Origin of the sequence: Frateuria sp. GZRR35 (genome assembly GCF_051900415.1) — a bacterium.
In the GTDB taxonomy this organism is placed as follows: Bacteria; Pseudomonadota; Gammaproteobacteria; order Xanthomonadales; family Rhodanobacteraceae; genus Frateuria_A.
The window spans coordinates 57,672-115,342 of sequence record NZ_JBHZGL010000010.1; the positions used below are offsets into that span (position 1 = coordinate 57,672).

At 69.0% G+C, this 57,671-nt stretch carries 43 protein-coding genes and 1 other RNA gene (2 of these 44 cut by a window edge); 29 read left to right on the plus strand and 15 right to left on the minus strand.

Annotated elements, in window-relative coordinates; all coding sequences use genetic code 11:
- The 5 genes from ACFWZ3_RS12455 to ACFWZ3_RS12475 form a co-directional block, all read left to right on the plus strand.
- On the plus strand, nt 1-961 hold the end of the coding sequence (locus ACFWZ3_RS12455) for an ABC transporter permease (RefSeq protein ID WP_439708039.1). 1,469 nt of this gene lie to the left of the window's left edge; only the last 961 of its 2,430 coding nucleotides appear in the window; its start codon lies off the left edge, out of view; the stop codon is at nt 959-961.
- A 46-nt stretch (nt 962-1,007) separates the two neighbouring features.
- Entirely contained in the window at nt 1,008-3,464 is a 2,457-nt protein-coding gene (locus ACFWZ3_RS12460; RefSeq protein ID WP_439708040.1) for an ADOP family duplicated permease, read from the plus strand.
- A gap of 5 nt (nt 3,465-3,469) precedes the next feature.
- A complete protein-coding gene (locus ACFWZ3_RS12465; protein ID WP_439708112.1) occupies nt 3,470-5,890 on the plus strand; it encodes an ADOP family duplicated permease in 2,421 nt (806 codons plus the stop codon).
- A gap of 187 nt (nt 5,891-6,077) precedes the next feature.
- Nucleotides 6,078-7,460, plus strand: coding sequence for a sigma-54-dependent transcriptional regulator (locus tag ACFWZ3_RS12470; RefSeq protein ID WP_439708041.1), 1,383 nt, complete (start codon nt 6,078-6,080; stop codon nt 7,458-7,460).
- On the plus strand, nt 7,447-8,811 hold the full coding sequence (locus ACFWZ3_RS12475) for a sensor histidine kinase (protein WP_439708042.1): 1,365 nt from the start codon (nt 7,447-7,449) through the stop codon (nt 8,809-8,811). Before ACFWZ3_RS12470 ends, ACFWZ3_RS12475 begins: the two co-directional genes overlap by 14 nt.
- Before the next feature lie 341 nt (nt 8,812-9,152).
- Here the strand turns inward: ACFWZ3_RS12475 and ACFWZ3_RS12480 are convergent, their stop codons facing one another.
- Nucleotides 9,153-11,015, minus strand: a complete 1,863-nt coding sequence (locus tag ACFWZ3_RS12480) for an ATP-binding cassette domain-containing protein (protein ID WP_439708043.1) — start codon at nt 11,013-11,015, stop codon at nt 9,153-9,155.
- Between the two features lie 158 nt (nt 11,016-11,173).
- Here ACFWZ3_RS12480 and ACFWZ3_RS12485 point away from each other — a divergent pair, with 158 nt between their 5' ends.
- The 4 genes from ACFWZ3_RS12485 (at nt 11,174) to ACFWZ3_RS12500 (ending at nt 18,763) form a co-directional block, all read left to right on the plus strand.
- Nucleotides 11,174-12,250: a glycosyltransferase family 4 protein gene (locus ACFWZ3_RS12485; RefSeq protein WP_439708044.1), complete on the plus strand. Its 1,077-nt coding sequence runs from the start codon at nt 11,174-11,176 to the stop codon at nt 12,248-12,250.
- On the plus strand, nt 12,247-14,379 hold the full coding sequence (locus tag ACFWZ3_RS12490; protein ID WP_439708045.1) for an amylo-alpha-1,6-glucosidase: 2,133 nt from the start codon (nt 12,247-12,249) through the stop codon (nt 14,377-14,379). The genes ACFWZ3_RS12485 and ACFWZ3_RS12490 overlap by 4 nt, the downstream gene beginning before the upstream one ends.
- Nucleotides 14,380-14,620: 241 nt before the next feature.
- The gene (locus tag ACFWZ3_RS12495; protein ID WP_439708046.1) at nt 14,621-17,497 is read left to right on the plus strand and encodes a protein kinase domain-containing protein; all 2,877 of its coding nucleotides are present in this window, start codon (nt 14,621-14,623) and stop codon (nt 17,495-17,497) included.
- A 213-nt stretch (nt 17,498-17,710) separates the two neighbouring features.
- A complete protein-coding gene (locus tag ACFWZ3_RS12500) occupies nt 17,711-18,763 on the plus strand; it encodes a D-alanyl-D-alanine carboxypeptidase family protein (protein ID WP_439708047.1) in 1,053 nt (350 codons plus the stop codon).
- Nucleotides 18,764-18,838: 75 nt separating this feature from the next.
- Here ACFWZ3_RS12500 and metK read toward each other — a convergent pair whose 3' ends face one another.
- The 8 genes from metK to ACFWZ3_RS12540 form a co-directional block, all read right to left on the minus strand.
- Nucleotides 18,839-20,050, minus strand: a complete 1,212-nt coding sequence (metK, locus tag ACFWZ3_RS12505) for a methionine adenosyltransferase (RefSeq protein WP_439708048.1) — start codon at nt 20,048-20,050, stop codon at nt 18,839-18,841.
- 491 nt (nt 20,051-20,541) lie between these two features.
- Nucleotides 20,542-21,534, minus strand: coding sequence for a tRNA dihydrouridine synthase DusB (dusB, locus tag ACFWZ3_RS12510; protein ID WP_439708049.1), 993 nt, complete (start codon nt 21,532-21,534; stop codon nt 20,542-20,544).
- A 91-nt stretch (nt 21,535-21,625) separates the two neighbouring features.
- Nucleotides 21,626-22,567, minus strand: a complete 942-nt coding sequence (locus ACFWZ3_RS12515; RefSeq protein ID WP_439708050.1) for a phosphatidate cytidylyltransferase — start codon at nt 22,565-22,567, stop codon at nt 21,626-21,628.
- A complete protein-coding gene (locus ACFWZ3_RS12520; RefSeq protein ID WP_439708051.1) occupies nt 22,564-23,163 on the minus strand; it encodes a lysophospholipid acyltransferase family protein in 600 nt (199 codons plus the stop codon). The genes ACFWZ3_RS12515 and ACFWZ3_RS12520 overlap by 4 nt, the downstream gene beginning before the upstream one ends.
- On the minus strand, nt 23,160-23,780 hold the full coding sequence (locus tag ACFWZ3_RS12525; protein WP_439708052.1) for a CDP-alcohol phosphatidyltransferase family protein: 621 nt from the start codon (nt 23,778-23,780) through the stop codon (nt 23,160-23,162). The genes ACFWZ3_RS12520 and ACFWZ3_RS12525 overlap by 4 nt, the downstream gene beginning before the upstream one ends.
- Nucleotides 23,781-23,841: 61 nt before the next feature.
- A complete protein-coding gene (locus ACFWZ3_RS12530; RefSeq protein WP_439708053.1) occupies nt 23,842-24,960 on the minus strand; it encodes a PepSY-associated TM helix domain-containing protein in 1,119 nt (372 codons plus the stop codon).
- Nucleotides 24,961-24,962: 2 nt separating this feature from the next.
- Nucleotides 24,963-27,077: a TonB-dependent receptor gene (locus ACFWZ3_RS12535; protein WP_439708054.1), complete on the minus strand. Its 2,115-nt coding sequence runs from the start codon at nt 27,075-27,077 to the stop codon at nt 24,963-24,965.
- A gap of 109 nt (nt 27,078-27,186) precedes the next feature.
- Nucleotides 27,187-28,455: a nucleoside permease gene (locus tag ACFWZ3_RS12540; RefSeq protein ID WP_439708055.1), complete on the minus strand. Its 1,269-nt coding sequence runs from the start codon at nt 28,453-28,455 to the stop codon at nt 27,187-27,189.
- A 200-nt stretch (nt 28,456-28,655) separates the two neighbouring features.
- On the opposite strand from ACFWZ3_RS12540, the gene rhtC reads away from it, so the two are divergent.
- Nucleotides 28,656-29,279, plus strand: coding sequence for a threonine export protein RhtC (rhtC, locus tag ACFWZ3_RS12545; RefSeq protein ID WP_439708056.1), 624 nt, complete (start codon nt 28,656-28,658; stop codon nt 29,277-29,279).
- Between the two features lie 68 nt (nt 29,280-29,347).
- Here rhtC and ACFWZ3_RS12550 read toward each other — a convergent pair whose 3' ends face one another.
- From ACFWZ3_RS12550 to ACFWZ3_RS12565, 4 genes are all read right to left on the minus strand, one after another.
- Nucleotides 29,348-29,938 (minus strand): uracil-DNA glycosylase family protein, encoded by a 591-nt coding sequence (locus tag ACFWZ3_RS12550; RefSeq protein WP_439708057.1) that lies wholly within the window; start codon nt 29,936-29,938, stop codon nt 29,348-29,350.
- Between the two features lie 69 nt (nt 29,939-30,007).
- Nucleotides 30,008-31,378 carry an FAD-binding oxidoreductase gene (locus tag ACFWZ3_RS12555; RefSeq protein WP_439708058.1) on the minus strand — a complete coding sequence of 457 codons (1,371 nt, stop codon included), beginning with the start codon at nt 31,376-31,378 and terminating at the stop codon, nt 30,008-30,010.
- 149 nt (nt 31,379-31,527) lie between these two features.
- A complete protein-coding gene (locus ACFWZ3_RS12560) occupies nt 31,528-31,884 on the minus strand; it encodes a YraN family protein (RefSeq protein ID WP_439708059.1) in 357 nt (118 codons plus the stop codon).
- The gene (locus ACFWZ3_RS12565; protein WP_439708060.1) at nt 31,884-33,842 is read right to left on the minus strand and encodes a penicillin-binding protein activator; all 1,959 of its coding nucleotides are present in this window, start codon (nt 33,840-33,842) and stop codon (nt 31,884-31,886) included. The genes ACFWZ3_RS12560 and ACFWZ3_RS12565 overlap by 1 nt, the downstream gene beginning before the upstream one ends.
- Nucleotides 33,843-33,929: 87 nt before the next feature.
- On the opposite strand from ACFWZ3_RS12565, the gene rsmI reads away from it, so the two are divergent.
- The 17 genes from rsmI to lpxC all read left to right on the plus strand — a co-directional run bounded on the left by rsmI (nt 33,930) and on the right by lpxC (nt 52,467).
- Entirely contained in the window at nt 33,930-34,757 is an 828-nt protein-coding gene (gene rsmI / locus ACFWZ3_RS12570; protein WP_439708061.1) for a 16S rRNA (cytidine(1402)-2'-O)-methyltransferase, read from the plus strand.
- 113 nt (nt 34,758-34,870) lie between these two features.
- An RNA gene (gene rnpB, locus ACFWZ3_RS12575) (RNase P RNA component class A) lies at nt 34,871-35,248 on the plus strand.
- A 418-nt stretch (nt 35,249-35,666) separates the two neighbouring features.
- A complete protein-coding gene (gene mraZ, locus ACFWZ3_RS12580) occupies nt 35,667-36,113 on the plus strand; it encodes a division/cell wall cluster transcriptional repressor MraZ (RefSeq protein ID WP_342451877.1) in 447 nt (148 codons plus the stop codon).
- Between the two features lie 46 nt (nt 36,114-36,159).
- Nucleotides 36,160-37,080 carry a 16S rRNA (cytosine(1402)-N(4))-methyltransferase RsmH gene (gene rsmH / locus ACFWZ3_RS12585; RefSeq protein ID WP_439708062.1) on the plus strand — a complete coding sequence of 307 codons (921 nt, stop codon included), beginning with the start codon at nt 36,160-36,162 and terminating at the stop codon, nt 37,078-37,080.
- Nucleotides 37,077-37,349 carry a cell division protein FtsL gene (ftsL, locus tag ACFWZ3_RS12590; RefSeq protein ID WP_439708063.1) on the plus strand — a complete coding sequence of 91 codons (273 nt, stop codon included), beginning with the start codon at nt 37,077-37,079 and terminating at the stop codon, nt 37,347-37,349. Before rsmH ends, ftsL begins: the two co-directional genes overlap by 4 nt.
- Nucleotides 37,346-39,154 (plus strand): peptidoglycan D,D-transpeptidase FtsI family protein, encoded by a 1,809-nt coding sequence (locus ACFWZ3_RS12595; protein WP_439708064.1) that lies wholly within the window; start codon nt 37,346-37,348, stop codon nt 39,152-39,154. Before ftsL ends, ACFWZ3_RS12595 begins: the two co-directional genes overlap by 4 nt.
- Nucleotides 39,151-40,629, plus strand: a complete 1,479-nt coding sequence (locus ACFWZ3_RS12600; RefSeq protein WP_439708065.1) for a UDP-N-acetylmuramoyl-L-alanyl-D-glutamate--2,6-diaminopimelate ligase — start codon at nt 39,151-39,153, stop codon at nt 40,627-40,629. The genes ACFWZ3_RS12595 and ACFWZ3_RS12600 overlap by 4 nt, the downstream gene beginning before the upstream one ends.
- Nucleotides 40,626-41,996 (plus strand): UDP-N-acetylmuramoyl-tripeptide--D-alanyl-D-alanine ligase, encoded by a 1,371-nt coding sequence (locus ACFWZ3_RS12605; RefSeq protein WP_439708066.1) that lies wholly within the window; start codon nt 40,626-40,628, stop codon nt 41,994-41,996. The genes ACFWZ3_RS12600 and ACFWZ3_RS12605 overlap by 4 nt, the downstream gene beginning before the upstream one ends.
- A complete protein-coding gene (mraY, locus tag ACFWZ3_RS12610) occupies nt 41,986-43,068 on the plus strand; it encodes a phospho-N-acetylmuramoyl-pentapeptide-transferase (RefSeq protein ID WP_439699883.1) in 1,083 nt (360 codons plus the stop codon). The genes ACFWZ3_RS12605 and mraY overlap by 11 nt, the downstream gene beginning before the upstream one ends.
- A 3-nt stretch (nt 43,069-43,071) precedes the next feature.
- A complete protein-coding gene (gene ftsW / locus ACFWZ3_RS12615) occupies nt 43,072-44,316 on the plus strand; it encodes a putative lipid II flippase FtsW (RefSeq protein WP_439708067.1) in 1,245 nt (414 codons plus the stop codon).
- Between the two features lie 23 nt (nt 44,317-44,339).
- Nucleotides 44,340-45,437, plus strand: a complete 1,098-nt coding sequence (gene murG / locus ACFWZ3_RS12620; RefSeq protein WP_439708113.1) for an undecaprenyldiphospho-muramoylpentapeptide beta-N-acetylglucosaminyltransferase — start codon at nt 44,340-44,342, stop codon at nt 45,435-45,437.
- Nucleotides 45,434-46,873, plus strand: a complete 1,440-nt coding sequence (gene murC, locus ACFWZ3_RS12625) for a UDP-N-acetylmuramate--L-alanine ligase (RefSeq protein ID WP_439708068.1) — start codon at nt 45,434-45,436, stop codon at nt 46,871-46,873. The genes murG and murC overlap by 4 nt, the downstream gene beginning before the upstream one ends.
- Complete coding sequence (locus ACFWZ3_RS12630; protein ID WP_439708069.1) at nt 46,870-47,841, plus strand: D-alanine--D-alanine ligase; 972 nt, start codon at nt 46,870-46,872, stop codon at nt 47,839-47,841. Before murC ends, ACFWZ3_RS12630 begins: the two co-directional genes overlap by 4 nt.
- Nucleotides 47,838-48,569 carry a cell division protein FtsQ/DivIB gene (locus ACFWZ3_RS12635; protein ID WP_439708070.1) on the plus strand — a complete coding sequence of 244 codons (732 nt, stop codon included), beginning with the start codon at nt 47,838-47,840 and terminating at the stop codon, nt 48,567-48,569. The genes ACFWZ3_RS12630 and ACFWZ3_RS12635 overlap by 4 nt, the downstream gene beginning before the upstream one ends.
- Before the next feature lie 10 nt (nt 48,570-48,579).
- Nucleotides 48,580-49,812 (plus strand): cell division protein FtsA, encoded by a 1,233-nt coding sequence (gene ftsA / locus ACFWZ3_RS12640; RefSeq protein WP_439708071.1) that lies wholly within the window; start codon nt 48,580-48,582, stop codon nt 49,810-49,812.
- A 148-nt stretch (nt 49,813-49,960) separates the two neighbouring features.
- Entirely contained in the window at nt 49,961-51,142 is a 1,182-nt protein-coding gene (gene ftsZ / locus ACFWZ3_RS12645; RefSeq protein WP_439708072.1) for a cell division protein FtsZ, read from the plus strand.
- A gap of 410 nt (nt 51,143-51,552) precedes the next feature.
- Nucleotides 51,553-52,467: a UDP-3-O-acyl-N-acetylglucosamine deacetylase gene (gene lpxC, locus ACFWZ3_RS12650; protein ID WP_439708073.1), complete on the plus strand. Its 915-nt coding sequence runs from the start codon at nt 51,553-51,555 to the stop codon at nt 52,465-52,467.
- A 237-nt stretch (nt 52,468-52,704) separates the two neighbouring features.
- Here lpxC and ACFWZ3_RS12655 read toward each other — a convergent pair whose 3' ends face one another.
- The gene (locus tag ACFWZ3_RS12655) at nt 52,705-53,184 is read right to left on the minus strand and encodes a DciA family protein (protein ID WP_439708074.1); all 480 of its coding nucleotides are present in this window, start codon (nt 53,182-53,184) and stop codon (nt 52,705-52,707) included.
- A 30-nt stretch (nt 53,185-53,214) separates the two neighbouring features.
- Here ACFWZ3_RS12655 and ACFWZ3_RS12660 point away from each other — a divergent pair, with 30 nt between their 5' ends.
- Together ACFWZ3_RS12660 and secA are read left to right on the plus strand one after the other, a co-directional pair.
- Nucleotides 53,215-54,144 carry a peptidoglycan DD-metalloendopeptidase family protein gene (locus ACFWZ3_RS12660; protein ID WP_439708075.1) on the plus strand — a complete coding sequence of 310 codons (930 nt, stop codon included), beginning with the start codon at nt 53,215-53,217 and terminating at the stop codon, nt 54,142-54,144.
- 208 nt (nt 54,145-54,352) lie between these two features.
- Nucleotides 54,353-57,070, plus strand: a complete 2,718-nt coding sequence (gene secA / locus ACFWZ3_RS12665) for a preprotein translocase subunit SecA (protein ID WP_439708076.1) — start codon at nt 54,353-54,355, stop codon at nt 57,068-57,070.
- 228 nt (nt 57,071-57,298) lie between these two features.
- Here secA and ACFWZ3_RS12670 read toward each other — a convergent pair whose 3' ends face one another.
- Nucleotides 57,299-57,671, minus strand: partial view of a symmetrical bis(5'-nucleosyl)-tetraphosphatase gene (locus ACFWZ3_RS12670; RefSeq protein ID WP_439708077.1) — the 3' end only. Its footprint extends 479 nt past the window's final position; only the last 373 of its 852 coding nucleotides appear in the window; the start codon falls outside the window, past its right edge; its stop codon occupies nt 57,299-57,301.

The window sequence follows — 57,671 nt, forward strand, 5'->3', positions numbered from 1 at the left end:
CACGACCAACCTGCCCGGCGGCCCCTGGCGCGACCAGTTCAACCTCGGTGGCCTGCACCCGCCGGGAGGCGAAGCGGACAACGCGCAGTTCCATGCGGTGGACGAAAACTACTTCAACCTGTTCACCATCCGCCTGCGCGAGGGCCGCGCGTTCGCCGCGACCGACGTGCGCGGCGCCGAACCGGTGGCGATGGTCAATCGCTCCCTCGCCGATCGCTGGTACGGGGGGCATGCGCTGGGCAAGCTGATCCAGCGCGGCGAAGGGCCGGGCATGGTCTCGGCGCGCATCGTCGGCGTGGTGGACGACACCTGGCAGCTCGGCCCGCTCAACCCGCGCTCGCGCCAACCGATCCTCTACCGTCCGCTGGCCCAGGTCAGCGAGGATGCATTGCGCGCGTTCCGCAGCTTCGAGCCGATGCGCTTCGCGCTCGCCGTCCGCGGCGATCCCGGCAGCTACCGCCAGGCCATGCAGCAGGCGGTGGCCGACGTGGCACCCGGCCAGCCGATGGACAACGTGCGGCTGATGACCCAAGTGGTGCACTCGACCACTCGCGATACGCGCATGCAGCTGTGGCTGACCGGCCTGTTTGCGGCCCTGGCGCTCCTGCTGGCAGCGGCCGGCCTGTATGCGGTGATGGCGGTGGCCGTCGCTGCGCGTGCGCATGAATTCGGCGTGCGCCAGGCGCTGGGCGCGGCGCCCACGCGGCTGGCGTGGCTGGTGCTGCGCGGTGGCGTGGCGCAGGTGGCCATCGGACTGGGCCTGGGCGTGGCGCTGGCGCTGGTCCTCGGGGAGGCGCTGCGCATGCTGCTGCTCGCGCCGGGCCTGGACCGGGGCATGCTCGACCTGCCGGTGCTTGCCATCGTGGGCGTGGTGCTGCTGGGTATCGGCGCGCTCGCGAGCCTGCTGCCGGCCGTGCGCGCCGGCCGCGTGCCGCCGATGCGGGCCTTGCGGGGGGAATGAGAATGACGACGCTCAATGGAGCCGGCCGGTCGGCCGGACAGCACGCATGAACGTATGGCTCGCGGAGATCGCACGCGCCTGGCGCGCCAGCCTGCGCCGGCCGGGCTTTTTGCTGCTGGCTTCGGGTGTGCTGGCGCTGGGCATCAGCGCCAGCGTGGCGGTGTTTGCGCTGATCCAGCACACCTTGCTGCGGCCCTTGCCGGTACCGCAGCCGGAGCGGCTGGTGGTGGTTGGCAAATTGTGGAAGGGGCAGGTCGGCGGGCTCTCGCCGCACGAGTTCCAGCAGTTGGACGCGCTCAAGGGCACGACCTCGCTGGCGCTCGAACAGATCGGCATGGTGGCGAACATCGCCGGTGGCGGGCAGCCCGAGCAGGTCTCGCTGGTGCGCGCCGATCGGAAGCTGCTGCCCACGCTGGGCCTGCACCCGGTATTGGGCCGCAACTTCACCGTGCAGGAAGACCAGCCGGGCGGACCGAAGGCGGTGCTGCTCAGCCACGGCCTGTGGCTGCGGCGCTATGGCGGCGATGCCGCGGTCATCGGACGGCGCATGCAGGTCGAGGGCACGCCCGCCACGATCGTGGGTGTGCTGCCGGCAAGCTTCGATGCGGCCAACAGCTTCGACCTGTTCGCCGGGGGCGGCGGCATCGTGGTGCCGATGGCCTTGCCGGCGGTAAGCCGCGACTACAACCAGAACGCCCACATCGCGATCGCACGGCTGGCCGACGGTGTACGCGTGGCGGAAGTGGCCGCGCAGGTCGATGCGCGCGAGCGCGCCATGTACCGCGACATGGCGATGGGCGGCGACTGGACGCAACCCTGGTTCGGTGCCGGCAGCCTGACCGAGCTGCAGCACCGCACGGCCCGGCCCGTGTTGCTGGTGTTCGTCGCCAGTGCGGCACTGGTGCTGCTGATCGCGCTGGTGAACCTGACCAACCTGATGCTGCTGCGCGCGCTGTCACGCAACCACGATGGCGCCGTGCGCAGCGCGTTGGGCGCACCGGTGTTGAGGCTGATGCTGCCGGCGCTGGGCGAGGGGTTGCTGGTGGGCGCGTGCGGTGCGTTGGTGGGCATGGCGCTGGGCGCAGCGGGGTTGGCGGTGCTGCAATCACTTATTCCCGCGCAGTGGCTGCATGGCGATCCGGTGCGTCCGGACCTGGCGGCGTGGGGGTTTGCGTTCGCGATGGGCCTGTTCGGGGCCTTGCTTGCCGCGCTGCTCGCGCTCTGGCGCAGCCGCAGCCGGGTCACGGTGGACGAATTGCGCGAAGGCGGTCGCTCGGGCATCGGCGTGCGCAGCGGCCGGCTCGGGCGCGTGCTGGTGATGGCGCAGGTGGCGTTGGCCGCCATCCTGCTTTGCGCGGCCGGTGTCTTCATGCATGCGTTGCACGATGCCTCGCAGACACCACTCGGTTTTGCGAGTGACAACATCCTCACTTTCGAACTGTCGCCGGTGAAGGGCCGTCACCCGGACGCCGGCTCGATGCACGACCTGTCGCAGCGACTGGTCGAGCGGCTTGCCCAGATCCCTGGCGTGACCGGAACCGCGGTGACCACCAACCTGCCGGCCAGCGATGACGGTTTCGGGCAGTTCCAGAACGAGGCGCTCACCCCGGACGGCAAGGAAATGCACGTGCAGCTCCATGGCGTCGGGCCGTGCTTTTTCGACCTGTTCTCGATCGCGCTTCCCGTGGGACGCGACTTCACTCGCAACGACTCGCGCGGTGCCGAGTTCGTCGCGATCGTCAGCAAGGATCTGGCGCATACCTATTACGGCGGCCATGCGATCGGGAAGACCATCCGCGTGGAAGGCAACGGCAGCGACACCTGGTCCGCGCGCATCGTCGGCGTGGCCGACGAGACCCGTCAGCTCGGCCCGCTGCAACCAGAGCAGCCGGTGATCTACCTGCCGTTGGACCAGATGCCCGAACCGATACTGCAGATATTCCACAGCCTGGAACCACTGCGCTTTGCATTGCGTGGCCACGGCAACCTCGCGGACTGGGGCGCCGGCATACGCGAGGCGGTCGCCGAGGTGGCTCCCGACCAGCCGATCGCCAACGTGCGCAGCATGGACAGCATTGTGCGCCAGACCACGCAAAGCGCCCGCCTGGGCCTGTTGCTGATCGGTTTGTTCGCGGCGCTGGCATTGCTGCTCGCCGCGGCGGGCATGTATGCCGTGATGGCGGTGGCGGTTGCCGCGCGCGAGCGCGAGTTCGGCGTGCGGCTGGCGATGGGGGCGCAACCGGTGCGGCTGCTGCGGTTGGTACTGCGCGGAGGGCTGGCGCAGATCGCACTGGGACTGGTCATCGGCATGGCCGTTGCGCTGGGCCTGGCCCATGCGCTTTCCATGATGCTGGTGGGCATGCTCGGGCGCGGCAGCGCCGTCGACCCATGGGCCATGCTGGGGGTGTGCGGCGTGCTTGCCGCCGCCGGTCTGCTGGCCTGTCTGCTGCCGGCCTGGCGTGCCAGCCGCGTGCCGCCGATGCGTGCGTTGAGGGGGGAGTGAGCGTGATGATTTTCAGTGAAGCACGTGGGGCGCTCCGGCGGTTGCTGCGCCGGCCGGGTTACAGCCTGCTCTCGATCGGGATACTCGGCGTAGGACTGGGGCTGACGCTGTTCCTGTTCAGCCTGGTCAACACGCTGATCATCGAGCCGCTGCCGTTGCCGCACGCGGAGCGGCTGATGGCGTTGGGCGAGCCCACCCACAGCGGCAACGGCATCGACCCGCTGGACAGCGACCAGTACCTGGCCGTGCACGGGAGCCTGCACAGCGTCGATGCGATGGGGGCCTATTTCGGCATCGGCATGAACGTGGACGAGGGCGGCGCCGCGACGTACTACGCCGGCACCCTGGTGACCGCATCGATGATGCCGCTGCTGGGCATCGAGCCGTTGCTCGGGCGCGCACTTGCGCCAGCGGATGATGCTCCGGGCGCGCCGAGGGTGGCCCTGCTTGGCGAGGCGTTGTGGCGGCAAAGTTTCGCCGCCGACCCGCACGTCATCGGCCGCGCTGTGCGGATCAGCGGCCAGTGGACGACGGTGGTCGGCGTGGTGCCCGCGACGGCCAGCCGCCTGCCCGTCACCAACAGCCAGGTCTGGTTGCCGCTGCGGTTGCGGCCGGGCGAGCATCGCGATCTCTGGACGGTGGCCCGCCTGGCGCCGTCGAGCCAGTTGTCCCAGGCGCGGGCGGAGCTCGATGCGTGGGGTGCGCGCCTGCAGGCGGCCTTGCCGACGACCGAGCGCACGCGAGGCGTGGTCATCAAGCCCTGGAAATACGGTTTCGTGCCCGAGGACATGCGCCATTGGGTGTGGCTGATGTTCGGCGCCGCCGTGCTGGTGTTGCTGCTGGCCTGCGTCAACGTGGCCAACCTGCAACTGGTGCAGACGCTGCAGCGACGTCACGAGCTGGCCCTGCGCAGCGCCCTGGGCGGCAGCCGCACGCGGTTGATGGGCGGTGCACTGGCCGAGAGCCTGCTGTTGAGCCTGGCGGCGCTGGTGGTAGCGCTGCCGATCGTGCACTGGGCCAACCGCTGGTTGGTCCAGGTGTATTACGCCAACGCGCCTGGCGCCGGCCCGATACACCAGTTCGGTATCGATGCCCGGGTGCTGGTTGCCGCCCTGGCGGCCGCCGTGCTCAGCACCGCGCTGGCCGGCGTCATCCCCGCCTGGCGAGCCTCGCGTGCCGACCTGCAGGATGCCCTGCGCGATGGCGGCAAAGGCTCGGGGGCCGGATTCAACCGGGTCGCCAAGGGCCTGGTGATGACGGAGATCGCGCTCACCGTGGTGTTGCTGGTCGGCGCCGGCACCTTCGTGCGCGCGCTGGACGTCCTGCTGGCGCAGCCGGGCGTGGGTGCGGCACATGCCGAACAGGTTCTGGTCGCCAGCGTGGCGCTCCCGCCTCAGGCGTATGCGGACGACGCCAGCCGCATCCGCTTCTTCGACCAGGTGGTCGAGCGCCTGCGCCAGTTGCCCGGCGTGGTGGACGCGAGCGCCTCGGACACCGTGCCCAGCGCCTTCCTCGGCAGTCACGAGGACGTATCCCTGCCGGGCCAACCGCAACCGTCGGACGGCTGGCCGCAGGTGCAGATGGGCATCGTCGATCCGCACTTCCTGGATACCTACGGCGTGCGCCTGCGGGAGGGCCGCTTCTTCGATGCGCGCGACACCGCCCAAAGCCAGCGCGTCGTGGTCGTCGACGCCAAGATGGCCGCTGCGATGTGGCCGCGCCAGGACCCGCTCGGCCGCAAGCTGGTGTTGTGGCCGGGATACCCACAGCCGCTCGCGCTGACCGTGGTCGGCGTGATCGAGTCCCTGCAGCTCGATGGCATGCTCGAGAAACCGCTGCCCGGCATGCTGCTGCCGCTGGACCAGTCGCTGCGGCAGGGGCCGCTGCACAGCGTTGGCCTGGCCGTGCGCACGCATGCCGATGCGGCCGCTCTGGCCCGGGCCATGACCGATGCCGTGCACGCGGTCGAGCCGCAGGCGGCGTTGTATCGGGTGCGCAGCCAGGCCAGCGCCATGGCCGAGAGCCGCGTGAACCTCACCGTGCTCACCGGCGTGTTCGGCGCGCTCGGCCTGGTGGCCCTGCTGCTGGCTGGTGCAGGCTTGTATGGCGTGCTGTCGTTCTCGGTGGCGCAGCGCACACGGGAAATCGGCATCCGGCGGGCGATCGGCGCGGGCCATGGCGCCGTGATGCGCACGGTGGCGCGGCAGCTGGCCTGGCAACTTGGGCTGGGCCTGGGCATGGGCCTGTTGCTGGCCATGCCATGGTCGGCCGTGCTGGCCGACCCGGGGCTGCACACGCGCGCCCACGATCCTGCCGTGTTCGTGCCGGTGCTGCTGATGGTGCTGGGAGTTTCGCTGGTGGCCGCGCTGGTGCCGTTGCGGCGCGCGCTGCGTGTCGATCCGGTGGTCGCGCTGAGGTACGAATGATGTGCCCTGCTCCCTCTCCCTCGGAGATAGGGGGTGAGGGGAACGGCTGACCCCGAATCACATCTGGCGAATTTGGCTGTTCGAAACCTTCGCGAACCAGCGCCGTGGCGAGCCCTCACCCCAGGCCGCCTCGCGGGGGCGCCGCGCCGCCCGGCGCTATGCTGCAGATTGGAAACCAGGCAACCGCATGACCAAACCCGATCCCACCGTGTTGCTGGCCGACGACCAGGCCGACGTGCGCGAAGCGTTGCGCCTGCTGCTCAAGTCCGACGGCCTCGCCAGCGTAGCCGCCGACGGTCCGGCCGCGGTGCTGGATCTCCTGCGCAAACGCGAGTTCGCCTGCGCGCTGATCGACCTCAACTACACCCGCGACACGACCTCCGGCGAGGAAGGACTCGAGCTGCTGGCGCGCCTGCGCGAACAGGCCCCGGATCTGCCGGTGGTGGTGATGACCGCCTGGGGCAACGTGCCGCTGGCCGTGGAGGCCATGCGCCGGGGCGCTGCCGACTTCATCGAAAAGCCGTGGGACAACGCACGCCTGCTGCGCGTGTTGCGCGCGCAGATCGCGATTGCCGAGGGCACGCGCCGGCAGCGCCGGCTGGAGGCGGAGAACGCGCTGCTGCGCGGCTCGTCCGAGGTGATCGCCCAATCGTCCGCGATGCGCCGCGTGCTGGAACTGGTCGCGCGCATCGCGCCCAGCGACGCCAACGTGCTGGTGCTCGGCGAGAACGGCACCGGCAAGGGCGTGATCGCCCAGTTGTTGCACGAGCACTCGGCGCGGGCCGCGCGCTCGCTGGTCAAGGTGAACATGGGCGGCATCGCCGAGAGCGTGTTCGAGTCGGAAATGTTCGGCCACGTGCGCGGCGCCTACACCGACGCCAAGGGCGAGCGCATCGGCCGCTTCGAACTGGCCGACGGCGGCACGCTGTTCCTGGACGAGGTCGGTAACGTGCCGGCCCCGCAGCAGCCCAAGCTGCTCCGCGTGCTGGAGGACGGCGAGTTCGAGCGGCTCGGTTCCTCGCGCACGCAGAAGGTCGACGTGCGGCTGGTGTCGGCCACCAACGCCGATCTGGATGCCGACGTGGCCGCCGGCCGCTTCCGCAAGGATCTGCTCTATCGCCTCAATACGCTGGAAGTCCGCCTGCCGCCGCTGCGCGAGCGCGGCGAGGACATCCTGCCGCTGGCCCGGGCGTTCCTGGCGCGCAGCGCGCAGCGCTACGGCCGCGACGACCTGCGACTGGCGGCTTCGGCCGAGCGCGCATTGCTCGCCTGGGCCTGGCCGGGCAACGTGCGCGAACTGCAGCACCTGATGGAGCGTGCCGCGCTGCTGGCCGAACGCGACCAGGTGGACGCCGCGACGCTCAATTTCGGCGTCGCCGCCCAGGCGTCGGCGGACCTCGACGGCATGACCCTGGAGCAGGCGGAAGCCTGGCTGGTCGCCCGCGCGGTCGAGCGCCACGAGGGCAACCTGCAGCGCGCGGCCGAGGCGCTGGGTATCACCCGCCAATCGTTGTATCGGCGACTGGAGAAGCACGACCTGCGCGCGGCCGGCACCGATGGCGAAAATTGACCCGTCGTCCGCGCGCACCGGGCGCATGCCGCGCTTCGAGCGGCGTGTGCTCGGCGGCAGCCTGCTGATGGCCGTGCCCGCACTGCTGGCCCTGCTGCTGCTCGTGGCACACCCGCTGAAAGAGACGGCCCTGCGCTGGGTGCTGCTCGCAGGCGCCGCGGCCATCACCATCGCGCTGGCGCGGTGGCAGTACCGCCGCGTGGTGTTTCCGCTGTACACGTTGGCCGGCCTGCTCGAAGCCCTGCGCGAGGGCGACTACAGCCTGCGCGGCGTGCAGGGCGGGGTACTCGGCGACGTGGTCTACGACATCAACGCCCTGGCCGAACGGCTGCAGCAGGAGCGGTTGGCGTTCGAGGAATCGGCACACCTCCTGGGCAAGACGCTGGCGGCGCTGGACAGCGCAGTGTTCGTGTTCGACGAGGCGCACAGGCTGCGCCTGGTCAACCCAGCCGGGCAGCGCCTGCTCGATGCCGAACGCCACCGCCTGTTCGGCCTGAGTGCGGCCGAGTTGGGCCTCGCCGGCCTGCTGGAAGGCCCATCCGACCAGGTTGCGCTGCACACGTTTCCCGGCCGCAGCGGCCGCTTCCAGGTGCGCCATGCGGCGCTGCGAAGCGGTGGCCGCGGCGGGTGGCTGCTGGTGATCAATGACGTTGGCCGCGTGCTGCGCGAGGAAGAACGCGCCGCCTGGCAGCGCCTGCTGCGCGTGCTCGGGCACGAGGTGAACAACTCGCTGGCGCCGATCCAGTCGATGGCCGGCACGCTGGCGACCCTGGCCGCGCGCGATCCGTTGCCGGAGGACTGGCGCGAGGATTTCCGCAGCGGGCTGGACGTGATCGGCAACCGCGCCGGCGCGCTGGCGCGTTTCCTCACCGGCTACGGCACGCTGGCGCGGCTGCCGGTACCGCAACGCGGGCCGCTGGACCTGCGGGAGCTGGTCGGCAAGGTTGCGCGCTTGCCGCTGGCGCACCCGGGCGACCGGCAGGTCACGCCGGAAGAGGGCGCGCCGCTGCTGGTCGACGGCGATGCCGACCAACTGGAGCAGGCCCTGATCAACCTGGTACGCAACGCTGCAGAAGCGGCCAGAGGCGAGGTCCGTGTGCGCTGGCGCCGGCGCGGCGAACGGGCCGTGGTCGAGGTCGAGGACGACGGGCCGGGACCGCCGCCGAGCGAGAACCTGTTCATCCCGTTCTTCACCACCAAGCCCGGCGGTTCCGGCATCGGCCTGGCGCTGGCACGGCAGATCGCCGAAGCGCACGACGGCGGCGTAACGCTGACCGCGCGCGACGACGGCAAGCCGGGCGCGCTGGCGTGCCTGTGGCTGCCTACCCGGTCCGAAAGCGGGTCCCTGTAGGAGCGCACCCGTGCGCGCCTTGATCGGGAAGCGAGCTAGCAGCGCCCGTAGGCGGTGCATCCGGGCTCTTGCAGGTGCTCGCGCGTTTGAGCCCTCTCCCCGGAGGGGAGAGGGTTGGGTGAGGGGTCGGGGCTCGCGGGGAAGTTCGTCCGGTGTGTTGGAGCGAAGGAAGCGCGACCAGTGGCGGCCATGTCGCGAGCGTGGCCCCTCTCCCCTGAGGGGAGACGGAGCTAATAACAACAACAACGGCAACCCTCGAGCTTGCTCCGCCGCACGCGGTGTATCCGCTCCTACAAGTGCGCGCGCGTCTTTAGCCCTCGCCCCTCCCGGGGGAGCCAGGCTCAGCCTTCCAGCTCGCTCCAGCGCGCGTAGGCGGTGTCGAGCTCGGCCTGGAGCTTCGCGATCGTCTCGTTGGCCTGCACGATGGCGGTGCTGTCCTGCTGGAAGAACGCCGGCTCGTTCATGGCAGCGGTACGCGCGGCGATTTCCGTTTCCAACTGCTCGATGCGTGCCGGCAACTGTTCCAGTTCGCGCTGCTCCTTGAAGTTCAGCTTGCGACGTGCCGCAGCGGGCGCGGGTGCGGGTGCAGCCGGCACTGCGGCGCTCTTCGCCAAGGCGGGCGCCGGTGCCGCGGGACGCTGGCGCAGCCAGTCGCTGTAGCCGCCCACGTACTCGCCGACCTTGCCCTCGCCCTCGAGCACCAGCGTGCTGGACACCACGTTATCCAGGAACGCACGGTCGTGCGAGACCAGCAGCAGCGTGCCCTGGTATTCGGTCAGCAGTTCTTCCAGCAGCTCCAGCGTTTCGACGTCCAGGTCGTTGGTCGGTTCGTCCATCACCAGCAGGTTGGACGGCTGGGCGAACAGCTTGGCCAGCAGCAGGCGGTTGCGCTCGCCGCCGGAGAGGCGGGTGATCGGCGCGCGTGCCCGCTCGGGCGAGAACAGGAAGTCCTGCAGGTAACCGATGACGTGCTTGCGCTGCCCGCCGAGCTCGATGTATTCGCGGCCCTGCGCCACGTTGTCCAACGCGTTGAGCCGCTCGTCCAGCTGCACGCGATGCTGGTCGAAGTACGCGATCTGGATGCCGGTGCCGAGCTCCACCGTGCCGCGCTCGGGCGTGAGCTCGCCGAGCATGATCTTCAGCAGCGTGCTCTTGCCGGCGCCGTTGGGCCCGATGATGCCGATGCGGTCGCCGCGCATCACCGTGGTCGACAGGTCGTCGATCAGCACGCGCCCGCCGTAGGCCTGGTGCACATGGTCGAGCTCGATGACCTTTTTGCCCGAGGCCTGCGCGTTGGCCAGCGTCATCTTCGCGTTGCCGGACAGTTCGCGCCGCTCGGCGCGCTCGCGGCGCATCGCCTTGAGCGCGCGCACGCGGCCTTCGTTGCGGGTACGCCGGGCCTTGATGCCCTGGCGGATCCACACTTCTTCCTGCGCCAGCTTGCGGTCGAAATGCGCGTTGGCCTGGGCCTCCGCGTGCAGGCGTTCCTCGCGGCGGCGCAGGTAGTTGTCGTAGTCGCCCGGCCAGTCGGTGAGCTGGCCGCGGTCGATCTCCACGATGCGCGTGGCCAGCGCGCGCAGGAAACTGCGATCGTGGGTGACGAACACGATCGAACCATCAAAGGACTTCAGGAAGCCCTCGAGCCAGTCGATCGCCTCGATGTCCAGGTGGTTGGTCGGCTCGTCGAGCAGCAGCACGTCCGGCTTCTGCACCAGCGCCTGCGCCAGCAGCACGCGTCGCTTCATGCCGCCGGAGAGCGCGGCGAAGTCGGTCTCGCCAGGCAGCTCGAGCCGCGCGATCACCTCGTTCACCCGGCGGTCAAGATCCCAGCCCTGGCGCGCTTCGATCTCGTGCTGCACCTCGCCGAGCGCGTCAAGGTCGCCAGCGGCCAGCAAATGGTGGTAACGCGCCAGCAAGTGGCCCAGATCGCCCAGGCCTTCGGCGACCACGTCGAACACTGAGCCGGCCGTGGACTGCGGCACTTCCTGCGCCATGCGCGCCACGATGGTGCCGTTCTGCACCCTCACTTCACCGTCGTCGGGGTGCAATTCCCCGGCGATCAACTTCATCAAAGTGGATTTCCCTTCGCCATTGCGGCCGACCACGCAGACGCGTTCACCGCGCTCGATCGACAGGTCGACATCGGCAAGCAGAAGGGGACCGCCGATACTGAAATCGACGCGCTGCAATTGGATCAGGGACATCCGCCAATTCTAGACGATGCGGTCCGGGCGATGTGGCCGGGACGGGCAGCCAGGACGTGGTGCCGGCGGCGGCCACGACCTCCGGGCAAGGCGGATGCAGCGTGCACAAGGCCCATTCATGGTGTGGTCGGCCTGGAGGCGCCGCGCCGAGGATCCCCATGCGCATCGCCCAGATCACCCCCCTCTGCGAATCGGTCCCACCGCGCCTTTATGGAGGCACCGAACGCATAGTCGCCTGGCTTGCCGACACCCTGGTGGAGCTGGGGCACGAGGTCACCCTGTTTGCCAGCGCCGATGCGCGCACCCGCGCGGAACTGGTGGCGGTGCGCGACCAGGCGATCCGGCTCGACCCTGCGCTGCTGAAATCGGAACTGGCCGCCCACCTGTCGATGTTGCAGGAGGTCCGTCGCCGCGCCGACGAATTCGACGTGCTGCATTTCCATGTCGACATGCTGCATTTCCCCATGTTCGAGGATTGCGCCGGCCGCACGCTGACCACGCTGCACGGGCGGCTGGACCTGAAGGATCTGGCCGAGGTGTACCGGCGCTGGCCGCACTTTCCGCTGGTGTCGATTTCGCACCACCAGCGCCAGCCGCTGCACTTCGCCAACTGGGCGGGCACGGTGCATCACGGTTTGCCCGAGGACCTGCACCGCCCGCACCCGCGGCCGAACGGTCGCTACCTGGCTTTCCTGGGCCGCATTTCGCCTGAGAAGCGGCCCGACCGAGCCATCGCGATCGCGCGCGCCAGCGGCATGCCACTGAAGATCGCCGCCAAGGTCGACCTGGCCGACCGCGCTTATTTCCATGAGGAGATCCAGCCGTTGCTGGATGACCCGCTGGTCGAGTTCGTCGGCGAGATCGGCGATGCGGACAAAGAGGATTTCCTCGGCAACGCCGCCGCGCTGCTGTTCCCGATCGACTGGCCCGAGCCGTTCGGCCTGGTGATGATCGAGGCGATGGCCTGCAGCACGCCGGTGATCGCCTGGCGCTGCGGCTCGGTGCCCGAGGTGGTCGACGAGGGCGTCAGTGGCTTCATCGTCGAAAGCGAGGCCGAGGCGGTGGAGGCGGTGCGCCGGCTCCCGCAGATCGACCGGCGGCAGGTGCGCGCCTGCTTCGAACGGCGCTTCTCGGCCGAGATCATGGCAAGCAACTACGTGGATCTTTACGAACGACGCTGCCGCGTCGCACCGGCGCTGCCGGCGTGGCCGGTGGCCTGGGAGGCGGCACGATGAGCGAAGCGACGCAAGACGACGAAACCCCCTCGGCAGGCACCTCGCGCGGGCAATACTCGCTCAAGTCCGGGGACACTTTCGTCGTGTGCGATGCGTTCGGCGACATCCGCGGCCATTCCAGCGGCCTGTTCCACAACGACACGCGGCTGCTGTCCGCCTTCACGCTGGACCTGGGCGGCAAGCCACCTTCGCTGCTCAGCGCGGCGATCTCCCACGACAACGTACTGTTCACCGCCAACCTGTCCAACAAGCCGCTGCCGCCCATGGGCGAGCGCGCCACGCCACAGGGGGTGATCCACCTGCAGCGCACGCGTTTCCTGTGGGACGCACGGATGTACGAGCGCATCGCCTGCGTCAACTACGGCGATAGCGAGGTGCAGGTGACGCTGACACTGCATTTCGCCGCCGACTTCCGCGACATCTTCGAGGTGCGCGGCACGCCGCGGCGCAAGCGCGGCGCACTGCATCCGCCCAAGGTCGGCGAGAGCTCGGTGGCGTTGCGCTACGACGGGCTCGACGGCGTGGCGCGCTGCTCGGTGATCTGCCTTTCGATCCCGCCGGACCGGCTCGATGGCGGCACCGCCGAGCTTGCGTTGACACTGCCGCGGCTGAGCAACACCGAGCTTTACGTGGAGGTCGGTCCCGACCGCGTCGAACCCAGTCGCCAGCGCTATCGCGCCGCCGCGGCCAAGGCCCGCCGCGCGATGCGCCGTCGCCGCGGGCACGGCGCCCGTCCGCGCAGCAACGCGCGGCTGTTCAACGCGTGGCTGGAGCGCTCGCGCGCGGACATCGCGTTGCTGGTCAGCGAGTTCCCGACCGGGCCCTATCCGTGCGCGGGCATCCCGTGGTTCGCCACGCCGTTCGGGCGCGACGGCATCATCACGGCGCTGCAACTGCTGTGGCTGGATGCCGGCCTTGCCCGCGGCGTACTGGGCTACCTCGCCGAGCACCAGGCGCACGAGACCTCGGCGTTCCGCGATTCCGCGCCGGGCAAGATCATGCACGAGACGCGCAAGAGCGAGATGGCGGAGCTGGGCGAAGTGCCGTTCGGGCGCTACTACGGCGGCGTCGACACCACGCCCCTGTACGTGATGCTCGCCGGCGCGTATGCCGAGCGCACCGGCGACGACGTCTTCGTCGACAAGCTGTGGCCCGCGCTCACCGCCGCGATGGGCTGGATCGAACGTACCTGCGACCGCGACCCGCACGGCTTCCTGACCTACGCGCAGGGCGAGAAGGGCGGCCTGCTCAACCAGGGCTGGAAGGACAGCGAGGATTCGGTGTTCCACGCCGACGGACGCATTCCGCCGGCGCCGATCGCGTTGGTGGAAGTACAGGGCTACGTGTATGCCGCACTCATCGCCATGGCCCGCCTGGCCGAGCGGCGCGGCGACGACGAGTCGGCGGCGACCTGGCGCCACCGTGCGCTGGCCATGCGCAAGGCGGTCGAGGAGCTGTTCTGGGACGAGGAAATGTGCAACTACGGCATCGCCCGCGACGGCGACGATTCGCTGTGCCGCGTGCGTGCGTCCAACGTCGGCCACCTGCTCTACGTGGGCCTGCCCAAGCTGTGGCGGGCGAAGAAAGTGATCCGCCAGTTTCGCTCCGCGCCGTTCGACAGCGGCTGGGGCGTACGCACGCTGGCCATGCAGCAGGCACGCTACAACCCGATGTCCTACCACGACGGCTCGGTGTGGCCGCACGACGTGGCGATCTGCGCCGCCGGCATGGCCCACTACGGCGAACGCGAGGACGCGGTGCGCCTGCTCGGCGAGACGTTCGAGGCAGCGGTGCACTTCGGCATGCGGCTGCCGGAGCTGTTCTGCGGTTTCCCACGCGCCACCGGCGAGCCGCCGATCGCCTACCCGGTCGCCTGCCTGCCGCAGGCCTGGGCCGCCGGTTCGGTGTTCATGATGTTGCAGGCCTGCCTGGGCGTGACCGTGGACGGCTGCCGCGGCGAGGTGCGCATCGATCGGCCGCGCCTGCCCGAGGGGGTGGACCGGCTGACCCTGCACCGCCTGGACGTCGGCGGCGACACCATCGACCTGGGCTTCGAGCGGATCGGCTCGCGCACCGTCGCCTTCCGCGCCGGCGGTTCGGCGGACGTGCGGATCCTCGCCAAGGTCTGAGCACTGCGCGGGACCTCCGCCATCGCGCTCCGGGCACTTTCCCCGTAAACGGGAGCACAAGGCGCAGCACCTCCCCTCCGAGCCTTCCCCTGCGAACGCGGGCGAAGGTGCCGACAGGCGGATGGGGGCGCCTTTGCGCAGAGGCCGGGGACAGGTTCATGACCTGGCCGCCCTGCGTGTCACGACATGTGATTTCTGCGTGAAACTGGCGCCATAATCCCCGCCTGGATGGGGGGATCGCATGGCAGGGCAGCTGACCGATCGCTACGTCGAAGCCAAGCGCATCGCCATGGCGGCGATGGACGTGCATGCGTCCGCGCGCGATGCGCTCATCGACGAGCACGTGGGCAAGGACGCCGAACTCGCGCGCGAGGTGCGCTGGATGCTCGAGGCGATCGAGCGCACGCATACCGCCACGCTGCCGTTTTCGCCAGCGGCCGTCCCGCCCGACCTCAGCGGCCAGAAGACGCAGGCCACCGCACCGCGCAACTACCGCATCCTGCGCCTGCTCGGCGAGGGCGGCATGGGCATGGTCTACCTGGCCGAGCGCTGCGACGATGGCTTCACCCAGCAGGTCGCGCTGAAGTTCCTGAACGCATCCGCCCAGGGCTCGCCGATCCTGCACGAGCGTTTCGGCCAGGAACGCCGGCTGCTGGCGCGGCTGGAACACCCCGGCATTGCGCGCCTGCTCGACGGTGGCGTCATGGACGGCGGCCAGCCGTTCCTGGCGATGGAATACGTCGAGGGCCGTCGCATCGACGAGTGGTGCGACGCGCACGCGCTGTCGCTCAACGAACGCATCGTGCTGTTCCTCAAGGTATGCGACGCGGTCGAGTTCGCCCATCGCAACCTGGTGATCCATCGCGACATCAAGCCGGCCAACATCCTGGTTACCGCCGACGGCGTTCCCAAATTGCTGGACTTCGGCATCGCGCGCCTTATCGAGGAGGGTGGGCAGGTGCTCGCCACGGCCACCGCGGCGCACGCGCTGACGTTGGCCTACGCCAGCCCCGAGCAGATCGAGCAGCAACCATTGACCACCGGCGCGGACGTCTATTCGCTCGGCGTCGTGTTGTACCAGCTGATCGCCGGGCGCCGGCCCTACCAGCACCTGGTCACGCCGCACCTGTTGTCCAACGCGATCATCGGCGGCCAGGTGGAAGCGCCCAGCCGCAGCCTGCGCGCGGTGCCGGCCAACCAGCGCCGGGCGTGGAAGTCCATCCCCGCGGACGTCGATGCGATCGTGCTCAAGGCGTTGCGCCGGCAGGTCAGCCAGCGCTACGCGACCGTCGCCGAATTCGCCCAGGACCTGCGCCATTACCTCGGACACCGTCCGGTCAAGGCGCGCCGCGGCCGCCAGTGGTACCGGCTGCACCGTTACGTCCAGCGCAACCGCTGGCCGCTGGCGGCCGCGGGCATGGTGCTGGCCGCGGTGCTGGCCGGGCTCACCGCCTCGCTCTTCGCGCTGGCGCAGACACGCGCGGCACAGCGGCTGGCCGAGCAGCGTCAGCACGATCTGGAACGCATGGTCGATTTCCAGCAATCCATGTTGCAGAGCGTGGACATCGACGCGATGGGGCACGCGCTGACCCGCGACGAGCGCATCCGCGTACTCGCGCGCTTCGATGCGCTGGACAAACAGGCCATCGATCGCAAGCAGCTGGAGCAGGCGCTGGCCGGCATCGACGCCTCGGGATCGGCGAGCGCTGCGCTGGATACCTATGTGGTGAGCCATGCGCTGGCCCGGCTCGATCGCGATTTCGCCGACTCGCCGCTGCTGGCCGCCGACATGCGGCAGTCGCTGGCGCGGGTGCTGCTGACCATCGGCAGCTATGCGCACGCGGCCGAGGAGCTGCGCAGCGTCGTGAAGGTGCGCCTGCAGCGCCTGCCCGCCGACGACAAGGCGCTGGTGTCCGCGCGTGCCGATCTGGCCGATGCGCTGTACCGCAGCGGCCAGCTGGACCAGGCGGCGCAGGTGTACGACGCTGCGCTACCGGCGGCAGCGGACCTGTCGCCGGCCGATCCGCTGCAGGTGGCCGTACTCTCCGGGCGGGCACGCGTGCTTGCCGCGCAGGGCCACCTCGGACAGGCACTGAACCGGCAGGAAGCGCTTTACGCCGGACTGGCGCCACGCCTGCCCGCCACCGACGAAGGCCTGCTGCGGCTGCGCCGTGACCGCGTCGAAACGCTTACCCAATTGGGCCAGCGCGACCGCGCGCGGGCAGAGCTGGAATACCTGGTGCCGCTGTATCGGAAGGCGTTCGGTGCCGAACATCCGGAAACGCTGGCCACCACGCTCACCCTGGCCCGGCTGCTGTTCTCGCAGGAAAACAAATATGAGCGATCGCTCGCACTGGCGCAGGACGTGGCGGCGATCCGCCAGCGCCGCCTGGGCGCCGACCATCCGCTGACCCTGCAGGCACGCGCGCTGGCGGCATCGAACGAGGTGCGCCTGGCGCTCGACCCGACGACCCTGGCGCAGGTGCACGCGCGCCTGGACACGATCATCCAGGCCTACCGGCGCGTGCTCGGACCGGACAATCCGCAAACGCTCGATGCCATGACCGACATGGTGCGATTGCTGTCCAAGCAGGACCGCTACCCCGCGGCCATCGCCATGGAGCGCGAGATCCTGGCGGGGCGCACGCGCACGCTGGGCCCGGACCATTTCAGCACCCTGTACGCGCAAGGCAGCCTCGCCAGCCTGCTGTGCGGGGACGGCCAGTACGCCGAGGCCAGCAAGCAGGGCGAACAGGTGCTCGACGCGCTGCGCCGCCAATTGGGCGAGGATCACCGGATGACATTGGCGACCTACGACCTGATCGGCCGCATCGAGGCCGGTGCCGGCCATTGGCTGCGCGCGCGCGATGCCCATGCCAGGGCGCTGGAAGGCCGCGCCCGCACGCTGGGCGACACCGACGCGCAAACCATCGAGAGTGCCTCGCGGCTGTACGTGGTGTTGCGCAAGCTGCACGATGCGGCGGGCGCGCGGCACGTGCTCACCACCTACCTGCAGCCGGTGATCGCGATGAAGCCCGAAACGCTCAACGCCGGCATGCGCAGCGTGCGAGAAGAAGCGCTGGAGGCCGTCGGCGACGAGTCCACGGGTAGCGACTGAGAGTTGGCATCGCGCCTCCCGGATGTGCGGTCGCCCGCGGCGGGAAATCACGGCGACGAACAAGCGAGCTCGACCGGATAGATTCGACACCTTGAAACAAAATCTCGCCGCAACAGCCATTTGCAGGACGAACTTCTGGCTATTCGGAGGCACCCTGCATTAAGGTTAGTCCAACGCTACATGACGTCGTCGGCGGCGGCGGGGAACAACGGTGTGAATTCAGAATCGCTTTCGCTCAACAGGCTCGGCGCCCTGTGGATGGTCGCCCTGTTGTGGCTGGTCGCCAGCGTGGCCCACGCCGGCCAGGCGGCCATCGTGGTGGACGCCACCACCGGACGCGTGCTGGGGCAGGTCAATGCCGACGAGCAGAACTACCCGGCCTCGCTGACCAAGATGATGACGCTCTATCTCACCTTCCGTGAGTTGAAAGCCGGTCGTCTCACGCTCGAGGACAACCTGCCGGTGTCCCGCTGGGCGTCCAACCGGGAACCGAGCAAGCTCGGCCTGCGCCCCGGGCAGAACATCTCGGTGCAGGATTGCATCCTGGCGATGGTGACCAAGTCGGCCAACGACGCGGCTTCCGTGGCGGCCGAAAGCATCGGCGGTTCGGAAGCGGGCTTCGCCGACATGATGAATGCGCAGGCGGCGCTGCTGGGCATGGCCAGTACGCATTTCGACAACGCCTCGGGCCTGCCCGACCCGAAGAACTATTCGACCGCGCGCGACCTGTTGACCCTGGCCATGGCGCTGTACCGCGACTTCCCGCAGTACGCGCACTACTTCTCGACCACGGAATTCACGTTCCAGGGGCGCGTAGTGCATGGTCACAACCACCTGATGGAACGCTACGAGGGCATGGACGGCCTGAAGACCGGTTATATCGCGGCCTCGGGTTTCAACCTCGCCTCCACTGCCGTGCGCGATGGCCACCGCCTGTTCGCCGTCGTGCTGGGTGGTCGTACCGCGGCCAAGCGCGACCGGCTGATGGCGAGTTTGCTCGATGCCGGCTTCGAACAGAGCGAAGCGGCTGCTGCACTGGTTGCCGCCGGCCAACCGACCACGGGTGTGGCCCACCGCGTGCTGGCCGCACTTTCGCCGATTGCCAACGCCGAGGCCGATCCGGCGCCGGCTGCGGTCACGCGACACGCCAAACGGCATGGCAAGACGGCCACGGCGCGTCGATCCAGCCACCGCGCGAGCCATCACCGGGTCAAGCTGGCTGATCGCAAGAGCAAGCACGCGGCCGCCAAGGGCGGCGACGACTGAGGCTGGGCCAAACGCTCTGACGCACATAAAAAAACCCGCGGCAGGCCGCGGGTTTTTTGTCACCGGGGGAGGCGCTTACTTGCGCTTGCCGCCCAGCCCGGCGTCGGCGCGCAGCGCCTCGGCCTTGTCGGTCTTCTCCCACGAGAACGCGGTGAAGGTCGAGCCATCGGCCGCCTTCATCTCGTAGGGCTGGCGGCCGAAGTGGCCGTAGCTGGCGGTCTGCTGGTACATCGGGTGGATCAGGTCGAGCATCTTGATGATGCCGTACGGGCGCAGGTCGAAATGCTTGCGGATCAGCTTCTCGATCTTCTCGTCCGGAATCTTGCCGGTGCCGAAGGTGGTCACCGAGATCGAGGTCGGCTCGGCCACGCCGATGGCGTAGGACACCTGCACCTCGCAGCGGTCGGCCAGGCCGGCGGCCACGACGTTCTTGGCGACGTAACGCGCCGCATAGGCGGCCGAACGATCGACCTTGGACGGATCCTTGCCCGAGAACGCGCCGCCGCCGTGGCGGGCCCAGCCGCCGTAGGTGTCGACGATGATCTTGCGGCCGGTCAGGCCGCAGTCGCCCACCGGGCCACCGATCACGAACTTGCCGGTCGGGTTGATGTGGAACTTGGTGCCCTTGTGCAGCAGCTTGGCCGGCAGCACTGGCTTGAGGATCTCCTCGCGTACCGCTTCGACCAGGTCCTTCTGCTTGATGCCTGGGTCGTGCTGGGTCGAGAGCACCACGGCGTCGATGGCGACCGCCACGTCGTTCTCGTAGCGCAGGGTCACCTGGCTCTTGGCATCCGGGCGCAGCCACGGCAAGGCTGAGTTCTTCTTCTTGCGGATCTTGGCCTGCTGCTCGACCAGGCGGTGCGAGTAGTAGATCGCCGCCGGCATGAAGTCCTTCGTTTCATTGGTGGCGTAGCCGAACATCAGGCCCTGGTCGCCGGCGCCCTGTTCCTCGGGCTTCTTGCGGTCCACGCCCTGGTTGATGTCGGGCGACTGCTTGCCGATCAGGTTGAGCACGCCGCAGGTGGCGCCGTCGAAGCCGACTTCGGAGGAGTCATAGCCGATGTCCAGGATCACCTTGCGGGTCAGGCCCTCCAGGTCGATCCAGGCGGAGGTGGTGATCTCGCCGGCGACGATCGCCACGCCGGTCTTCACCATCGTCTCGCACGCCACGCGCGCACGCGGGTCCTGCGCGAGGATCGCGTCGAGGACGGCGTCGGAGATCTGGTCGGCGACCTTGTCGGGATGGCCTTCGGAGACCGACTCGGAGGTGAAGAGGTAGTTGCTCATCGCGGGTTATATCCTTCCTTTCGGATACAGAGATAAAGAAGCCGCGCATGATACACGCGGCCGCGGCGGATTGCAGGCCAGCGTACTACCCCGGAGTGAAGGTTTCATGCCCGTTCAGGCGGCGGACGGCTGGACGGCCAAACGCACGGTTGCGCGGAAAACCACATGCCCGACCCTTCCCCTGCAACGCGGCGGAAGGTGTCGACAGGCGGATGGGGGCGATCCTGGCCGAGTTGCAATGGAGTCCTCCGCAAGCTCGCCCCCATCCGCCCTCCGGGCACCTTCCCCCGTGGAACGGGGGAAGGCTCGATACGTCGCGGCGCGCTGGGCGCTGGTGCGCGGAGATTCGATCCGATCCTTCCCCCGCAACGCGGGAGAAGGTGTCGACAGGCGGATGGGGGCGCTCTTGGCCGAGTTGCAGTGGAGTCCTCCGCAAGCTCGCCCCCATCCGCCCTCCGGGCACCGTCCCCCGTGGAACGGGGAACGCTCGATTACGCGGCGAAGCGCTGCGGTGTACCCGAGGCGAGCGATTCGAAGTATTCGTGGGTCAGGCGCAATTGTTCGGCCGCGCTCTCGGCCCGGTTGACCACGTGCCGGAAGGCCGCATTCTCCGGCCGGTTCTTGGCGTACCAGCCCAGGTGCTTGCGCGCGATGCGCACGCCGGCGTGCTCGCCGTAGAAGGCGTACAGGTGTTCCAGGTGGCCGAGCAGGATCGCGCCGACCTCGGCCGGCGTGGGCTCGGGCAGCTTCTCGCCGGTGGCGAGATAGTGCGCGACCTCGCGGAAGATCCACGGCCGCCCCTGCGCACCGCGGCCGATCATCAGGGCATCGGCACCGGTCATGTCGAGTACGTGGCGGGCGCGCTCGGGGCTGGTGATGTCGCCGTTGGCGAGCACCGGGATGCGCACTGCGGCCTTTACCGCAGCAATGGTGTCGTACTCGGCCTCGCCCTCGTACTTGTCGGCGCGCGTGCGCCCGTGCACCGACAGCGCCGCGATGCCGGCGTCCTCGGCGATGTGCGCGATGTTCAGCGCATTGCGATGCTCGCGGTCCCAGCCGGTGCGGATCTTCAAGGTCACCGGCACCTCGACCGCGTCGGCCACCGCCTTGCAGATGCGCGCTACCAGCGGCTCGTCCTGCAGCAGCGCCGAACCCGACCACACGTTGCAGACCTTCTTGGCCGGGCAACCCATGTTGATGTCGATGATCTGCGCCCCGTTGGCGACGTTGAAACGCGCCGCCTCGGCCAGCATGCCCGGGTCGTAGCCGGCGATCTGCACACTGACCGGTTCCGGTTCGCCGGCGTGATCCATGCGGTGCAGCGACTTGCGCGTGTGCCAGAGCTTGGGATCGGCGGTGGTCATTTCCGACACGGCCAGCCCCGCGCCCAGCCGTTTGCACAGCAGGCGGAAAGGCTTGTCGGTGACCCCGGCCATGGGCGCGAGCACCACGGGCGGGTCGATGCGGTAGGGGCCGATCTGCATCCGGCCATTGTACGGGGTCCCGTTGGACGGGCTTCAGTCCACCGCTTTTCTGAAGCCGGGATGGTGGGCTGAAGCCCACCCTACGAGGGCATTACATCAGCGCATAGTGCACCACGTGGAAGAACACCGGCGCGGCAAAGCTTACCGAGTCGAGCCGGTCGAGCATGCCGCCATGCCCCTCGATCATGTGCCCCCAGTCCTTGGCGCCCAGGCTGCGCTTGACCGCCGACAGCGCCAGTCCGCCGAGGAAACCGGCGATCACGATGATCAGCGACATCCCGGCCGAACCCCAGAACGAGAACGGGGTGATCCACCACAGCCCCGCGCCCACCGCCACGGCCGCCAGCCCGCCGCCAACCAGCCCCTCGACCGTCTTGGACGGGCTCACCGAGGGCGCCAGCTTGTGCCGTCCGAACAGCTTGCCGAACACGTACTGGAACACGTCGCTGATCTGCACCACCAGCAGCAGGTAAAGCAGCAGCAGGAGGTTCTGTCCCTCGTAACCGGGCACGTGCAGCAGCAACACCGCCGGCGCGTAGCTGATGCAGTACACGGTGAGCATCAGGCCCCACTGGATCTTGGTGGTGCGCTCCAGGAACGATTCGGTATCGCCATCCAGTGCGGTGATCGCCGGCAGCAGCAGGAAGCCATAGACCGGGATGCAGATCGCGAACAATCCGTACCAGTCGATGCCGATCAGCCAGTACTGCAGCGGAATGGCGAGGTAGAAGCACAGCACCAGCGGCAGGTGGTCGCCGCGGCGGGTCGGCGTGAGCGTCAGGAACTCGCGCAGCGCGAAGAACGAGGCCAGCGCGAACAGCACCAGCGTGGCGATCCGCCCGAGCAGGAAGCACGCGCACAGGATCGCCACCATCCACCACCAGGCGCCGATGCGGGCGTTCAGGTTGGCGATCACCTCGCGCGAGCCGTCGCTGCGCGCGCGCCGTGCCAGTGCCCAGCCGACCAGGCTCGCCAGCACCAGCAGCGCCAGTACGGCGCCCATCACGGTCCAGAATTTCTGTTGGGGACTCATGCCAGTTCCACCACCGCCGCGTGGGCGCGTTGCAGGAAGCTTTCCTTCTCCTCGCCCTCGGCCAGCCGCAGCGCGCGGCCGAAGCGCACCATGCAGGTCAGCGGCACCGGCAGCAGGCTGCCCTTGGGCATCGCGCGGTGCAGCGTGTCCAGGTAGACCGCCACCAGCTCGGCCTGCGGGTGGCGCTGGGCCAGGTGGTAGAGGCCGGCCTTGAACGGCTGCGGCAGGGGATCCGGGCTGCGCGTGCCTTCGGGGAAGATGATCAGCGAGTCGCCCGCGGCCAGGGCGGCGCACAGGGGTTCGAGCGGGTCGCCTTCGCGGCGCTCGCGGTCACGCTCGATGTAGACGGCGCGGAAGCCGTGCTCGGCGATGAAGCCGCGCAGCCCGCCCTTGCCCCAGTAGTCGCGCGCGGCAACCGGTCGCGTGCGCTGGCGCAGCAGCGGCGGCAACGCGGCCCACAGCGCCAGCGTGTCCAGGTGGCTGCTGTGGTTGGCGAAGTAGATGCGCTGCACGGGCGTGGGCTCGCAGCCGAGCCAGCGGCCGTGTGCGCCGACCAGCAGGCGCACCAGACCGACCAGGATGCGCGAGGTGATCATGCGCCGGTGCCTTTAAGCCGCGCGGCGATCGCGCGGGTGCGCGTCATGCAGGTGAGCGTCGAACCGGTGGCAATGATCACCGCGGTCACCAGCAGGATCGGCTGGCGCCACGTTGGCAACAGCGCCGCCAGCACCAGCGCGAGGCCCAGCAGCCACATGCGGTGCGGTTTGGCCATCGGTCCGCGGAAGTCCTGCGCCTGCCCCAGCGCGCCGCCGAGCACCCGGATGTAGGCGGTGAGCGCCGCCAGCAACGCGGCCAGCCAGCCGAGCCAGGGCAGGGCGATCGCGTAGCCCAGCGCGACCAAGAACAAGGAATCGGCCAGCCGGTCGGGCAACTCGTTGTACAGCGCCCCGGTCGCCGTGCCCTTGCCGCCTTCGACGGCGACCATGCCGTCGAACAGGTTGCACAGCAGCCGCAGCAGGATGGCCAGCGCGCACGCGAGCGCGCCGAGGCCGCCGGGCAGGGCGAGCAGCGCCCAGGCGCCGGCCAGCGCGAACAGCACGCTGAGCACCGAGATCTGGTTGGGCGTCAGCCGGCTGCGCGCCAACGCCGTGGCGATGCGTTGCGCCCAGCCGCTGCCGCGCACGGCAATCGGGCGTCGATTGGCGTCCTGCATGGCGTGTCCCCCGTGGCCAGCGCGCATGCTAGCGCGGCTGCGGGGACGCGGTTTGTCGGCCTCAGCCGCGGCGTCTCGTGCGCGCGCGCCAGAACAGGAAGCCGGTCACCAGGAAGAACGGCGGCAGCAGGCCGGACACGATCACCAGTGTGCGCCAGAGCGGTCCGGTAGTGCCGGCGTGCAGCGGGTAAATCGCATTGTTCACCTGCACGCCGGTGTCGGCGCGGGTGGCGTCCGATACGCCCAGCACGCGCGCCTGGTACGGGTCGACCCAGAGGGTGCTCCGGCCGGTCGGGTTCCACTCGCCCGGCATGCGCACGCGCAGGGTCACGCGGCCGTCGCGCTGGTTGGGGAAGGAAACCCGGCCCAGTGTCGCTCCCGGCAACGCCTGGCGCGCCGCGGCCAGTACCGCGGGCCAGGCGATCGGCCCGCGCCGCAAGGCGATGGCCGCTGGCTGCGGCGGCTCGGGCGTGTCGGCGAACAGGCCCTGCAGTGCCTTGCGGGTGCCGCCGTGGTAGCACATCAGCGTGCCGGTGAGGGTCACCAGCAGCACCACTGGCAGGCTCAGCGCGCCGAAGCTGCGGTGCCAGGTCAGCCAACGCCGCACCGGCGGCTGCGCGTGGGGCTTCAGGTGCGCCAGGAAGCGGCCGCGCCCGGGCCACCACAGCACGACGCCCGAGACCAGCAGGAACAGGCTGAACCAGCCGACGACGCCGAGCCAGGTTTCGCCCGCGCGGCCGGCGAGCAGATGCGTATGCCAGTCGCGCAGGGCGAGCAGCACGTCGTTGTCCGGCGTGCGGGTGAGCAGCAGATCACCGCTGGCCGGATCGAGGTAGCGACGGACACCGCCGTTGAAGAAGAGCTGCCATACGGGCAGCTCGGCATCCGGAAAGTCGGCGCTGCGCAGACCTTGTGGCGACCAGTCGCGCGCAACGCGCTCGAGCACCGCCGCTTCCTGCGTCGGCGTGGGCAAGCTGTGCGCGGCGAGTTGCGGATGCAGCGCGCGCAGCATCGGTCCCTGCAGCGCCAGCACGCTGCCGCTCAGCGCAATCAGGGCGAACACCGTGCCCAGGCTCAGGCCCAGCCAAAGGTGCAGTTTGCGCAGCCAGTGGCGCAGGCTGAAGGCGGAACGCGCCGGCGCAACCTGGTGGACGGTATCGTGCCCGACTCTATCGAGCATGCTCAGAACACCTGCTGCCAGGTAAGCGAGACCGTGCGGCCACGGCCGGCGAAGTAGGAGTCGTCGTCGCCCACGGTCTGCGAGACGTAGTTGATGTACTGCTGGTTGGCGAGGTTCTGCACGCCCAGGGTCCAGTCGCCGGCGGCGCCGGCGTGCCACTTCACGTAGGCGTCGGCGGTGACGTAGCCGTCGAAGTGCGCGGTGCGCTCGCCCAGCGTGGCGAAATCGCGGCCGGCCAGGCGCGAGAGCTGCAGGTAGCTCGACAGCGCGTCGCTCCAGCGCTGGGTCCACGCGAGGTTCAGGCGGTCCGGCGCGATGTTGGCGCCGTCCAGGTCCGAATCCACCTGGCCATCGCCGTCGCGATCGGAGCGGCCATGGTTGATCGCATAAGACGTGTCGATCCGCGTGCCCTCGCGCGGCGTCCAGCCGGCGCGCGCCTCCCATCCGCTGATCTCGGTGCGCTGGCGGGTCACGTTGTAAACCTGGTTGGGTGCGTCGAACACCAGCAGGGCGCCCAGCTTGGAGGTCGAGGTCCAGTAGCTGACGCGTGCATTGAAGGCCGCGCCCGCGTACTCGGCACCGACTTCGCGGTTGTCCGACACCACTGGCTTCAGGTCGAGGAACTCGCCCACGCGCTGGCCCGGCACGCTGATCGCGCGCAACACGCGGCCGACGTCGGGCAAGGTGTAGCCCTCGGCGTAGCTGGCGAACAGGTTGAGCGCGTCGGTGAGGTACCAGACCGCGCCGATGTTGGGCAGCGTTTTCTTGAAACTGCGCGAGCCGCCCCCGACGGTCACGCCGCCGTAGGACGCCAGCGTGCGGAAGGTCGGCACGTCCAGCCGGCCGTGCTCCTGGCGCAGGCCCGCGTTGATCGACAGCGCCTGCAGCGGCCAGTACTCGGCCTGCAGGAACGGCGCCCAGCCGGTGTAGGTGCTTTCGGGCACCCAGTCGCGGCCGGTCTGCGCCAGCGACTGGTGGGTGCGGTCGCGGTAGCCGTCGGCACCGGCCAGCACACTCAGCGTGCCGTCGAGCAGGCCGCGGCGCGACCACGACAGCCGCGCGCCATCCTTCACCGACTCGTTCTGCGACTGATCGAACACCAGCGGGCCGTAGGCCGGATCCTGAAAGGTGCCGAAGGTGCCGCCGCCGAAGAGCTCGCGGTTGCGCTGGTGATAGAGCTGCGCGCGCAGCTCGCCGTCGGCCAGGTGCGGGTCGCGGTAGTCCAGGCTGGTGGTGAGCACGCGGTTGCGCGGTGCCAGCCCCGGCTGCTTCTGGCGCACCGAGGTGGTCGGGATGCCGGCATCCATGTCGCCGGAGATGGCGATGTAGTCGCCGTTGCCTTCCAGGTCGAAGCGGTTGGCGGTGAGCTGCAGGCGGCGTTCGCCGACGAAGGTGTAGCCGAGCTTGGCGAAGCCGTCCCAGCTCTTCGAATCCATCAGGTCGCCCTGGGTGCCATCCACGCCGATCAGCCGGCCGTGCGCATCGGAGTACATGCCGCGCTTGCGCCAGGAAGCGCCGGCGACCAGGTCGAACGCGCCGGAGCGCGCGCCGATCAGCCATGCACCCCCGTAGCCCAGGCCTTCGGCGCCCTGCGTGGGCGCGCTGGCGTCCAGCGTGATTTCCTGGCGAATGCCGTCCTTCGCCGGCGCGTGCTTGGTGATGATGTTGATGATGCCGCCGGCGGCGCCCAAGCCCTGCAGCGAGTTGGAGCCTTCGACGATCTCGATGCGCTCGATCATCGCCGTGTCGATGGTGTAGCCGTCGCGCGAGCCGTTGCGCAGCGGGCTGGACTGCGGCACGCCATCGATCATGTACAGCGGGTTGCGCCCGCGCAGGGTCTGCCCGCGCACCGAGAGCTTCTGCGTCGAGGGCGCGAAGGAGGGCACCAGTGCGCCGATCGCGTCGCCCAGGTCTGGCGTGATGGCCAGCTGGTTGGCGAGGTCCTGATGGTCGATAACGGTGATCGTCATCGGCAGCGCGCCCTGGCTGCGCGGCAGGCGCAGGGTGCTCTCGGAGACCTCGACCCGCTCGAGATTAGTCGCCTGCTGTGCGTCCGCGGCGTGCAGTGGAGCGGCCAGGGCCAGGGCGAGCGCGAGCGGGCGTACGGACGACGACATGACAGCCTCCAGTGGGGAAGGCTGTGCATGCTAATGAAAATGATTCTCAACAACAAGCAAGAAGTTGCGGGCCATGTGCCTCCCCTGCGTGCAGGGTAAGGAGGGCGCGTCAGATCCCCGCTTGCTGTCCCAGGTTCGCCCGCGCCGCGTTCTCCGGGATGTGCTTGTGGCGGAACAGGATGACGAACAGCACCGCCACCACCAGCGCGTAGCCGGCGAAGCTCAGCCAGATGCCATGCCACTGCAGCGCACCGTCGGGCGCGGTGAAGAAATGCTCGATCACCTGGCCACTGATGGAACTGCCCAGCACCGCGCCCACGCCATTGGTCATCAGCATGAACAGGCCCTGCGCGCTGGCGCGGATCTTCGGATCGGCCTGGCCCTCGACGAACAAGGAGCCGGAGATGTTGAAGAAGTCGAACGCCATGCCGTAGACGATGTTGGACATGATGATCATCCACAGCAGTTCTGCCGGGTTGCCGTAGGCGAACAGGCCGAAGCGCAGCACCCAGGCGACCATGCTGATCAGCATCACCTTCTTGATGCCGAAGCGCTTGAGGAAGAACGGAATGGCCAGAATGAACAGCGTTTCGGACATCTGCGAGATCGACAGCACGATGTTCGGGTAACGCACCGTCAGCAGGCCCTTGTACGCCTCGACCTTGCCGAAGTCGTGCAGGAACGTGTCGCCGTAGGCGTTGGTCAGCTGCAGCGCGGCGCCCAGCGCCATCGCGAACAGGAAGAACACCGCCATCTTGTAGTTCTTGAACAGCGCGAACGAACGCAGGCCCAGCACGTCGATCAGCGAGGTGTGGCGGGTGTCGCGCGGCGGGCAGGCCGGCAGCGAGAATGAGTACAGGCCCAGCAGCACGGCGGCGATGGCCGCGATGCGGAACTGGTCGGGCGAGGTTTCGATATGCAGCAGGCTGATCGCCCACATCGCCACGATGAAGCCGACCGTGCCCCACACGCGGATCGGCGGATACACCTTGACGATATCCACGCCCTCGGTCTTGAGCGCGTTGTAGGCCACCGTGATCGAGAGCGCGATCGTCGGCATGTAGAAGCACATGTTGACCAGCATCACCCAGAACAGCGTGGCCGGGTTGTCGATCGTCGGCACGATGAACAGCATCAGCGCGCCGCCCAGGTGCAGCACGCCGTACAGGCGCTCGGCGTTGATCCATTTGTCCGCGATGATGCCGGTGATCGCCGGCATGAACAGCGAGGCGATGCCCATGGTGGAGAAGATCGCGCCGAACTCGGCGCCGCCCCAGTGGCGGGTCTGGAACCAGTAGGCGCCGATGGTGGTGAGCCACGAACCCCACACGAAGAACTGCAGGAAGTTCATCACGATCAGACGCAGCTTGATGTTCATGGTGCAAAGTCCCGCATGTGCTTTTCCCCTGCAAAAGCCGCGGGACGTGCGCCCTGGCTGCAAAGTCAGGCAGGTTAGAGAAAGGGATGCGGGCGGGCAAGGCACGGCGCAGCGCGTCGTCCATGACCTGGCGCAGCTTGCGGCTGCCGGTGGAAGGGTTGGCGGCATAAACTCCGACGATCATCCCGCGGATCCGGACCGTGCACCTCTTCCTCACCATCGCCATCGTCCACCTGGTCGCGCTGCTCAGCCCGGGCCCGGATTTCTTCTTCGTCTCGCAGACCGCGGTGAGCCGCTCGCGCAAGCAGGCGTTGTTCGGCGTGCTGGGCATCACCCTCGGGATCACGCTGTGGTCGGCGCTGGCGTTGCTCGGCCTGCAGCTGGTGCTGCACCGGCTGGCGTGGCTGCAGCAGGTGGTCGCCATCGCCGGCGGCCTGTACCTGACGTGGATGGGGCTGCGCATGCTGCGCGGGGCGTTCGCGCACGCGCCGGCGACGCATGGCGAGGCGAGGGCCACGCCGGGCGGGGAGCTGGCCACGCTGCGCGCGGGGCTGCTGACCAACCTGGCGAACCCCAAGGTCGTGGTCTATTTCGGCAGCGTGTTCTCCGCCTTTCTGGGCGACCGGGTGGATGCGGCCACGCGCTGGGGCCTGTGGGGGCTGATCATCGCCGAGACGTTCATCTGGTTCGCGCTGGTGGCAGCGTTCTTTGCCTTGCCGGCGATGCGCCGCGGTTACCTGCGGCTTGCGCGGTGGATCGACGGCCTCGCCGGCGCGGTGTTCATCGCCTTCGGCCTGCACCTCATCTTCGCCCGCCGCGGCTGATTTGCAGGGGTGTAAGGTGGGCTTCAGCCCACCGCTCCGATCGGGCGCCTGGTGGGCTGAAGCCCACCCTACGAGTGCAACGCGCGAATGACGCGTTCGCGCAATACCGGCAGCAGTTCCTCCGCGAACCACGGGTTGCGCCGGGTCCAGATCTGGTTGCGCGGGCTCGGATGCGGCAGCGGCAGCACGCCGCGGGCCAGGTGCCTGCGCCAGTCGCGCACGGTGTCGGTGAGGTTCGCGCCTGCCTGCGCGCCAAGCAGCCCGACCTGGGCGTAGCGGCCGATCGCCAGGGTCAGGTCCACCTTCTTAAGCAGCGGCAGCAGCCGCGGATGCCAGGCCGGCGCGCACTCGCGCCGCGGTGGCAGGTCGGCCCCGCGCGCGCTGCCGGGGAAGCAGAATCCCATCGGCACGATCGCCACGCGGCGGGCGTCGTAGAAGGTGGGTTTGTCGATGCCGAGCCAGTCACGCAGGCGCTCGCCGCTCAGGTCGTCGAACGGCACGCCGCTCGCGTGCACCTTGCGGCCGGGGGCTTGGCTGACGATCAACAGTCGTGCGGTTGCCGAGGCCTGCAGTACCGGGCGCACGCCGTGCGCCAGATCGGCGGCGCAGAGCTGGCAGGCGCGGATTTCGGTGAGAAGACGATCGAGGGCGGAGGGCATCGGGAAATGGTGGCACAGCTTGCCGGCGGCCAATCTTCTTCGTGGCATCCGGGCAACGGGTTGCGGGGATCAGGCGGGCAGGAGTTTTCCCGGATTGAGGATGCCGTCGGGATCGAACACGCGCTTGACCTCGCCCATCAGGTGGAGCGTCGTCGGCTGCAATGCAAGTGGCATGTACTCGCGCTTGATCCGGCCGATGCCGTGTTCGCCGGACAGCGTCCCTTCGAGCTCGATCACCAGCGCGAAGATGTCGGCCAGGCAGGCGTGCGCGCGCTCGCGCTCGGCGGCATCGCGCGGCAGCAGGTTGACGTGGAGGTTGCCGTTGCCGGCGTGGCCGAAACTGACGACGAGCACGTCGTGCCTGGCTGCCAGCCGCTGGATGCCCTGGACCAACTCGGGCAGGCGGTTGACCGGAACGACCACGTCCTCGTTGATCTTGTCCGGCGCGATCGTGCGCTGGGCGGGCGAGAGCGCCTTGCGCGCGGCCCAGAGCTTTTGGGCTTCCTCGATGGTGGCGGCCGTGTGGAGGGACTCCATGCCCTCGCCGCGCGCGGCAGCAGAAACCGCAACCACGGCGGCCTCGAGCGTGCCCGGTTCGCCATCGACCTCGATCATCAGCAGCGCGCCGGCCAGCGGCACCTCGTCACCGGCATGCGCGTGGGCGAGCTTCAACGCCGTCTCGTCGATGAACTCGAGCGCGCAGGGCGTCATGGGCTGGCCCATGATGCGCGCCACCGCCTGCGCGGCGCTGCCGACGTCGCGGTAGGTCGCGCGCAACGTACGGAGGGTGGAGGGGCGGGGCGTGAGCCTGAGCGTCGCTTCGGTGACCAGCGCCAGCGTGCCTTCCGAGCCGATCAACAACCGGGTCAGGTCATAGCCAGTGGCGCCCTTGCTGGTGTAGGTGCCGCAGCGGAAGCCTTCGCCCGTGCCGGCGACCGCGCGCAGGCCCAGCGTGTTCTCGCGTGGCGTGCCGTACTTGACCGCGCGCGGGCCGGCGGCGTTGCAGGCGAGGTTGCCGCCGATGCTGCACCAGGGCGAGGAGCTCGGGTCCGGCGGCCAGAACAGGCCGTGCGGCGCCAGCGCGCGCTGCAGGTCGGCGTTGATCACGCCCGGCTCGACCACCGCCAGCCGGTTGGCCGGGTCGATGCGCAGGATGCGGTTCATGCGCTCGAAGCTGGCGACCACGCCGCCTTCCACCGGCACCGTGGCGCCGGTGGTGTTGCTGCCGCGCCCGCGCGCGGTGAGCGGGACGCGGTGGTCGCGGCAGGCGCGTACCAGCGCCTCGACCTGCGCGTGTTCAGTGGGAAACACCACCGCGTCGGGTGGGGCGTTGAGGCGCGAGTTGTCGTACGCGTAGGCCAGGCGATCGGCCGGTCCGGTGCGCAGGGCGTCACCGAAGATCGAGTGCAGCGTGCGAAGCAGCGTGTCGGGTAACGGCATGGGCTTGGTACCAATGAAGGAGGCGCAAGGAAGGACCCACATCTATCAAAGCAGCGGAACGATACGCAGGCGACGAGCGGCGTTTCGCGCGAGCTCTGGCGCCTCACCCCGGTGCCCGTCCCGTCAGGCAGATGCCGTCAAGCTCGCTGTCACTCCGCCTCGAAGGCGCCCTTGAGCCACTGCATCGTCGCGTCCCCGACGGGGCCGTCGTAACTGACCACGTCGAAGCGACACGGCCGGTTGGCATGCTGCGCATGTGCCGCCAGCCAGAGCTGCGCGGTGCGGATCAGCTTTTCCTGCTTCGACCGCGTGACCGAGGCTGCGGCGTCGCCATGGCCGGCGCGCACGCGATAGCGCACTTCCACGAAGACCACGGTGTCACCGTCGCGCATCACCAGGTCGAGCTCGCCGTGGCGCGTGTTGTAGTTGCGCGCCAGCGGCTTCAGGCCCGCGCGCTCCAGTTCGCGGCAGGCGCGTTGTTCGAAAGCGTCGCCCGCGGCGCGCATCAGTGGCCGGCGGGCGGAAGCGTGGTCGAGGCGGCCGGCGGTACCCCGGTCGACGTGGCGGGAATCGGCGTGCTGGTGCCTTCGTTGATGGGCGGGGCGGCAGAGGGCACGTCGTCCAGTTGCAGGCTGCCGGTCAGCGGACGGGCGAGGCCGTCCTGGAAGCGCGCCCAGATCAGCACGCGGCGGATGCGACCGAACTGGTCGGCGGCGAGCTGGCCGCTCGCGCCTGGCAGGTAACTGCCCGGATGGTCGCGCAGCCAGTCGAGGTAGGGCACCAGGTTCCACGCGTCCATGCCGAAGGCGAACAGCCGCGCCGAGGTGCCGCGTGCGGCGGGCAACCTGGAGGCGATCGCGTCGTGGCTGGGCAGGCCGGGCTGGGCGTCGAACAGCCAGGGCGCGTCGGAGAACTCCACGCCATCCAGATCGCGGTTGGCGGCCGCGTCGTCCACCCCCGCATAGATATGCGAGGTGGCGAACACGGGCAGCCCGATGTGGGCGACGTGCAACTGCGGCAGCAGCAGGCGCGCCTGCTCCGGCCGCATGCTGATGAAGATGCCGGTGTCGCCGGTGGGTACCGGTGCGGGCAGGGCCTCCGCGCTGCCGGCGACGGCGGGCGCCGAGGCGGCCTCGGCCGGTTCGGTCCCGGCCAGCGGCGTGGCGGTCGTGGGCATGTTCAGGCCGGCGATCGCGTTGGCGTAGTTGACCTTGCCCGGTGGCAGCGTGGCCATGCCGGCGACATGGCCGCCGCGGGCTTCGAATTCCGCCTTGAAGGCGCCGGCGGCGCGCTGGGCGAAGTCGTCGTCGGACACGACCACGTAAGCGCCGTGGACGCCACGCTCGACCATGTGGTCGGCCGCCTGCGCACCCTCGGTTTCGGGCAGCAGGCCGAACTCGGTGGCGCCCGCGGCGGGCAGGCTCTTGTCGTCCGGATGGTTGAGCGCGAGCAAGGGCACCGGCAGCTGCGCCTGGCCGAAGACCGCGGCGACCTCGGTGCGGGTGAGCGGGCCGACGATCAGCTGGGCGCCGTCGCTGGCAGCCTGCTGATAGGCCTTGATCGCACTGTCGGCCGTGCCGCCGCTGTCGTACACGCGCACGTTGGCGCGCGGCGCGCGGGTGCGCGCGGCATCGGCGTAGCCGGCGAAAAAGCCCTGCCGGATCGCGCCGCTGGCGCCGGCGAAGTTGCCACCGAGCGGCAGCAGCAACGCGACGTTGGCGGGCATGCGATAGCCCTCGCGCACGTTGGCGTCGGCGCCCGGCAGCATGGTGCCGACCGGCTGGTCGAGGTCCGGCTGCGGCTGCGCCACCGGTACGCCGAGCTGGGTCAGCGCCTCGTTGATCCACGGCAGCATGCGGTCGCCTGCCTGCATGGCGGCGCCACGGCGCTTGAGCGGTTCGACCCCCAGGCGGCCGAGCAGGTCGAGGATCTGCTTGCGGTTCTGCGTGTGGTCGAGACCTTCGAGCTGCGGATCCATCTGTACGCGCGTACGTGCGGCGCCCCACAGGTCGCCGCTGGCCTCCATGGCGCGCGCACGCAGTTCCAGCAGGCGCAGTTCGAGCGTCGGCGGTACCGGCGCGGGCTGGGTAGTCAGCTGCAGTGCGGTGTGGGCGTCGTGGTGGGCGAGCGCCAGTTCCGCGCGGAGCAGGTCGTAGCGCGCCGCGTCCTCGCCCTGCAGGCGCGGGCGGCGTACCTGGTCGAGCAGCGGCGCGGCTTGTTCCAGCGCGCCTTCCTCGCGGTACACCTCGGCAGCCAGGATGTTGTAGTGGTCGGTGTCGCCGGTCTGCCGGCCCAGGTCGAGGTAGGCCTGGATGGCCTGGTCGAACTGTCCCTGGCTGGCCAACTGTTCGGCGTGCTGAGCGGCAGCCAGTTCCTGCGGGGAGCGGGTCACCTTTGTCGGCACGCAAGCGCTCAAGACGAAGGCGATCAGCAGGCCAAGGCCGGCGGCGCGGAGCAGTCGCATGGAGTGTCCCTTGGTCGTGGTCGACATGGTGAGCGATCATAGCCGATCGTGCCGCGCGCCCTTTGCGCACTGCCTTTCGGAGTCTCCATGCCTACTGTCCAGCCCGGCAGCCTGTCGGTGGTCGCAACGCCGATCGGCAACCGCGATGACATCTCGCTGCGCGCGATCGCCACGCTGCGCAGCGCCGACGTGATCGCCGCGGAGGACACGCGCCACAGTCGCCCGTTGCTGGTTCATCACAACGTCGACGTGCCGCTGGTCGCGCTGCACGAACACAACGAGCGCGACGTGGTGGACGCACTGGTGCGGCGGATGCTGGACGGGCAATCGGTGGCGCTGATCTCCGATGCCGGGACACCGCTGGTCAGCGACCCCGGTTTCCGGCTGGTACGCGCAGCGCGCGCGGCGGGTATCCGCTGCGTGCCGGTCCCCGGCGCCTGCGCGGCAATCGCGGCGTTGTCGGTGGCCGGGCTGCCGAGCGATCGCTTCGTGTTCGAAGGATTCCTGCCGCCAAAGGCGGCCGCGCGGCGCAGCCGCTTGCAGGCGTTGGCGGGCGAGCCGCGCACGCTCATCTTCTACGAATCCTCCCATCGGGTGGCCGAGAGCCTGGAGGACATGCGCGAGGTGTTCGGCGGCGCGCGCGAGGCGGTGCTGGCGCGCGAGCTGACCAAGTTGTTCGAAACGGTGATCGGCGAGCCGCTGGACGCACTGGCCCCGCGCGTGGCGGGTGATCCGGACCAGCAGCGCGGCGAGTGCGTGATCCTGGTCGCCGGTCGCGGCGAGGAGGCGGACGCGCGGCTGGCCGAAGGGCAGCGGGTGTTCGCGCTGCTGCGCGAGGAACTGCCGCCGGCCAAGGCGGCCAAGCTGGCCGCGGCCATCACCGGCGCGCCGCGAAAGGCGCTCTATCAAATGTAGGAGCGCACCTGTGCGCGACCGCCATGTCTCATCGGAGATGGCGGTCGCGCACAGGTGCGCTCCTGCAGGGGGCGTTTATCCCAAACCGCTCCCGGGCCATTACAATGGTCCGCGGAGTCGGCCGGACAGTCGCGTCGCACGCAAGTGCGTCGAGGAAAGTCCGGGCTCCACAGGGCAGGGTGCCAGGTAACGCCTGGGCAGCGCGAGCTGACGGCCAGTGCAACAGAGAGCAGACCGCCGATGGCCCTCCCACCTTCGGGTGGCGGGGGATCAGGTAAGGGTGAAAGGGTGCGGTAAGAGCGCACCGCGTGCGGGGTCAACGTCGCACGGCACGGTAAACCCCACCCGGAGCAAGACCGAATAGGGGAACGATAACGCGGCCCGCGTTGTTCCCGGGTAGGTCGCTGGAGCCAGGCGGCGACGCCTGGCCGAGAGGAATGACTGTCGCGCCGCAAGGCGTACAGAACCCGGCTTACAGGCCGGCTCCGCCTCTTGCGGCGGCGCGCTCCGGCGCGCTGCCAGGGAAGGGCCAGGGTGGCGCGGAAGTTGGCGCCACCCTGGCCCTTTTTCGTGCCCGTGGGAGCGCCTTGGGCGCGACCGCAGAGTGCAGAGCGGCAGGCGTGGTGATGGCGGTCGCGCCCAAGGGCGCTCCTACAGAGGCTGGGCCTGAACGGCAGTTCATCTCTGGCCTGCCATGGTGGCAAAACGCCCGTGACCTGCCTCACAACCGATTTGGAAAAATCCCCAGCTTTCAACCACCTTGCCGACCTTTCTCCGAAACGGCTGGAAATACGTCCACACTTCCGCCTTTCTCTTTGATTCGCAAGCAAAATTCCCTTGACGTCTCAAAAGGCGAGACGTATCGTGGGACCCTGTGTGAAATCGTGGGAATCAGTGGAGTCCACGCAGGTGTTCCAGGGCGAGACCGCCATCACCGTTGACGACAAGGGCCGACTGGCCATCCCGACTGCGTATCGGGAACTGGTCGCGGGCGAGTGCGCCAATCGTCTGGTGGTCACCTACAGCCCGTTCGAAATGGGCTGCCTGTGGATCTACCCCTACGCCGAGTGGGAAACGGTGCGCGACCAGGTCAACGCGTTGCCGATGGTCAAGGCGTCCCACCGCAACCTGCAGATGAAGCTGGTGGGTGCGGCGAGCGTGGTCGAGCCGGATGGCGCCTCGCGCATCCTGCTGCCGGCGAGCCAGCGCGGCGCCGCCGGCATCGAGAAGAAGGCGGTGCTGCTGGGCATGGGCAACAAGTTCGAGCTTTGGAGCGAACAGGCCCATCTGGCCAAGATCCGCCAGACGCTCGGCGAAGACGACATCACTGACGACATGGCGGACCTGCGCCTTTAAGGCGCGGTGTTTCGGGCGAACTTTGGACGGGACGGGAGGGTGCGGCGTGGCCGAGTTGCGGCACATCCCGGTGATGCTGGTTGAAGCGGTGGAGGGCCTTGCCGTGCAGGCAGGCGGGCGTTATCTGGATGGCACCTTCGGGCGCGGCGGTCACGCACGCGCGGTGCTGTCGCGCCTGGGGCCCGACGGCCGGCTGCTGCTGATGGACCGCGATCCCACCGCGATCGCCACCGCCCGCGAGGCCTTCGCCGGCGATCCGCGCGTATCGATCCGCCACGGCAATTTCGCCGACTTGGCCGAATGGGACGAAACCGCCGCCGGCCTGGACGGCGTGCTGCTCGACCTGGGCGTGTCCTCGCCGCAGCTGGACGAGGCCGCGCGCGGATTCAGCTTCATGGCCGATGCGCCGCTGGACATGCGCATGGACACCACCCAGGGCGAGAGCGCGGCGGAGTTCCTCGCCCGCGCCGACGAGCATGAGATCGCCGACGTGCTGTGGACCTTCGGCGAGGAGCGCTTCAGTCGCAAGATCGCCCGCGCCATCGTGGCGCGCCGTGCCGAGGCGCCGATCGCGCGCACCGGCGAGCTGGCCGCGCTGATCGAGCGCACCATCGGCCGCCGCGAGCCGGGCAAGCACCCGGCCACGCGCAGCTTCCAGGCCCTGCGCATCCGCGTGAACGGCGAGCTCGATGCCGTGCAGCGTGGCCTTGATGCGGCACTGGAGCGGCTCAAGGTCGGTGGGCGGCTTTCGGTGATCAGCTTCCACTCGCTGGAGGATCGCGCGGTCAAGCAGTTCATCCGCGACCATTCCGGCCGCGTGCAGGGCAGCCGGCGCGGTCCGCCGGTGGCGGCGAAGCCCGCGCGGCTGGCCGCGGTCGGCAAGGCGCGCTTTCCGTCCGATGAGGAGCTGGCGGTCAACCCGCGCGCCCGCTCGGCGGTGCTGCGCGTGGCGGAGAAACTGGCATGAAGGCGATCGGCGGCGCGGCGATCGTGATCCTCCTGCTGGCCGTGCTGGTCAGCGCGATCGGCGTGGTGTGGACGCGCCACGAGAGCCGCGTGCTGTTCGTCGAGCTGACCCGGCTGCAAAACCAGCGCGACGAACTCAACATCGAATACGGCCGGCTCGAGCTGGAGCAGGCGACCTGGGCGGAGCCTCGGCGCATCGACCAGGAGGCCCGCAGCAAGCTCGGCATGGTCACGCCCAAGCCGCAGGACATCCAGCTGGTGCGCCGATGAGCCTGCGCCGGCCGATCCCCCAGCCTGCCGCCGGCCGCCGCCGTGGCGCCGGCCCGAGCCCACGCCGGCGCATGTTGCTGGTCGTGGGCGTGCTGTCGCTGGCCTCGATGGGGCTGGTCGCGCGCGCGTTCGACCTGCAGGTGCTGCGCAAGCAGTTCTACCAGGACCAGGGCGACGCGCGCTTCCTGCGCGAGGTGAAGATCCCGGTCTCGCGCGGCACCATCTTCGACCGCAACGGCGAGCCGTTGGCGGTCTCCACGCCGGTGATGTCGGTCTGGGCGAATCCGCCGCAGGTACTGGAGAACGCCGACCGTATTCCCGACCTTGCTGCGGCGCTCGGCGTGGACGCCGGCGAGCTGAAGGAACACCTGGCGCAGCGCGCCGACCGCGAATTCGTCTACCTGCGCCGGCAGATGCCGCCGGAGGTCGCCCAGGCCGTGCTCGACCTGGACATTCCGGGCATCAATGCGCAGCGCGAGTACCGCCGTTATTACCCGTCGGGCGAAGTGACCGCGCACGTGCTCGGCTTCACGAATATCGACGATCACGGCCAGGAAGGTCTCGAGCTGGCGTTCGACGACTGGCTGTCCGGCCAGCCCGGCGCCAAGCGGGTGATCCGCGACCGCATGGGGCACGTGGTCGAGGACGTCGAGCAGGTGCGCGAGCCCAAGCCGGGCAAGAGCCTCACGCTGAGCATCGACCGTCGCATCCAGTTCCTCGCCTACAACGAACTGAAGAACGCGCTGACCGAGTTCGACGCGTCCTCGGGTTCGATGGTGATCCTGGACGTGCCGACCGGCGAAGTGCTGGCGATGGTCAACCTGCCGACCTACAACCCCAACTCGCTTTCCGGCAGCAAGTTCTCCGACCGGCGCAACCGTGCCGTCACGGACCTGGTCGAGCCGGGCTCGACGATCAAGCCGATCCTGATGGCCGCGGCGCTGTCCAGCGGCAAGTACACGCCGACCAGCCCGCTGATCGACACCACTGGCGGCCACTGGTATTTCCAGGGCCACGACATCCACGACACCCACAACTATGGCCTGCTCACGCCCACCGGCGTGATCACCAAGTCGAGCAACGTCGGCGCCGCGCACATCGCCATGACGCTCGACACGGCGCTGATGTACAACACCTACCGCGCGTTCGGCTTCGGCAACAGCACCAACAGCGGCTTCCCGGGCGAGTCCTCCGGCCTGCTGCGGATCGGCCGCGACTGGCGTCCGCTCGAACAGGCCATCATGGGCTACGGCTACGGCCTGAACGTGACACCGCTGCAGTTGGCCAATGCCTACGCCACACTGGGCGACCACGGCGTCATGCACTCGCCGAGCTTCATCAAGGGCGCCGACAACGAGGCCAAGGCGATCGTCTCGCGGCAGGTTGCCAACGAGATCGTCCAGATGATGGAAACGGTGACCGCCCCCGGCGGCACCGCGACCACGGCACGCATCGCCAACTACATCGTGGCGGGCAAGACCGGCACGGCGCACAAGGCCAACGCCGGCGGCTACTCGCGCGACAACTACACGGCCGCCTTCGCCGGCCTGGTGCCGGCAAGCAATCCGCGGCTGGTCGGGGTGGTGGTCATCGACGATCCGCAGAAGCGCAGCTACTACGGCGGCACGGTTTCGGCGCCGGTGTTCGCGCGCGTGATGGAAGGTGCGCTGCGCCTGCTCGACGTACCGCCGGACAACATCGGCCGCTGGTACGCCGGCGGCCCCTTGATGAGCCCGACCGGGCTGGCCGGCAGCAAGCCGCCGACCGATCCTCCGATCGACGACGTGCCACTGGAGGAGCCGTGAGCAAGCGACTCCTCGCCCCCTTGCTGAATGGTTTCGCCGACGCGGGAGCGCTCGGCGATCTTCGTATTTGCGGCCTGAGCCTGGACTCGCGCCAGGTACGCCCCGGCGAAGCCTTCGTCGCGCTGCACGGCACGCGCGCGCACGGCATCGCCTTCGCCGCCGAGGCGGTGGCACGCGGCGCTGCGCTGGTGCTTGCCGAGGCGCCGGCGGTGGCGGGCTTCACGCCAGGCGTGCCGGTGCTGTGGATCGACGACCTGCATGCGCGCCTGGGCGAGATCGCCGCGCGCTTCCACGACCACCCCTCACGTGCGCTGCGCGTGGTCGGCGTCACCGGCACCAACGGCAAGACCTCGACCGTGCAGCTGATCACCCAGGCGCTTTCGCGGCTGGGCCACACGGCGGCGAGCATCGGCACGCTCGGCGCCGGACTGTATGGCGCGCTGGACGACGGTGAGCGCACCACGCCCGATGCGATCAGCGTGCAGCGCCTGCTGGCGCAATTCCGCGACCAGGGTGCGACGCACGTGGCGATGGAAGTGTCCTCGCACGCGCTGCAGCAGGGGCGCGTGGGCGCGGTGGATTTCGAGGTCGCGGCCTTCACCAATCTGACCCGCGACCACCTCGATTACCACGGCACCATGGAGGCCTACGGTGCGGCCAAGGCCAAGCTGTTCGCCTGGCCCGGGCTGAAGGCGGCGGCGATCAACGTGGACGATGCGTTCGGGCGCACGCTGGCCGACCGGATCCCGTCCAGCGTGCGGGCGCTGCGCACCAGCGTCGCGGGTCCCGCCGACGTGAGCGCGAAGGCGGTCCTCACTTCGGCCGAAGGCCTGGCCTTCGAACTCGCGACGCCGTGGGGCACGCATGCGATCCGCAGTGGGCTCCTCGGCCGCTTCAACGTCGCCAACCTGCTTGCCGTAGTGGCCTGCCTGGGTGCGCTGGGCGAGCCGTTCGCTCGCATCGTCGAGGCAGTGGAATCGCTCGCGCCGGTCAACGGCCGCATGAGCCGCCTCGGCGGCGACGGCCGCCATCCGCTGGTGGTGGTCGACTACGCGCACACCCCCGATGCGCTGGAGCAGGCGCTCGCCGCGCTGCGCGCGCATTGCGCGGGCCGGCTGATCTGCGTGTTCGGCTGCGGCGGCGAGCGTGATGCGGGCAAGCGGCCGCAGATGGGCGCGATCGCCGAGCGCCTCGCCGACGTCGCGATCGTCACCGACGACAACCCCCGTGGCGAGGACGGCGGCGCCATCGTCGCGCAGATCCGCGCAGGCATGCGGCATTCGGCGGCGATCGAGCGCGACCGCGCCGCTGCCATCGGCATGGCCATCGCCCAGGCCGGCGCCGACGACGTCGTGCTGATTGCCGGCAAAGGCCACGAAACCTACCAGGAGGGCGCTGCCGGCAAGCGCCCCTTCGATGACCTCGCGGTCGCCCGCGCGGCCCTTGCACAACCTGCCAGGGAGAACCACGCATGATGCGCCTCTCCGAAATCGCGGTGTGGACCCATGGCCGCCTGCTCGGCCCGGACCTGCAGGTGGACGGGGTGGCGATCGACACCCGCCGGCTGCAGGCTGGTGAACTGTTCGTCGCCATCAGGGGCGAACGCGTCGACGGACACGACTTCGTGCGCGAGGCCGCCCTGCGCGGTGCCTCGGCGGCGCTGGTCACGCGCCGCGTCGACGTCGATCTGCCGCAGGTGCTGGTCAACGACACCCAGGCCGCACTCGGCGACCTGGCGAGCGCCGTGCGCGCGCAGCGCGACGTGCGCGTGGTCGGCATCACCGGTTCCAACGGCAAGACCACGGTCAAGACGCTGACCGCCTCGATCCTCTCGCGCCACGGTCGCACCCACGTCAACGCAGGCAACTACAACAATGAACTGGGGCTGCCGCTGACCCTGCTGGCGATGCCGGCCGACAGCGAGTACGCGGTGCTGGAGATGGGCGCCGGCAAGCCGGGCGACATCGCCTATCTGGCCGCCATCGCGCGGCCCGATATCGGCCTCGTCAACACCATCGCGCCGGCGCACCTTGAGCGCATGGGCAGTCTCGAAGGCGTCGCCGAAACCAAGGGCGCGCTGTACCAGGCGTTGCCGGCCGATGGCGTGGCGATCATCAATGCCGACGACGCCTTTGCCGGTTTCTTCGAGGGCCTGGCCGGATCGCGTGCGACGCTGCATTTCGGGCTGGACGGGCACGTCGATGTGGGCGCGACCATCCTGGAACAGCGCGTGGACGGCTCGCGCTTCTTGCTGCGCACGCCCGAAGGCGAGGCCGAGGTGGCGCTGCCGCTGGCCGGTCGGCACAACATCGCCAACGCACTGGCTGCGGCGTCGATCGCGCTGGCGCTGGACGTGCCGCTGGCGACCATCGTCGCCGGCCTGCTGCACGTGCCGGGCGTGGCCGGGCGCTTGCGCAGTGAAACCATGCCGGGCGGCTGGACGCTGATCGACGACAGTTACAACGCCAATCCGGGCTCGGTCGGCGCGGCAATCGACACGCTGGCGCTGGCCACCGGCGAGCGCTGGCTGGTGCTCGGCGACATGGCCGAGCTCGGGCCTGAGGCGCGCGCGCTGCACGAAGGCATCGGCGCCCGCGCGAAAGCCGCCGGCATCGACCGGCTGTTCGCGGTCGGCAACTTGAGCCCCGGCGCGGCCAAGGCCTTCGGCAGCGGCAGCGAGCACCACGCCGACAAGGCGGCGCTGGCCGCCTCGCTCGCGCGCCAGTTGCACGCGGGCGTGACCTGCCTGGTCAAGGGCTCGCGCTCGGCCGGCATGGAACAGGTCGTGACCCTACTCAAAGATCAAACCCACGCCTCCGGAGGCCCCGTCGATGCTGCTTGAGCTGGCCGACTGGATGGCACGGCATTTCACCGCCCTGCATCTGTTCCAGTACATCACCTTCCGCACGATCATGGCTGCGCTCACCGCGCTGGCGATGTCGCTGCTGTTCGGTCCGGGCCTGATCATGCGGCTGGCGGCGCTCAAGGCCGGGCAGGTGGTGCGCAGCGACGGTCCGCAGACGCACCTGGTCAAGGCCGGCACGCCGACGATGGGCGGCGTGATGATCCTGCTGGCGATCGCCATCGCCACACTGCTTTGGGCCGATCTGCACAACCGCTACGTGTGGATCGTGCTGGCCGTACTGATCGCCTTCGGCGTGATCGGCTTCTACGACGACTACAAGAAGCTGGTACTCAAGGACAGCCGCGGCCTGGCCTCGCGCTGGAAGTATTTCTGGCAGTCGGTATTCGGGCTGGCGGCGGCGGTGTTCCTTTACAAGACCGCCCAACTGCCGGCCGAAACCGCGCTGTACGTGCCGCTGTTCAAGCAGGTGGCGCTGCCGCTCGGCGTGCTGTTCGTGGTGGTCGCCTACTTCATGGTGGTCGGCTTCTCCAACGCGGTGAACCTCACCGACGGCCTCGACGGCCTGGCGATCATGCCCTCGGTGCTGGTGTCCGGCGCGCTGGGCGTGTTCGCCTACCTCGCCGGCAACAAGGTGTTTTCCGAGTACTTGGGTATTCCGTCGATTCCGGGCGCGGGCGAACTCTCGATCTTCTGCGGTGCGCTGGCCGGCGCCGGCTTGGGGTTCCTGTGGTTCAACACGTATCCGGCGCAGGTGTTCATGGGTGACGTCGGCGCGCTCGCCATCGGTGCCGCGCTGGCCTGCGTGGCAGTGATCGTGCGCCAGGAAATCGTGCTGATCGTGATGGGCGGCGTGTTCGTGCTGGAGACCGTCTCGGTGATGCTGCAGGTGGCCAGCTTCAAGCTCACCGGCAAGCGCATCTTCCGCATGGCGCCGATCCATCACCACTTCGAGCTCAAGGGCTGGCCCGAACCGCGGGTGATCGTGCGCTTCTGGATCATCAGCGTCGTGCTGGTGCTGATCGGCCTTGCCACGTTGAAGGTGCGCTGACTTATGTTCGGCTTCGGCTCCAGCCAGGCGATCAAGCGGAACGGGCCGCGCGGCAGCTTCGACCTGCCGCTGCTGGTCGCGCTCGTCGCGCTGGCCAGCATGGGCGTAGTGATGGTGACCTCCAGCTCCATCGCGGTGGCCGACAGCCAGCACATCGGCGCGTTCTACTACCTCAAGAAGCACCTGTTCTATCTGGCGCTGGGGCTGGTGCTGGCCGGTGTCGCGATGCGCACCGAGCTCAAGCAGGTAGAGAAGTACGCCTTCCCGCTGCTGCTGGCCGGCGGTGTCATGCTGCTGGCGGTGTTCGTGCCGCACTTAGGGATGCGCATCAACGGCGCGCGGCGCTGGCTCAACTTCGTCGTGATCAGCTTCCAGCCGGTCGAGGCGGTGAAGCTGATCCTGGTGGTCTACGTGGCGAGCTTCCTGGTGCGCCACCGCGAGAGCGTGGAAACCAAGTTCTGGGGCCTGCTGCGGCCGATCATCGTGGCGGGCGTGATCGTGCTGCTGCTGCTTGCGCAGCCGGACTTCGGCTCGGCCACGCTGGTGATCGCGGTCACCATCGGCATGGTCTGGCTGGGCGGCGCGCGGCCGCTTTACCTGTTCCTGATGGGGCTGCCGTTGATGCCGGCACTCGTCGTCGCGGCGACCAGCGAGAGCTACCGCATGAAGCGGCTGACCTCGTTCATGGACCCGTGGAAGGACCCGTTCAACGACGGCTTCCAACTGACCCAGTCGCTGATGGCGATCGGTCGCGGCGAATGGACCGGCGTGGGTCTGGGTTCGAGCGTGCTCAAGCTTTCCTATCTGCCCGAGGCGCACACCGATTTCATCCTGGCGGTGATCGGCGAGGAACTGGGCCTGGCCGGCATCGCGCTGGTGATCGGGCTGTTCGCTACCGTGGTCGGGCGCGGCCTGTACCTGGGACTGAAGGGCGTGGAAGTGGGCCAGCGCTTCGCCGGCTACGTGGCCTTCGGCATCTCGTTGATGCTGGGGTTGCAGGCGATGGTGTCGATCGGCGTGAACCTTGGCGCGCTGCCCACTAAGGGCCTGACCCTGCCGCTGATCAGCTCGGGTGGCTCCTCGGTGCTGATGACCTGCGCCATGGCGGGCGTGCTGCTGCGCGCCACCTTCGAGATCAACCGCGCGCTGGACGCGCGCCAGATGGCCACGCGCATGCCCGCGATGGCGGTGGCGGACGCGAACGCGGCGGTGGCTTCGCCACGCGAGCGCGAGGCGGTGGCGGCATGACGACCAGGATTCCCGAGTCGGCGATGGACAACCGGACCCGCGCACGCCCGGGCGACTCCCGTCCCGTCCTCATCATGGCCGGCGGTACCGGTGGCCACATCTTCCCGGGTCTGGCCGTGGCCGACGTGCTGCGCGCGCAGGGCATCCCGGTGGCCTGGCTGGGCGCGGCCGGCGGGATGGAGACGCGCGTGGTGCCGGCGCACGGCATCGAGCTGCACACCGTCGCGGTCGGCGGCCTGCGCGGCAAGGGCCTCAGGACGCGCCTGCTGGCCCCGCTGATGCTGGCGCGCGCGCTGCTCGCATCGCTCAGCGTGCTGCGCCGGGTGCGTCCGCGCAGCGTGCTGTCGATGGGTGGTTACGTGGCCGGACCCGGCGGCGTGGCCGCGCGGCTGACCGGTACGCCGTTGCTGGTGCACGAGCAGAACCGCGTGGCCGGCTACACCAACCGCAAGCTGGCCGGTTTCGCCAGGCGGGTGCTCGCGGGCTTCGCCGATGCGCTGCCGAACGGCGAGTGGGTCGGCAATCCGGTGCGCGCCAGCATCGCCGCGCTGCGGCCGCCGGCCGAGCGTTTCGCCGCCCGCAGCGGCCGACCACAGCTGCTGGTGCTGGGCGGCAGCCTCGGTGCGCGCGCGCTCAACCTGGCGTTGCCGCAGGCGCTGGCGCAGATTCCCGCCGACCAGCGCCCACTCGTGCGCCACCAGTGCGGCAGCCGTGGACTGGACGAGGCCCGTGCGGCCTACGCAAAGGCCGGCGTCGATGCCGATGTGGTGCCCTTCATCGAGGACATGGCCGCCGCCTACGAGTGGGCCGACCTCGCCGTGTGCCGTGCCGGCGCGCTGACCATCGCCGAGCTCACCGCCGCGGGCCTGGGCGCCGTGCTGGTGCCTTTCCCGCACGCGGTCGACGACCACCAGACCGGCAACGCGCAGGCGCTGGTGGAAGCGGGCGCCGCCGAACTTATCCAGGAACGTGATTTGGACGTACAACAACTGGCGCAACGTCTCGCCACGCTGCTCGCCGACCGCCGCCAGCTGACCGCGATGGCCGAAGCCGCGCGCACGCAGGCCAAGCCAGACGCGGCTGCGACGATCGCCGCCGCCTGCCTGGAGGTGGCTGCATGACGCCGCGCCGCCTGCTCGCACACGAAGACCTGATGACCACGTTCCGCCGCGTGCATTTCATCGGCATCGGTGGCGTGGGCATGAGTGGTATCGCCGAGGTGCTGCACAACCTGGGCTACGCCGTCTCCGGCTCGGACAAGGCCAATTCGCCGACCGCGCAGCGGCTGGCTGCGCTCGGCATCGTCGTGCAGGTCGGCCACGAGGCCGCGCATGTCGCGGACGCCGACGTGGTGGTGACCTCCAGCGCGATCCGCCAGGACAACCCGGAACTGGTCGCCGCCCGTGCCGCGCGCATCCCGGTGATCCCGCGCGCGGAGATGCTGGGCGAGCTGATGCGCTTCCGCCGTGGCGTCGCGATCGCCGGCACCCACGGCAAGACCACCACCACCAGCCTGGTCGCCAGCGTGCTGGCCGAGGCCAACTACGACCCGACGTTCGTGATCGGCGGCCAACTCAACGCCGCCGGCGCCAACGCGCGCCTCGGCACCGGCCAGTATCTGGTGGCCGAAGCGGACGAGTCCGATGGCTCGTTCCTGCTGCTCTCGCCGGTGATCGCCGCGGTTACCAACATCGACGCCGACCACCTGGAGAACTACGGCGGCGACTTCGCCCAGGTGAAGAAGGCCTTCGCCGACTTCCTGCACCGCCTGCCGTTCTACGGCCTGGCGGTGCTGTGCGTGGACGACGAGGAAGTGGCAAAGCTGGCCAAGGACACCACGCGCCGCGTGATGACCTACGGCATCAGCGCCACCGACGCCGACGTGCGTGCCACCAGCGTGCGCCAGAGCGGTTTCCAGATGCTGTTCGACCTGCAGCTGCCCGGCCGCGCCGAGCCGCTGCCAGTCACGCTCAACCTGCCGGGCCGGCACAACGTGCTCAACGCGCTGGCCGCCGCCACGATCGGCTGGCAGCTCGGCGTCGAGGCCGAGGCCATCGCCCGCGCGCTGGAGAACTTCCAGGGTGTCGGCCGGCGTTTCCATCGCCGCGGCGAACTGAAGCTGGAACAGGGCAGCGTGCTGTTGGTCGACGACTACGGCCACCATCCGCGGGAGCTGGCGGCCGTATTTGCCGCGGCCCGTGGCGGCTGGCCGGACCGGCGCCTGGTGGTCGGCTTCCAGCCGCACCGCTACAGCCGCACGCGCGACCTGCTGGACGACTTCGCCAACGTGCTGGCCGAGGCCGACGTGCTGGTGCTGACCGAGGTCTACCCGGCCGGCGAGGCACCTATCGCCGGGGCCGACGGCCGCGCGCTGGCCCGCGCCGTGCGCGCGCGCGGCAAGGTCGACCCGGTGCTGATCGAGCACCCGCGCGACTTCAAGGACACCCTGCCGACGCTGCTGCGCGACGGCGACCTGCTGCTGCTGCTCGGCGCCGGCGACATTGGCGCGGCGGCAGTGGAGCTCGCGCAGGCCGGCCAACTGAGGACTGCCAAGTGAACACCCAATCGCAGATCACCTCCGCCAGGATCACCGACCCCGCCCAGTTCGGCCGCGTGGCCGTGGTGATGGGCGGCAGCTCCGCCGAGCGCGAGGTGTCGCTCGACTCCGGTCGCAACGTGCTCGCCGCGCTCAATAGCCGCGGCGTCGATGCGCATGCGATCGACGGCATCCCCGCGCTGCTGGACGCGCTGCGCGCTGGCCACTTCGCGCGCGTGTTCAACATCCTGCATGGCCAGCACGGTGGCGGCGAGGACGGCGTGCTGCAGGGTGCGCTGGAATCGCTCCATGTGCCCTACACCGGCTCGGGCGTGCTCGGCTCGGCGCTGTCGATGGACAAGGTGCGTTCCAAGCGCGTGTGGCAGTCACTCGGCCTGCCGACGCCCGTCTTCGTCGCGCTGCCGCGCGGCGCCGACGCACAGGCAGTGCACGCGGCGGCAAAGCAGGTCGGCTTCCCGCTGATCGTCAAGCCGGCTTGCGAAGGGTCCAGCGTGGGCGTGACGCGCGTGTTCGAGCAAAGCCAGCTGGACAGCGCGGTCGAGCTGGCCGCGCGCTACCCCGGCGACCTGCTGATGGAAACCCTGATCGAGGGCGACGAGATGACCGTCGGCATCCTCGGCCGCCAGGTGCTGCCTTCGATCCACATCGTGCCCAAGGGTGCCTTCTACGACTACAACGCCAAGTACGTCGCCGAGGACACCCAGTACCTCTGCCCGGGCCTTGAAGGCGCGGGCGAGGACGCGTTGCGCGCGCTGGCGCTTGAGGCCTTCGACGCGCTCGGCTGCCACGGCTGGGGCCGCGTGGACGTGATGCGCGATCGGCAGGGCCGCAACTTCCTGCTCGAAGTGAACACTGCGCCGGGCATGACCTCGCACTCGCTCGTGCCCAAGGCGGCCAGGGTCGCCGGCATCGACTACGAGGACGTGTGCTGGCGCGTGCTGGAAACCAGTTTCCGGGAGGGCCTGTGAGGGGAGTGATCCGCCTCGTCGCCTGGTGCCTGGCCATCGCGCTGGTCGCGTTGCCGGTCGTCGGCGTGCTGCGCGGCTGGTTCGCCGCCGACCGCTGGCCGGTGACGCAGCTGACTGTGCAGGCCGAGTTCAAGCACGTCGGCGCCGAGCAGATCCGCGCCGCCGTGCTGCCGCGCCTGGGCCACGGCTTCTTTGCGCTGGACCTGGACTCGGTGCAGCAGGCGGTCGCGGCGTTGCCGTGGGTCGAGTCGGTCGAGGCACGCAAGCGCTGGCCGGACACGCTGATCCTGCGCATCTACGAGCGCCAGCCGTTCGCGCGCTGGAACGAGACCCGGTTGATCAGCCGCCAGGGCGTGCTGTTCGATGGCGGCAAGATCACGTCGGCGACCCCGCTCCCCGACCTGCGCGGACCGGACGCGCAGATGCCCGAAGTGGTGGCGTTCTACGCGGACGCGCTCAAGGCGGTGGCTCGCACGCCCCTGAAAGTGTCAGGCGTGGCGCTGTCCGAGCGCGGCAGCTGGAGCCTGACCACCGACGCGGGCGCGCAGATCGTGCTGGGCGACCGCGCCCAGGCCGGCAAGCGCCTGCGCCGTTTCCTCGACGTCTACCCGCAAGTGATGGCCGGCCACCCGGCCGCCTTCGCCTACGCCGACCTTCGCTACACCAACGGATTCGCCGTGCGCTGGCCCGACGCCGACGCACCTGCCGCGGGGGCGCCCCGCACATGAGCCTGACCCTATGAAGACGCGCAACGACAAGCAGCTGGTCGTCGGCCTGGACATCGGCACCAACAAGGTGACCGCGATCGTGGGCGAGTACGAGCCGGGCGAGCCGATCGAGGTGATCGGCATCGGCTCTCACGTCTCGCGTGGCATGAAGCGCGGCTCGGTGGTCGACATCGAATCGACGGTGCATTCGATCCAGCGCGCGGTGGAAGAGGCCGAGTTGATGGCCGGTTGCGACATCCGCTCGGTGTTCGCCTCGATCTCGGGCAGCCACCTGGAGACCAAGAACTCGCACGGCACCGCGGCGATCCGCGACCGCGAGGTCACCCCGGGCGACCTGGAGCAGGTGCTGGAAGCCGCCAGCGCAGTGGCGATCCCGGCCGACCGCAAGGTTCTTTATAAGGAGTCGCAGGAGTACCGCATCGACGGCCAGGACGGCATCCGCTCGCCGGTCGGCATGAGCGGCGTGCGCCTGGAGGCTTCGGTACACCTGGTCACCGGCGCGGCTGCGGCGGTGCAGAACATCACCAAGTGCATCCAGCGCTGCGGGCTGGCGGTAGACGAACTGGTGCCCTCGGCGGTGGCCAGCGCCAAGGCCGTGCTGACCGACGACGAACGCGAACTGGGCGTCTGCCTGGTCGACATCGGCGCCGGCACGACCGATATCGCCATCTATACGCAGGGCTCGATCCGCTACACAAAGTCGCTGCCGGTCGGTGGCGACCAGGTCACCAACGACATTGCCTACGGCGTGCACACGCCGACCGCGCATGCCGAGGAGATCAAGATCAAGTACGCCTGCGCGCTGGCGCAACTGGCGCACGCCGAGGAAACCATCCAGGTGCCCAGCGTGGGCGACCGCCCGCCGCGGCGGCTGGCCCGCCAGTCGCTAGCGCAGAGCGTGCAGGCGCGCTACGAGGAAATCTTCGAGATGGTGCAGGACGAGCTGCGCCGCTCCGGTTACGACAGCCTGGTCGCCGCCGGTGTGGTGCTGACCGGCGGCGCCTCTCGTATGGAAGGCGCGCTGGAACTGGCCGAGGAGATCTTCCACAAGATGGTGCGCGTCGGCGTGCCGCAGCACGTCACCGGCCTGGGCGACGTGATCGCCAATCCGCTGCATTCGACCGGCGTGGGCCTGCTCCTGCACGGCGCGCGCGCCGGCGGCGTGCGCGTGAGCCACCCGGTCGGCGGCAGCGTCGGCGGGCTGGTGGACAAGGTGCGTGGTTGGATCACCAAGAACTTCTGACGAAGAGAGCGGCGTTCTCTTCGGGAACGGATTTTCGGTTGGCGCGGAGCGCCACCGCGGGCGAAAGGAGGTTTCGCCCACCACCGCAGGCCGGTAGGACGCCGGACCCGCGGTTACAACGACAACGAAGCTCTACGGAGGACGGGAAATGTTTGAACTGATCGAAAAACTGGCACCCAATGCGGTCATCAAGGTCATCGGCGTGGGCGGCGGCGGCGGCAACGCCGTGGCGCACATGCTGAGCGCCAACATCGAGGGCGTCGAGTTCGTCGTCGCCAACACCGACGCGCAGGCGATGAAGAACTGCGGCTCGCGTACCCACCTGCAGCTCGGCGCCAATGTCACCAAGGGCCTGGGCGCCGGCGCCAATCCCGAAGTCGGCCGCCAGGCCGCGCTGGAGGATCGCGAACGCATCGAGGAAATGCTCGAGGGCGCCGACATGGTGTTCATCACCGCCGGCATGGGTGGCGGCACCGGCACCGGCGCGGCGCCGGTCGTGGCCCAGCTTGCCAAGGAAAAGGGCATCCTCACTGTGGCGGTGGTCACCAAGCCGTTCCCGTTCGAAGGCCGTCGCCGCATGCAGGTGGCGATGAAGGGCATCGAGGACCTCTCCCAGCACGTCGACTCGCTGATCACCGTGCCGAACGAGAAGCTGCTCTCCGTGCTCGGCCGCGAGGTCACGCTTCTCAATGCGTTCAAGGCCGCCAACGACGTGTTGCAGGGTGCGGTGCAGGGCATCGCCGACCTGATCACCGCCCCGGGCCTGATCAACGTCGACTTTGCCGACGTGCGCACCGTCATGTCCGAGATGGGGATGGCCATGATGGGCTCGGGCACCGCCCGCGGCGACGACCGTGCGCAGGCTGCGGCCGAGGCGGCAATCAACAACCCGCTGCTGGAGGACGTCAACCTCAATGGCGCCTGCGGCATCCTGGTCAACGTCACGGCCGGTCCGAACCTGACCATGCGCGAGTTCGACGAGATCGGCCGGGTCATCCACGACTTCGCCAGCGAAGACGCGACCGTGGTGATCGGCACCTCGCTCGACCCGGAGATGCAGGACGACGTGCGCGTGACCGTGGTCGCCACGGGTCTCAACCGTGCGGCCGCCACTCGCCAGGCCCCCCGTGCCGTGGCCACCCAGCAGGTGGAGATGCGCCAGCGTCCCCGTCCGGTGGTGCTGCGGACCGGTACGGGCAACGAGGTGGTGGACTACGCCGCGCCGGAAACGGTCGCTTCGCACACTCGCGCCGAGCCGCCGGCCAAGGGTGCCGACCCCAGCCTGGACTACCTGGATATCCCGGCGTTCTTGCGCCGCCAGGCCGACTGAACGGCACTCACCGGAGGCCCTTGCGAAAATTGAACAAAACACCAGATCGGCAGGTCAGTGCATGACGTGGCCCGGCAGGCGTCTAGCGCCTGTGTGGTTTTCGTGACTGTCGCTCGGGTGATTTTGAGGTGAAGGCAGCGCGCCGAGGACCGGCGCGCGCACCGGCTGGCAGGGAGCCGCCGGCCTGTCCGCCCCCTTGCGCCGGATACCCGTCCTCCCGGCGCAGGGGGACGTGTCGCGGTAACTGGTTGAGGCGACGGGGAATTGCCGGACTTCGTGACCGGCGTCACGTATGAAGGAAAGCTAAAGAGGCGACCAGACTGTACGGTACGGTTTGCTATTGCCACAGGTTAAGACTGTGTTAGCATCCGACCCCTGATTGGCTGCTGCCCACACTGGTACCTATAAAAATGATCAAGCAGCGTACGCTCAAGAACATCATCCGTGCGACCGGCGTCGGCCTGCACACCGGCGACAAGGTCTACATGACCTTGCGCCCCGCCGCGCCGAACACGGGCATCGTGTTCCGCCGTACGGATCTCAATCCGCCGGTCGACATCCATGCGCGCCCCGATTGCGTGGGTGATACCCGCCTGTCGACCACCCTGGTCAAGGGCGACGTGCGCGTCTCCACCGTCGAGCACCTGCTCTCGGCGATGGCCGGCCTGGGCATCGACAACGCGATCGTGGAGCTGTCCGCGCCGGAAGTGCCGATCATGGACGGCAGCGCCGGTCCCTTCGTGTTCCTGCTGCAGTCGGCCGGTATCGAAGAACAGAACGTTGCCAAGCGCTTCATCCGCATCAAGAAGCCGATCAAGGTGCAGGAAGGCGACAAGTGGGCCAGCTTCGAGCCGTTCGAGGGCTTCAAGGTCGGCTTCTCGATCGAGTTCAACCACCCGATCATCTCCAAGCGCACCTCGCGCGCCGAGATCGATTTCTCGACGACCTCCTTCGTCAAGGAAGTCAGCCGCGCCCGTACGTTCGGCTTCATGCGCGACATCGAAATGCTGCGCGAGCACAACCTGGCGCTGGGTGGCTCGATGGACAACGCCGTGGTGCTGGATGACTACCGCGTACTCAACGAGGACGGCCTCCGCTACGAGGACGAGTTCGTCAAGCACAAGATCCTGGACGCCATCGGCGACCTGTATCTGCTCGGCCACAGCCTGATCGGTGCTTATCACGCCCACAAGTCGGGCCATGAGCTCAACAACAAGCTGCTGCGCACCCTGATCGCCGATCCCACCGCGTGGGAAGAGGTGGTCTACAAGGATGATCCGGCCGTCTCGCCGATCTCCTACGCACACCCGGCCCAAGCGATCTGACCAGGCCCATCTGACCGGCCCGCCGCCTGCCCCGAAGGCCGTCTCCACAAGAGGCGGCCTTCGTCGTTTCTGTGACGCAGGCCATCGGCAATACACGCCGCGATTCACGCTACGGCGACATGCCGGGGTGTACCTGCCCTCCCACCGTGCTATAAAACCTCTGCCGCCCTCCGGGGTGGCAAGGGGGAAATCGGTGCCCGCCGGGCACCTCGCAAAGGCACGGCGCCCCGCGCCACGTTAGTCCTTGGCGACCGGGAATTCAGCAGTTTCGGCGATGGACGCCAGCTCGAGGAACAGACCCTTCAGTTCAGGGTCTGTGATTGACGCTGCGGCAGCTTTGAGATGAACGGCTGCGGCAGGCGAAAGCGGTTTTGACCGATCCGGTTCCGTTGCGGCCGGGCGGGGGGGAGCCACTTTCACGGTGACCGAACTGGCGCTCGTGCCGATGGCACGGGCGGTGGCGAGTATCTGCGCTTGCATCAGGCGCAGGCGCGCTGCCCAGGCCGGTGAGGACGCCAGGAAGACGAGGCGGCCGTTGCGCAGGTGGGCGAATCGCACCTGCTCGCGCAAGGGCGTCGGCAACGTCTGGCGCAGGGCACGATCCAACGCATCCAGCTCACCGGCCTTCTTGGCCAGCGAGGCGAACGAACCGCATTCGGCCAGCGGCTTGGGGCCGCGGTCGGGACGGCGGGAAGTGGGGGAATCGGCGCGCTGCATGGTGCCGTCATCTGAAGTGAAAAAAAAGCAATGCAGATCATACTCGTATCCCGCTCCAGGAAAGTGCCGAAGACCTTCGATCTCGCCCAGCGGCGGTTGCGCTGGCGGCTTGCGGGCCTGGCGATGGCGGCGGTGGTCGGGTGTGGCGTGCTGGGCGCCGCGGTAGCGTTGACCGTGTCCAGCCCACGCGATCGCGCACTCGCCGAGATCCAGCAGCTCAAGCAGCAGATCCGCGATCAGGACACGCAGCTGGCGGGCGTGCGCAAGGACTCCCAGCGCGAGCTCGACGCCCTTGCGATCAAGCTGGGCCAGCTCGAGGCGCAGTCCACCCGCCTTAACGCACTGGGTGAGCGCCTGACCGAGGTCGGCAAGCTCGACCCGAACGAATTCAACTTTGACCAGCCGCCGGCGATGGGCGGCCTGGAAGACACTGCCGGCAGCGCCTACGCCCTGCCGCCGACGCTCGACAAGGGCATCGACCAGCTTGCCGGGCAGTTCGACGTCCAGCAGGCGCAGCTGTCCGCGCTGCAGAGCCTGCTGCTGGATGCCAAGATCGACTCCAATCTCAAGCCCACCGGCATGCCGGCTTCGGGCTATATCTCCTCCTATTTCGGCGTGCGCCCGGACCCGTTCGATGGCCACAGTGCGCGCCATACCGGCCTGGACATTGCCGTGCCGTTCGGCGCGCCGGTCCACGCCGTCGCCGAAGGCATGGTGACCTTCACCGGTGTGCGCAGCGGCTACGGCAACGTGGTCGAGATCGACCATGGCAACGGCTACATGACCCGCTACGCCCATAACAGCAAGTTGCTGGTGCATCCGGGCCAGCGCGTGCATGTGGGCGACGTGGTCTCGCGCGCCGGTTCCACCGGCCGCTCGACCGGTCCGCACGTGCATTTCGAGGTTTGGTACAAGGGCCGCGTGGTCAATCCGCTGGCCTACGTGAAGAGCCACCGCTAAGTCATCCCGTAGAAGCCCGCTTGCGGGCGATGCCCCTGGCTTCGGAAGGGGAGGCATCGCCCGCAAGCGGGCTTCCTGCTTTTGCGGCGCCGGCCTCTTGAATCCCCCGCCCTTCGCCGCCATCCCGGCCCACTGGGGCGGCTGTAGTAACATGTCTCCTTTCGCCCGTGACCGCCGCGGGCCTTGAGCCTTCACTGACGGAAGATCGATGTTCAATCGTGCCCTGACCAGCCTTTTCGGCAGCCGCAACGAGCGTGTGCTGCGCCAGCTTTCCAAGACCGTCGCGCGGATCAACGCGCTGGAACCGGAGTTCGAGAAGCTGGACGACGCGGCGCTCAAGGCCAAGACCGGGGAGTTCAAGGAGCGCCTGGCCAAGGGCGAGACGCTCGACAAGCTGTTGCCCGAGGCCTTCGCCGTCGTCCGCGAAGGCGCCAAGCGCGTGCTGGGTATGCGCCACTACGACGTGCAGATGATCGGCGGCATGGTGCTGCACCAGGGCAAGATCGCCGAGATGCGCACCGGCGAGGGCAAGACCCTCGTGGGTACGTTGCCGGTCTATCTGAACGCCCTGGAAGGCAAGGGCGTGCACGTGGTCACCGTGAACGACTATCTGGCCCGCCGCGACTCGGCCCAGATGGGCAAGCTCTACAGCTTCCTGGGGCTGACCGTGGGCGTGGTCTATCCGGGCATGGACCACGGCGACAAGCACGCCGCATACGGCGCCGACATCACCTACGGCACCAACAACGAATTCGGCTTCGACTACCTGCGCGACAACATGGCGCTGTCGAAGGAGCAGCGCTATCAGCGCGGCCTCAACTACGCGATCGTGGACGAGGTCGACTCGATCCTGATCGACGAGGCGCGCACGCCGCTGATCATTTCCGGTCCGGCCGAGGACTCGCCGCAGCTCTACCTGGCGGTAAACCGCATCGTGCCGCAGATGAAGCGGCAGGAAACCGAGGACGGCGCGGGCGACTACTGGGTCGACGAGAAGCAGAAGCAGGTGCACCTGTCCGAAGCGGGCATGGCGCACGGCGAGGAATTGCTGCGCAAGGCCGGCGTGATCGATCCGGACAGTGGCCTGTACGACGCCCGCAACCTGGCGGTGGTGCATCACCTCAATGCCGCGCTGCGCGCCAACGCGATCTACCAGCGCGACGTCGACTACATCGTGCGCGACGGCGAGGTCATCATCGTCGACGAGTTCACTGGTCGCACGCTGGCCGGCCGCCGCTGGTCCGACGGCCTGCACCAGGCGGTCGAGGCGAAGGAAGGCGTGCCGATCCAGCGCGAGAACCAGACGCTGGCGACGGTGACGTTCCAGAACCTGTTCCGCATGTACAAGAAGCTGGCCGGCATGACCGGCACGGCAGACACCGAGGCGTACGAGTTCCAGACCATCTACGGCCTGGAGGTGGTGGTCATCCCCACCCACAAGCCGATGATCCGAAAGGACAACCTGGACATCGTGTTCCTGAGCCAGCAGGCCAAGTACCGCGCGGTGATCGAGGACATCAAGGACTGCCACAAGCGCGGCCAGCCGGTGCTGGTCGGCACCACCTCGATCGAAGTGTCCGAACTGCTGTCGGACCTGCTGACCAAGGCCAAGGTGCCGCACGAAGTGCTCAACGCCAAGCAGCACGAGCGCGAGGCGCAGATCGTGGCGCAGGCCGGCGCGCCAGGCTCGGTCACCATCGCCACCAACATGGCTGGCCGCGGTACCGACATCGTGCTCGGGGGCAGCCTGGAGGCCGCGCTCGCCGCGCTGCCCGAGGATGCCTCCGAGGTCGACCGCCAGCGCGTCAAGAGCGAATGGAAGAAGCGCCACGAACAGGTGCTTGCCGCCGGCGGCCTTCACATCATCGGCACCGAGCGGCACGAATCCCGCCGCATCGACAATCAGCTGCGCGGCCGTTCCGGTCGCCAGGGCGACCCGGGTTCCTCGCGCTTCTACCTGGCGCTGGAAGACAACCTGCTGCGCATCTTCGGCGGCGAGGGGCTGGTGCGCTGGATGAAGCGCTTCGGCATGAAGGAGGACGATCCGCTCGAGGAGCGCATGATCAGCCGCCAGATCGAGAAGGCCCAGCGCAAGGTCGAGCAGCACAACTTCGACATCCGCAAGCACCTGCTCGAATTCGACGACGTCGCCAACGACCAGCGCAAGGTGATCTATCGCCAGCGTGACGAGCTGCTCGAAGGCGAGGATGTCTCGGCCACCATCGCCGACATCCGCGAGGACGTGGTCGAGTCGATCGTCAATGCCCATGTGCCGCCGGACAGCATCGACGAGCAGTGGGACATCGCGGGCCTGGAACGTGCGCTGGACAGCGAGTTCGGCATCGCCACCGGCCTGAAGGCGTGGGTCGAGAAGCAGCACGAGCTGGATGCGGCGCAGATTCGCGACCACGTGCGCGAGGCGATGGACCAGGCGTTCAAGAACAAGGAGGCCCAGATCGGCGCCGAGACCATGCGCCAGCTCGAGAAGCACGTGATGCTGAGCGTGGTCGACAACGCCTGGAAGGAACACCTGGCCAGCATGGACTACCTGCGCCAGGGCATCTACCTGCGCGGCTACGCGCAGCAGGATCCCAAGCAGGCATTCAAGCGCGAGTCGTTCGAACTGTTTTCCGAGATGCTCAGCAGGATCAAGACCGAGGTCGTGCAGATGCTCGCCCGCGTGCGCATCCGCAGCGAGGAAGAGGTCGCCGCGATGGAGGCCGAGCAGCAGCGCCTGGCGGCGCGTCTGCAGCAGCAGATGCTCGCCAGCGGCGGCGGAGCTCCGGTCAATGCGCTGGGCAACGACGCCCCGTCGGCACCCGCGCCAGGCACGGTGCAGCACGAAGGTCCGAAGATCGGCCGCAACGATCCGTGTCCCTGCGGCTCGGGCAAGAAGTACAAGCACTGCCACGGCCAGCTGGCCTGAGGACAGTCCGGCGCGCCGATCTCACGTCGGCGCGCCCGGCTGTAGGAGCGCACCCTGCCCCGCCCGGGGGGCCGGCGCCCCCCCCGCCCCCCCCCCCCCCGGCCCCCCCCCCCGGCTGTAGGAGCGCACCCTGTGTGCGATCCGGGTAGGTGGTCGCGCACAGAGTGCGCTCCTACAGAGAGACCTACATCGTGACCACTGCGAGCGCCGGGTCACCTCGGGTGGTGGTCAGTCCCCGCCGCCCGATGGCCGCTTGCGGTGCGGCTCCGCATTCACCGTGATGTACTGCGGCTCCTCCCCGTCAAGCCGCAGCGCGGTCAGCTGGCCGCCCCACACGCAGCCGGTGTCGATCGCATACACGCCCAGTCCAGCGAAACGGCCCAGTGCGGACCAGTGCCCGCAGACCATCCTGACTTCCCGCCGGCGCATGCCCGGTACGGCGAACCACGGATAAAGCCCAGGCTTCTGCGTGCCCGGCACGCCCTTGGCCTCGAAGTCGATACGCCCGTTGACGTCGCAGTAGCGCATGCGCGTCATGGTGTTGATCGAGGCGCGGAAGCGCTCGATGCCCTGCAACCGGCTCGACCAGGCAGCCGGGCGA

Bases quoted from the DNA above. Each gene is read 5' to 3' on its own strand.
- metK (WP_439708048.1), bottom strand. From the start codon at position 20,050: ATGAGCAACTACCTCTTCACCTCCGAGTCGGTCTCCGAAGGCCATCCC.
- ftsW (WP_439708067.1), top strand. From the start codon at position 43,072: ATGTTCGGCTTCGGCTCCAGCCAGGCGATCAAGCGGAACGGGCCGCGC.
- ACFWZ3_RS12595 (WP_439708064.1), top strand. From the start codon at position 37,346: ATGAGCCTGCGCCGGCCGATCCCCCAGCCTGCCGCCGGCCGCCGCCGT.
- ACFWZ3_RS12530 (WP_439708053.1), bottom strand. From the start codon at position 24,960: ATGCTCGATAGAGTCGGGCACGATACCGTCCACCAGGTTGCGCCGGCG.
- ACFWZ3_RS12460 (WP_439708040.1), top strand. From the start codon at position 1,008: ATGAACGTATGGCTCGCGGAGATCGCACGCGCCTGGCGCGCCAGCCTG.
- secA (WP_439708076.1), top strand. From the start codon at position 54,353: ATGTTCAATCGTGCCCTGACCAGCCTTTTCGGCAGCCGCAACGAGCGT.
- ACFWZ3_RS12660 (WP_439708075.1), top strand. From the start codon at position 53,215: ATGCAGATCATACTCGTATCCCGCTCCAGGAAAGTGCCGAAGACCTTC.
- ftsA (WP_439708071.1), top strand. From the start codon at position 48,580: ATGAAGACGCGCAACGACAAGCAGCTGGTCGTCGGCCTGGACATCGGC.
- ACFWZ3_RS12605 (WP_439708066.1), top strand. From the start codon at position 40,626: ATGATGCGCCTCTCCGAAATCGCGGTGTGGACCCATGGCCGCCTGCTC.
- ACFWZ3_RS12655 (WP_439708074.1), bottom strand. From the start codon at position 53,184: ATGCAGCGCGCCGATTCCCCCACTTCCCGCCGTCCCGACCGCGGCCCC.
- ACFWZ3_RS12540 (WP_439708055.1), bottom strand. From the start codon at position 28,455: ATGAACATCAAGCTGCGTCTGATCGTGATGAACTTCCTGCAGTTCTTC.
- ftsL (WP_439708063.1), top strand. From the start codon at position 37,077: ATGAAGGCGATCGGCGGCGCGGCGATCGTGATCCTCCTGCTGGCCGTG.
- lpxC (WP_439708073.1), top strand. From the start codon at position 51,553: ATGATCAAGCAGCGTACGCTCAAGAACATCATCCGTGCGACCGGCGTC.
- ACFWZ3_RS12550 (WP_439708057.1), bottom strand. From the start codon at position 29,938: ATGCCCTCCGCCCTCGATCGTCTTCTCACCGAAATCCGCGCCTGCCAG.
- ACFWZ3_RS12490 (WP_439708045.1), top strand. From the start codon at position 12,247: ATGAGCGAAGCGACGCAAGACGACGAAACCCCCTCGGCAGGCACCTCG.
- ACFWZ3_RS12465 (WP_439708112.1), top strand. From the start codon at position 3,470: ATGATTTTCAGTGAAGCACGTGGGGCGCTCCGGCGGTTGCTGCGCCGG.
- ACFWZ3_RS12535 (WP_439708054.1), bottom strand. From the start codon at position 27,077: ATGTCGTCGTCCGTACGCCCGCTCGCGCTCGCCCTGGCCCTGGCCGCT.
- murG (WP_439708113.1), top strand. From the start codon at position 44,340: ATGGACAACCGGACCCGCGCACGCCCGGGCGACTCCCGTCCCGTCCTC.
- rsmI (WP_439708061.1), top strand. From the start codon at position 33,930: ATGCCTACTGTCCAGCCCGGCAGCCTGTCGGTGGTCGCAACGCCGATC.
- ACFWZ3_RS12485 (WP_439708044.1), top strand. From the start codon at position 11,174: ATGCGCATCGCCCAGATCACCCCCCTCTGCGAATCGGTCCCACCGCGC.
- ACFWZ3_RS12520 (WP_439708051.1), bottom strand. From the start codon at position 23,163: ATGATCACCTCGCGCATCCTGGTCGGTCTGGTGCGCCTGCTGGTCGGC.
- ACFWZ3_RS12470 (WP_439708041.1), top strand. From the start codon at position 6,078: ATGACCAAACCCGATCCCACCGTGTTGCTGGCCGACGACCAGGCCGAC.
- mraY (WP_439699883.1), top strand. From the start codon at position 41,986: ATGCTGCTTGAGCTGGCCGACTGGATGGCACGGCATTTCACCGCCCTG.
- ACFWZ3_RS12480 (WP_439708043.1), bottom strand. From the start codon at position 11,015: ATGTCCCTGATCCAATTGCAGCGCGTCGATTTCAGTATCGGCGGTCCC.
- ACFWZ3_RS12475 (WP_439708042.1), top strand. From the start codon at position 7,447: ATGGCGAAAATTGACCCGTCGTCCGCGCGCACCGGGCGCATGCCGCGC.
- ACFWZ3_RS12555 (WP_439708058.1), bottom strand. From the start codon at position 31,378: ATGCCGTTACCCGACACGCTGCTTCGCACGCTGCACTCGATCTTCGGT.
- ACFWZ3_RS12560 (WP_439708059.1), bottom strand. From the start codon at position 31,884: ATGCGCGCCGCGGGCGACGCTTTCGAACAACGCGCCTGCCGCGAACTG.
- ACFWZ3_RS12495 (WP_439708046.1), top strand. From the start codon at position 14,621: ATGGCAGGGCAGCTGACCGATCGCTACGTCGAAGCCAAGCGCATCGCC.
- dusB (WP_439708049.1), bottom strand. From the start codon at position 21,534: ATGCAGATCGGCCCCTACCGCATCGACCCGCCCGTGGTGCTCGCGCCC.
- ftsZ (WP_439708072.1), top strand. From the start codon at position 49,961: ATGTTTGAACTGATCGAAAAACTGGCACCCAATGCGGTCATCAAGGTC.
- murC (WP_439708068.1), top strand. From the start codon at position 45,434: ATGACGCCGCGCCGCCTGCTCGCACACGAAGACCTGATGACCACGTTC.
- ACFWZ3_RS12515 (WP_439708050.1), bottom strand. From the start codon at position 22,567: ATGAGTCCCCAACAGAAATTCTGGACCGTGATGGGCGCCGTACTGGCG.
- ACFWZ3_RS12525 (WP_439708052.1), bottom strand. From the start codon at position 23,780: ATGCAGGACGCCAATCGACGCCCGATTGCCGTGCGCGGCAGCGGCTGG.
- ACFWZ3_RS12565 (WP_439708060.1), bottom strand. From the start codon at position 33,842: ATGCGACTGCTCCGCGCCGCCGGCCTTGGCCTGCTGATCGCCTTCGTC.